This window comes from Micromonospora sp. M61 (assembly GCF_018070245.1).
GTDB classification, from domain to species: domain Bacteria; phylum Actinomycetota; class Actinomycetes; order Mycobacteriales; family Micromonosporaceae; genus Micromonospora; species Micromonospora zamorensis.
The window spans coordinates 1-57,671 of record NZ_JAGPYA010000019.1 but is presented as its reverse complement, the minus strand read 5'-3'; the positions used below and the strand labels follow the sequence as shown (position 1 = coordinate 57,671).

At 71.2% G+C, this 57,671-nt stretch carries 49 protein-coding genes and 1 pseudogene (1 of these 50 running past the window's edge); 21 read left to right on the top strand and 29 right to left on the bottom strand.

Annotation, left to right across the window (positions count from 1 at the left end):
* The 6 genes from topA to KBX34_RS13455 all read right to left on the bottom strand — a co-directional run.
* Positions 1-716, bottom strand: the 5' portion of a protein-coding gene (topA, locus tag KBX34_RS13480) for a type I DNA topoisomerase (protein WP_210925195.1). It extends 2,128 nt beyond the left edge of the window; only the first 716 of its 2,844 coding nucleotides appear in the window; it begins with the start codon at positions 714-716; the stop codon falls past the left edge of the window.
* A 441-nt stretch (positions 717-1,157) separates the two neighbouring features.
* Entirely contained in the window at positions 1,158-1,889 is a 732-nt protein-coding gene (locus tag KBX34_RS13475) for a hypothetical protein (RefSeq protein WP_210925193.1), read from the bottom strand.
* Entirely contained in the window at positions 1,880-2,422 is a 543-nt protein-coding gene (locus KBX34_RS13470) for a hypothetical protein (protein ID WP_088951173.1), read from the bottom strand. Before KBX34_RS13470 ends, KBX34_RS13475 begins: the two co-directional genes overlap by 10 nt.
* Positions 2,423-2,524: 102 nt before the next feature.
* Positions 2,525-4,885 carry a sodium-translocating pyrophosphatase gene (locus tag KBX34_RS13465; RefSeq protein WP_088951172.1) on the bottom strand — a complete coding sequence of 787 codons (2,361 nt, stop codon included), beginning with the start codon at positions 4,883-4,885 and terminating at the stop codon, positions 2,525-2,527.
* 315 nt (positions 4,886-5,200) lie between these two features.
* A complete protein-coding gene (locus tag KBX34_RS13460; protein ID WP_172862142.1) occupies positions 5,201-5,635 on the bottom strand; it encodes an ATP-binding protein in 435 nt (144 codons plus the stop codon).
* A complete protein-coding gene (locus KBX34_RS13455; RefSeq protein ID WP_088951170.1) occupies positions 5,635-5,991 on the bottom strand; it encodes an STAS domain-containing protein in 357 nt (118 codons plus the stop codon). Before KBX34_RS13455 ends, KBX34_RS13460 begins: the two co-directional genes overlap by 1 nt.
* A gap of 188 nt (positions 5,992-6,179) precedes the next feature.
* Between KBX34_RS13455 and KBX34_RS13450 the strand changes: the two genes are divergently transcribed.
* From KBX34_RS13450 to KBX34_RS13440, 3 genes are all read left to right on the top strand, one after another.
* Entirely contained in the window at positions 6,180-8,552 is a 2,373-nt protein-coding gene (locus KBX34_RS13450; protein WP_247671789.1) for a DEAD/DEAH box helicase, read from the top strand.
* Positions 8,553-8,650: 98 nt separating this feature from the next.
* The gene (locus tag KBX34_RS13445; protein ID WP_088951168.1) at positions 8,651-8,860 is read left to right on the top strand and encodes a hypothetical protein; all 210 of its coding nucleotides are present in this window, start codon (positions 8,651-8,653) and stop codon (positions 8,858-8,860) included.
* A gap of 142 nt (positions 8,861-9,002) precedes the next feature.
* Positions 9,003-9,581 (top strand): hypothetical protein, encoded by a 579-nt coding sequence (locus KBX34_RS13440; RefSeq protein ID WP_088951167.1) that lies wholly within the window; start codon positions 9,003-9,005, stop codon positions 9,579-9,581.
* A gap of 145 nt (positions 9,582-9,726) precedes the next feature.
* Here KBX34_RS13440 and KBX34_RS13435 read toward each other — a convergent pair whose 3' ends face one another.
* The 7 genes and pseudogenes from KBX34_RS13435 to ssd all read right to left on the bottom strand — a co-directional run bounded on the left by KBX34_RS13435 (position 9,727) and on the right by ssd (position 15,024).
* A complete protein-coding gene (locus KBX34_RS13435) occupies positions 9,727-10,134 on the bottom strand; it encodes an Rv3654c family TadE-like protein (RefSeq protein WP_210925189.1) in 408 nt (135 codons plus the stop codon).
* Entirely contained in the window at positions 10,134-10,451 is a 318-nt protein-coding gene (locus KBX34_RS13430; RefSeq protein ID WP_210925262.1) for a TadE family type IV pilus minor pilin, read from the bottom strand. Before KBX34_RS13430 ends, KBX34_RS13435 begins: the two co-directional genes overlap by 1 nt.
* Before the next feature lie 125 nt (positions 10,452-10,576).
* Entirely contained in the window at positions 10,577-10,744 is a 168-nt protein-coding gene (locus tag KBX34_RS13425) for a DUF4244 domain-containing protein (RefSeq protein ID WP_081883916.1), read from the bottom strand.
* A 23-nt stretch (positions 10,745-10,767) separates the two neighbouring features.
* Positions 10,768-11,409 (bottom strand): type II secretion system F family protein, encoded by a 642-nt coding sequence (locus KBX34_RS13420; protein ID WP_210925187.1) that lies wholly within the window; start codon positions 11,407-11,409, stop codon positions 10,768-10,770.
* Positions 11,406-12,104 (bottom strand): annotated as a pseudogene (locus KBX34_RS34430) (type II secretion system F family protein); the annotation flags it as partial. The pseudogene KBX34_RS34430 and the gene KBX34_RS13420, both read right to left, overlap by 4 nt.
* 608 nt (positions 12,105-12,712) lie before the next feature.
* Positions 12,713-13,924, bottom strand: a complete 1,212-nt coding sequence (locus tag KBX34_RS13410; protein WP_210792556.1) for a TadA family conjugal transfer-associated ATPase — start codon at positions 13,922-13,924, stop codon at positions 12,713-12,715.
* Positions 13,921-15,024: a septum site-determining protein Ssd gene (gene ssd / locus KBX34_RS13405; RefSeq protein ID WP_210925185.1), complete on the bottom strand. Its 1,104-nt coding sequence runs from the start codon at positions 15,022-15,024 to the stop codon at positions 13,921-13,923. Before ssd ends, KBX34_RS13410 begins: the two co-directional genes overlap by 4 nt.
* Positions 15,025-15,507: 483 nt before the next feature.
* Here ssd and KBX34_RS13400 point away from each other — a divergent pair, with 483 nt between their 5' ends.
* From KBX34_RS13400 to KBX34_RS13380, 5 genes are all read left to right on the top strand, one after another.
* The gene (locus KBX34_RS13400; RefSeq protein ID WP_099849950.1) at positions 15,508-15,897 is read left to right on the top strand and encodes a hypothetical protein; all 390 of its coding nucleotides are present in this window, start codon (positions 15,508-15,510) and stop codon (positions 15,895-15,897) included.
* Positions 15,898-16,723: 826 nt separating this feature from the next.
* On the top strand, positions 16,724-17,530 hold the full coding sequence (locus KBX34_RS13395) for an HAD family phosphatase (protein ID WP_088951161.1): 807 nt from the start codon (positions 16,724-16,726) through the stop codon (positions 17,528-17,530).
* Positions 17,531-17,705: 175 nt separating this feature from the next.
* Positions 17,706-18,602, top strand: coding sequence for a hypothetical protein (locus KBX34_RS13390; protein ID WP_210925184.1), 897 nt, complete (start codon positions 17,706-17,708; stop codon positions 18,600-18,602).
* Positions 18,599-19,963, top strand: coding sequence for a methyltransferase (locus KBX34_RS13385; protein WP_210925183.1), 1,365 nt, complete (start codon positions 18,599-18,601; stop codon positions 19,961-19,963). The genes KBX34_RS13390 and KBX34_RS13385 overlap by 4 nt, the downstream gene beginning before the upstream one ends.
* Positions 19,858-20,490 (top strand): TetR/AcrR family transcriptional regulator, encoded by a 633-nt coding sequence (locus KBX34_RS13380; RefSeq protein WP_210925182.1) that lies wholly within the window; start codon positions 19,858-19,860, stop codon positions 20,488-20,490. Before KBX34_RS13385 ends, KBX34_RS13380 begins: the two co-directional genes overlap by 106 nt.
* 7 nt (positions 20,491-20,497) lie before the next feature.
* On the opposite strand, the gene KBX34_RS13375 is transcribed toward KBX34_RS13380, so the two are convergent.
* Positions 20,498-21,244, bottom strand: coding sequence for an oxidoreductase (locus tag KBX34_RS13375; RefSeq protein WP_088951157.1), 747 nt, complete (start codon positions 21,242-21,244; stop codon positions 20,498-20,500).
* Positions 21,245-21,684: 440 nt separating this feature from the next.
* Here KBX34_RS13375 and acs point away from each other — a divergent pair, with 440 nt between their 5' ends.
* The 7 genes from acs to KBX34_RS13340 all read left to right on the top strand — a co-directional run bounded on the left by acs (position 21,685) and on the right by KBX34_RS13340 (position 33,617).
* On the top strand, positions 21,685-23,649 hold the full coding sequence (acs, locus tag KBX34_RS13370) for an acetate--CoA ligase (RefSeq protein ID WP_210925181.1): 1,965 nt from the start codon (positions 21,685-21,687) through the stop codon (positions 23,647-23,649).
* A 268-nt stretch (positions 23,650-23,917) separates the two neighbouring features.
* Entirely contained in the window at positions 23,918-26,713 is a 2,796-nt protein-coding gene (locus KBX34_RS13365) for an immune inhibitor A domain-containing protein (protein ID WP_247667363.1), read from the top strand.
* A 331-nt stretch (positions 26,714-27,044) separates the two neighbouring features.
* Positions 27,045-29,486, top strand: a complete 2,442-nt coding sequence (locus tag KBX34_RS13360) for an immune inhibitor A domain-containing protein (protein ID WP_210792624.1) — start codon at positions 27,045-27,047, stop codon at positions 29,484-29,486.
* Positions 29,487-29,560: 74 nt separating this feature from the next.
* Positions 29,561-30,073, top strand: coding sequence for a hypothetical protein (locus tag KBX34_RS13355; RefSeq protein ID WP_210925180.1), 513 nt, complete (start codon positions 29,561-29,563; stop codon positions 30,071-30,073).
* A 244-nt stretch (positions 30,074-30,317) separates the two neighbouring features.
* On the top strand, positions 30,318-31,091 hold the full coding sequence (locus KBX34_RS13350) for a helix-turn-helix domain-containing protein (RefSeq protein WP_210925179.1): 774 nt from the start codon (positions 30,318-30,320) through the stop codon (positions 31,089-31,091).
* A gap of 112 nt (positions 31,092-31,203) precedes the next feature.
* Positions 31,204-32,544, top strand: a complete 1,341-nt coding sequence (locus tag KBX34_RS13345) for a vanadium-dependent haloperoxidase (protein ID WP_210925177.1) — start codon at positions 31,204-31,206, stop codon at positions 32,542-32,544.
* Positions 32,545-32,684: 140 nt separating this feature from the next.
* Entirely contained in the window at positions 32,685-33,617 is a 933-nt protein-coding gene (locus KBX34_RS13340) for an alpha/beta fold hydrolase (protein WP_088951151.1), read from the top strand.
* A gap of 4 nt (positions 33,618-33,621) precedes the next feature.
* Here the strand turns inward: KBX34_RS13340 and KBX34_RS13335 are convergent, their stop codons facing one another.
* A complete protein-coding gene (locus tag KBX34_RS13335; protein WP_088951150.1) occupies positions 33,622-33,987 on the bottom strand; it encodes a hypothetical protein in 366 nt (121 codons plus the stop codon).
* Complete coding sequence (locus KBX34_RS13330; protein WP_210925175.1) at positions 33,984-36,857, bottom strand: SseB family protein; 2,874 nt, start codon at positions 36,855-36,857, stop codon at positions 33,984-33,986. The genes KBX34_RS13335 and KBX34_RS13330 overlap by 4 nt, the downstream gene beginning before the upstream one ends.
* Before the next feature lie 152 nt (positions 36,858-37,009).
* Between KBX34_RS13330 and mycP the strand changes: the two genes are divergently transcribed.
* Complete coding sequence (gene mycP, locus KBX34_RS13325; protein WP_210925173.1) at positions 37,010-38,233, top strand: type VII secretion-associated serine protease mycosin; 1,224 nt, start codon at positions 37,010-37,012, stop codon at positions 38,231-38,233.
* A gap of 85 nt (positions 38,234-38,318) precedes the next feature.
* Here the strand turns inward: mycP and KBX34_RS13320 are convergent, their stop codons facing one another.
* Both KBX34_RS13320 and KBX34_RS13315 read right to left on the bottom strand, forming a co-directional pair.
* Complete coding sequence (locus KBX34_RS13320; RefSeq protein ID WP_088951148.1) at positions 38,319-38,612, bottom strand: WXG100 family type VII secretion target; 294 nt, start codon at positions 38,610-38,612, stop codon at positions 38,319-38,321.
* Positions 38,613-38,634: 22 nt separating this feature from the next.
* Complete coding sequence (locus KBX34_RS13315) at positions 38,635-38,955, bottom strand: WXG100 family type VII secretion target (protein ID WP_088951147.1); 321 nt, start codon at positions 38,953-38,955, stop codon at positions 38,635-38,637.
* A 365-nt stretch (positions 38,956-39,320) separates the two neighbouring features.
* Between KBX34_RS13315 and eccE the strand changes: the two genes are divergently transcribed.
* The 4 genes from eccE (at position 39,321) to rarD (ending at position 43,124) form a co-directional block, all read left to right on the top strand.
* Positions 39,321-41,153 (top strand): type VII secretion protein EccE, encoded by a 1,833-nt coding sequence (gene eccE / locus KBX34_RS13310; RefSeq protein WP_374223684.1) that lies wholly within the window; start codon positions 39,321-39,323, stop codon positions 41,151-41,153.
* A gap of 60 nt (positions 41,154-41,213) precedes the next feature.
* Positions 41,214-41,600, top strand: a complete 387-nt coding sequence (locus KBX34_RS13305) for a phage holin family protein (RefSeq protein WP_088951145.1) — start codon at positions 41,214-41,216, stop codon at positions 41,598-41,600.
* Positions 41,601-41,712: 112 nt separating this feature from the next.
* Positions 41,713-42,210: a GNAT family N-acetyltransferase gene (locus KBX34_RS13300; RefSeq protein WP_210925170.1), complete on the top strand. Its 498-nt coding sequence runs from the start codon at positions 41,713-41,715 to the stop codon at positions 42,208-42,210.
* Positions 42,207-43,124: an EamA family transporter RarD gene (gene rarD, locus KBX34_RS13295; RefSeq protein ID WP_088951143.1), complete on the top strand. Its 918-nt coding sequence runs from the start codon at positions 42,207-42,209 to the stop codon at positions 43,122-43,124. The genes KBX34_RS13300 and rarD overlap by 4 nt, the downstream gene beginning before the upstream one ends.
* 22 nt (positions 43,125-43,146) lie before the next feature.
* Here the strand turns inward: rarD and KBX34_RS13290 are convergent, their stop codons facing one another.
* The 3 genes from KBX34_RS13290 to KBX34_RS13280 form a co-directional block, all read right to left on the bottom strand.
* A complete protein-coding gene (locus KBX34_RS13290; protein WP_210925169.1) occupies positions 43,147-43,866 on the bottom strand; it encodes an anti-sigma factor in 720 nt (239 codons plus the stop codon).
* Positions 43,863-44,378 (bottom strand): sigma-70 family RNA polymerase sigma factor, encoded by a 516-nt coding sequence (locus tag KBX34_RS13285; RefSeq protein ID WP_210925258.1) that lies wholly within the window; start codon positions 44,376-44,378, stop codon positions 43,863-43,865. The genes KBX34_RS13290 and KBX34_RS13285 overlap by 4 nt, the downstream gene beginning before the upstream one ends.
* A 307-nt stretch (positions 44,379-44,685) precedes the next feature.
* Positions 44,686-45,468, bottom strand: coding sequence for an IclR family transcriptional regulator (locus KBX34_RS13280; protein ID WP_088951141.1), 783 nt, complete (start codon positions 45,466-45,468; stop codon positions 44,686-44,688).
* A 154-nt stretch (positions 45,469-45,622) separates the two neighbouring features.
* Between KBX34_RS13280 and KBX34_RS13275 the strand changes: the two genes are divergently transcribed.
* Positions 45,623-46,852: an MFS transporter gene (locus tag KBX34_RS13275; RefSeq protein ID WP_210925168.1), complete on the top strand. Its 1,230-nt coding sequence runs from the start codon at positions 45,623-45,625 to the stop codon at positions 46,850-46,852.
* On the opposite strand, the gene KBX34_RS13270 is transcribed toward KBX34_RS13275, so the two are convergent.
* From KBX34_RS13270 to KBX34_RS13230, 8 genes are all read right to left on the bottom strand, one after another.
* Complete coding sequence (locus KBX34_RS13270) at positions 46,828-47,913, bottom strand: polyprenyl synthetase family protein (RefSeq protein ID WP_141907608.1); 1,086 nt, start codon at positions 47,911-47,913, stop codon at positions 46,828-46,830. The two genes, KBX34_RS13275 and KBX34_RS13270, sit on opposite strands and share 25 nt — an antisense overlap.
* 90 nt (positions 47,914-48,003) lie before the next feature.
* Positions 48,004-51,090 (bottom strand): NADH-quinone oxidoreductase subunit NuoN, encoded by a 3,087-nt coding sequence (nuoN, locus tag KBX34_RS34425; RefSeq protein ID WP_374223683.1) that lies wholly within the window; start codon positions 51,088-51,090, stop codon positions 48,004-48,006.
* Between the two features lie 64 nt (positions 51,091-51,154).
* Positions 51,155-53,080 carry an NADH-quinone oxidoreductase subunit L gene (gene nuoL / locus KBX34_RS13255; RefSeq protein WP_088951136.1) on the bottom strand — a complete coding sequence of 642 codons (1,926 nt, stop codon included), beginning with the start codon at positions 53,078-53,080 and terminating at the stop codon, positions 51,155-51,157.
* A 12-nt stretch (positions 53,081-53,092) separates the two neighbouring features.
* Complete coding sequence (nuoK, locus tag KBX34_RS13250; protein ID WP_088951135.1) at positions 53,093-53,410, bottom strand: NADH-quinone oxidoreductase subunit NuoK; 318 nt, start codon at positions 53,408-53,410, stop codon at positions 53,093-53,095.
* A gap of 58 nt (positions 53,411-53,468) precedes the next feature.
* Positions 53,469-54,239, bottom strand: a complete 771-nt coding sequence (locus KBX34_RS13245; RefSeq protein ID WP_099849918.1) for an NADH-quinone oxidoreductase subunit J — start codon at positions 54,237-54,239, stop codon at positions 53,469-53,471.
* On the bottom strand, positions 54,236-54,877 hold the full coding sequence (gene nuoI / locus KBX34_RS13240; RefSeq protein ID WP_088951133.1) for an NADH-quinone oxidoreductase subunit NuoI: 642 nt from the start codon (positions 54,875-54,877) through the stop codon (positions 54,236-54,238). The genes KBX34_RS13245 and nuoI overlap by 4 nt, the downstream gene beginning before the upstream one ends.
* Position 54,878: 1 nt before the next feature.
* Positions 54,879-56,231, bottom strand: a complete 1,353-nt coding sequence (gene nuoH, locus KBX34_RS13235; RefSeq protein WP_210925167.1) for an NADH-quinone oxidoreductase subunit NuoH — start codon at positions 56,229-56,231, stop codon at positions 54,879-54,881.
* A partial coding sequence (locus tag KBX34_RS13230) for a molybdopterin-dependent oxidoreductase (RefSeq protein WP_282102632.1) occupies positions 56,228-57,671 on the bottom strand: 1,444 nt, incomplete at its 5' end. The genes KBX34_RS13230 and nuoH, both read right to left, overlap by 4 nt.

Below are 57,671 nucleotides of genomic sequence, written 5' to 3'. Positions count from 1 at the left end.
ATCCGGTCGCCGTTCAACGCAATCAGGGTGGCGTTGAAGGCGCGCGGGCCCTCGCCGACGTTGGCCACGGCGAGGGTGGCCAGGATGTCCCAGTATTCGGCGGTGCGGAAAGCCATCCGCTGCCGCTCCCGCTCGACCACGATGCGGGTCGCCACGGACTGCACCCGGCCGGCCGAGAGCCTCGGCATGACCTTCTTCCACAGCACCGGGGAGACCTCGTAGCCGTACAGCCGGTCGAGGATCCGCCGGGCCTCCTGGGCGTCGACCAGGTCGCGGTCGATCTCCCGGGGGTTGGCCACGGCCGCCTGGATCGCCGGCTTGGTGATCTCGTGGAAGACCATCCGCTTGACCGGGACCTTGGGCTTGAGCGTCTCGACCAGGTGCCAGGCGATCGCCTCGCCCTCGCGGTCCTCATCCGTCGCCAGGAAGATCTCGTCGACTTCCTTGGCCAGCTTCACCAGCTTGCTGATCTGCTGCCTGCGATCGGCGGAGACGACGTAGAGCGCCTGGAAGCCGTTGTCCACGTCCACCCCGAGACGGGCCCAGGGCTCCTTCTTGTATTTGGCCGGCACATCGGCGGCGTTGCGCGGCAGGTCGCGGACGTGACCGAAGCTGGCCTCCACGACGTACCCCGGGCCAAGGTAGCCCGAGATCGTCTTGGCCTTCGCCGGTGACTCGACGATGACCAGACGGGTGGTTCCAGCTTCGCTTGGCACGTCTCTCCCCGACCTCACTCCTGCTCGTGGCCTTCCGGCGCCCGGACAGCGACCGCTTTCGACCCCCGCCGTCGCACCGGCGGTCCGGATGTCCAACGTAACGCGCCGCCCGCGTTTCGGGTTTCGCGGGCCGCAATCCGCTTCAACGCGGCGGTGGACGCCGCCTCGCCGCGTTCGGCACTGCCGGACGGCGCCACCGTACACCGTGGGTAGGGCTCGAAGCGGGTCACTGTGACGATGGCGGACTGACGGCGGAGGTCCGACCCGCCCGTTTTCCGCCTGGATCAACCCGCCAGCTGTCCGGGACCGGACACCGGAAGTGCACGCCCCGCCCACGCCCCGCCCCCATCGATCATGGACTTGTGGTGGGCGTTTTAACCCCGGACGAGAAGTACGTCCACCACCACCACTCCAAGATCGACGGGGCGGGGCAGGGCGGGGTTAGGACGGCCAGGCTTCTGGCGGTGCCGCTTTGGGGGCCTCGCCGACCAGCTCGGCCAGCCGGGCGAGCCGGCGGCGGCCGGTGATCCGGTAGGCGGGGCCACCCTCGTTCGGGCTCAGGAGCGTGCCGGCGAGCCCGGCGGCGGCGAGCGCCACCCCGATCGGCTCCCAGCACTCCTGGTCGTTCGCGCCGAGCCGCAGCAGACAGGCATCCGGAGGCTCCGGCGTCCCGGCGGCGGCGAGCCACAGCCGCAGCCGCCGGCCGGTCAGATGGAAGGTGGCCGGCGGGCGTTTCGCCGAACTGTGCAGCCACGCAGCCGCGAGCGGTTTCAACACCCGGGTGTACGACGTACGGACGGCGTGTCGCTCGCCCTCGGTCGGCTCCCAGCTCGCCGCGAGCCCGCGCGACGCCAGTTCGGCGACGAGCACGTGCACCCGCCACGCGGCGTCCACCTGCACCGAGAGACGGGCGGTGCCCCCCATCCGGACCACCTCGCCCGGTCCGGCGAGCAACCCGGCCAGGTCGGCGACCGTCGGCTCGGCCGCCTCCGCGCCGAAGAAGACAAGTTGTCGCCCCGCGTCGTCACCCTGAGCTGAGCCGTTGCGGGGTGGACCATTCTGGGGCTGGCCGCCGCGCCGCCGCGCGGGTGCGGGCGCGTCCGACTCGGGCGCGGGAAACAGCGCCGGGGGCGGCTCTGCCTTCCCGGTGTCACCGAGCCCGCTCAGCGACACTCCGGCACCTCGTCGAAGGCTTGTTTCAACTCCTCGGAGTTGAGCTTGCTGGTGTCCAGCGCGCTGGCGTCGTACTCCTTGTTGAGGGTCTCCACCGCGGCCCGCACGCCGTCGTAAAAGGCGGTCGGCTCGCCGGTGCCCAACCCGTCGATGGTGTCCCGGGCGCGGCCGTAGGCGTCCCGCATCTTCCCCAGTGAGCTGCGGAAACCGGCGGAGATCGCCTCGCCGTTGTCGGTCTCCGGGACGCCCGCCTGCTCCACCTTGCGGCGGGCGGTCTCGCTGGCCTTCTCGGCCCCACCGAAGAGCCGCACCAGGTTCTCCTTGGCCTGCGCCGGCGTGGTCTGCGCGGTCATCTGCTCGTCGGTGCTGCTGGTCAACTTGCTGATCTCGGAACGCCACGGGGTGAGCGCGCCGCAGACCGAGGCCGCCCAGGCCCGCGGGCTGGGACCCCCGCCGCAACCGGCGAGCACGACGACGATCGTGGCCAGGACCACCGTGAGCTTTCCGGCGGCAGACGCCCGGCACGTACGCATGCGTTGCAGCGTACGGCCTTTGGCCAGGTGTGGCACCGGTCCGGACGGCCGGGGTCCCCGGCCGACGCGGACGTCGACCGGGGACCCTGGGCCGTTGACGGGTCAGGCGTTGACCGTCTCCGGGCGGTGGTCGGTGCTGCCGGCGCCGGTGTTGCCGTCGGCGTCGGAGTCGGACATCGCGATGCCCTTGCGCTTGCTGAACACCACCGACGCCACGATGATCAGCGTCGCGACCAGGGCGATGCCGACCCGCAGGCCGACGTTGCGCTCATCGCCGACGCTCCACGCCACCACGGCGGGAGCGATCAGCAGCGAGACCAGGTTCATCACCTTGATCAGCGGGTTGATTGCCGGACCGGCGGTGTCCTTGAACGGGTCACCGACGGTGTCGCCGATGACCGTCGCGGCGTGCGACTCGGAGCCCTTGCCGCCGTACGCGCCGTCCTCGACCAGCTTCTTGGCGTTGTCCCAGGCCCCACCGGAGTTGGACAGGAACACCGCCATCAGGGTGCCGGCACCGATCGCACCGGCCAGGTACGCCGCGAGCGCGCCGGGCCCGAGGCCGAAGCCGACCGCGATCGGCGCCAGGATGGCGAGCAGGCCGGGGGTCAGCAGCTCACGCTGCGCGTCCCGGGTGCAGATGTCGACGACCTTGCCGTACTCCGGACGCTGGGTGCCGTCCATGATGCCGGGCAGTTCACGGAACTGCCGCCGGACCTCCATGACCACGGCGCCGGCCGAGCGGGACACCGCGTTGATGGCCAGCCCGGAGAAGAGGAAGACCACCGCCGCCCCGATGATCAGGCCGACCAGGTTGCGCGGGTTCGCCACGTTCAGCGCGTTGAGGATCTCGTTGCCGACGTCGTTCACGCCAGCCGTCGCGTACGCGCTGGTGAGCGAGTCGGTGTAAGAGCCGAACAGCGCGGTCGCGGCGAGCACCGCCGTGGCGATCGCGATGCCCTTGGTGATCGCCTTGGTGGTGTTGCCGACCGCGTCCAACTCGGTGAGCGTCTTGGCGCCGTGCTCGTCGATGTCACCGGACATCTCGGCGATGCCCTGGGCGTTGTCGGAGATCGGCCCGAAGGTGTCCATCGCGACGATCACACCGACGGTGGTGAGCAGGCCGGTGCCGGCCAGTGCCACCGCGAACAGCGACAGCGTGATGGAACTGCCGCCGAGCAGGAACGCGCCGAAGACACCGGCGCCGATCAGCAGCGCCGAGTAGACGGCCGACTCCAGGCCGATGCTGATGCCGGCCAGGATGACGGTGGCAGCACCGGTCTGCGAACTCTTGCCGATGTCCTGCACCGGTCGCCGGTTGGTCTCGGTGAAGTAGCCGGTCAGCGCCTGGATCGCGGCGGCCAGCACGATACCGATCACCACCGCGCCGATGGCCACGAACCGCGGGTTGCCGGTGGCTTCGGTGAGGCCACCGTCGAACTCGCCGAAGGTCGCCGGGAGGTACGCGAAGGCGGCGATCGCCACCAGCACCGCGGAGAGCACCGCCGAGATGTAGAAGGCTCGGTTGATCGCGGTCAGGGCGTTGCGGTCGGACGCTCGCAGCCGGGTGATGAAGACCCCGAAGATCGCGACCAGCACGCCGATGGTGGAGATGATCAGCGGGAAGACCAGGCCCTCCTCGCCGAACGCGGCGCGGCCGAGGATCAGTGCGGCGACCAGCGTCACCGCGTACGACTCGAACAGGTCGGCGGCCATGCCGGCGCAGTCACCGACGTTGTCGCCCACGTTGTCGGCGATGGTGGCGGCGTTGCGTGGGTCATCCTCGGGGATGCCCTGCTCGACCTTGCCGACCAGGTCGGCGCCGACGTCGGCGGCCTTGGTGAAGATGCCGCCGCCGACCCGCATGAACATCGCGAGCAGCGCGGCGCCGAAGCCGAAGCCCTCCAGCACGGTCGGCGCGTCACCCCGGTAGACGAGGACGACCAGCGCGGCACCGAAGAGCCCGAGGCCGACGGTGAGGAAGCCGACGACGCCGCCGGTCCGGAAAGCGATCTTCATGGCCGCCTCGCGGCCACCTACTCGCTCCCTCGCGGCGGCGGCCACGCGCAGGTTGGCGCGGGTGGCCAGCCACATGCCGGCGCCACCGATGAACGCGCTGAACAGGGCGCCCACCACGAAGAAGGCCGAACGGCCGATCTTCACCGCCAGCTCACTGCCATCGGTGTCGTGCACCGGCAGCAGGAAGAGCAGCACGACGGCGACGACGACGAAGATCGCCAGGGTGCGGAATTGCCGGAGCAGGTAGGCCGAGGCGCCCTCCTGGACCGCCCCCGAGATCTCCTGCATTTTCTCGGTGCCCTTACCAGCGGCCAGCACCGTTTTTGTCAGGGCGGCAGCGAAACCGAGCGCCACCAGCGCGACTACCGCGGCGATGACGACGTAGGTGACATTGCTTCCGGTAAGGGAAAGCCCGCCGCCGTCGGCGGCCAAGGTCTCGGACATCTGTGTCCTCCTGTTACCGAACACTCGCGCCGGTGAGTGGAGACGCACTGACCGACGCCTGATTGCGGACTCGCAAGCGCGCGCCAACCCACCAGCGGACCAGCGATGAACACCCATACCCGCTGGCTGCGGGATAGGTCACTTGCTGACAACCCGGGTACTGTAGCCCTCCACAGTGTCGGAGGTCACACGCAGGTGCCACCGTGTCGCGATGATCTTCGTCGCTGTGTTATGAAACGAAATCTGATATAGGGCCCGGTCCATGCAAGAAGGCCGCACCCCCTGCTGGGGATGCGGCCTACGAACGAGAAGGGGTCAGTGGCCGACCGGCCACACCATCCGCACCTCGGTGCCGATGCCCTCGTCGACCGGGCGCACCTGCAGGTCCTCCACGAAGCCGGCGAGCAGCGCAAAGCCCACGCCGGTGGTCAGCGCCTCGTCGGTGAGCGACTCGTTGGCCAGCTCGTCCGGCGGCAGCGCGGTCAGACCGATGCCAGCCTCGATCGGCGCCCGGTCCACCACCCGCACCGCGTACGAGCCGCCGTCGGACATCTCCACCAGCACCGGGTCGGCCAGGCCGTACTGCCGGTGCAGCGCCACCGCCCGGGTGCACGCCTCGCCGATGGCCAGGCGCACCTCGTCGAGCAGGTCCTCCCGGACCCCGGCACGGCGGGCGACGGCGACGCCGACCAGGCGAGCGGTGCGCACGTGCACCGGGGCGGGCGAGAACGAGAGCTTGACTGTCGCCATCACGCGCCGGCGCCCGCCGAGTCGGCGCTGATCGCCGCGTCGACCGTCGGGTGCAGCGGGAAGACCTGGTCCAGCGCGGTGATGCGGAAGATCTTGAGCAGTGGCTCCTTGTCGCAGACCAGGGCGAACGAACCGCCGGCCGAGCGCAGCCGCTTGAGCGCGCCGACCAGCACGCCCAACCCGGTGGAGTCGAGGAAGTCCACCCGACCGAGGTCGACCACCACGTGACGGGCGCCACCGTCGATCAGTTCGAGGAGTCGTTCGCGGAGCCGGGGCGCGGTGTAGACGTCCACCTCACCACCGACCTCAAGCACCGTGTGCTCGCCCACGGTGTGCGTCGCCAGCGACAGCTCCATCGGTCCTCCTCGCCAGAGCCGTAAACTCTCGTGGGCATCTAACCACTACCGCCTGCGCGGCCTGCGGACGCCAGTGGAGGCTTCCCCTTACCCCGGTGTCCGACTTTTCATCTCCGAACACCAGTGCGAGAGTGCAGGGCGTGACCTCCAACGACTTCAGCACGGCGCATCCCGCGTCGCGCCCTGAGCTGGAGTCGTCGTCCGCGGCCACCGTATCCGCTGGTCCCAGCCCGGGGCCAACGCCGGCCGACCTGCTGCGCCGGCTTCGGGCCCGGGGTGCCGCCGACCCGGTCACCCACGTCGAACGGGTGCCGGCCCGCCCCGGGGTGCCCGCGCCGTGGCCGTCGTGGGCCCCGCCGGAGCTGCGCGCCGCGTTCGCCCGGCGCGGCGTGGGCGCGCCCTGGCAGCACCAGGCCCAGGCAGCCACCCTGGCGTACGAGGGTGAACACGTCGTGGTCGCCACCGGCACCGCGTCCGGCAAGTCACTGGCGTACCAGCTCCCGGCGCTGGCCACCCTGCTCGCCGACCCCCGGGCCACAGTGCTCTACCTCGCGCCGACCAAGGCGCTCGCCGCCGACCAGCTGCGGGCCGTCGCCGCGCTGGAACTGGAGGGGGTACGCCCCGCCTGCTACGACGGGGACACTCCGCGCGCCGAGCGGGAGTGGATCCGCCGGCACTCCCGGTTCGTGCTGACCAACCCCGACATGCTGCACCACGGCGTCCTGCCCGGGCATGCCCAGTGGTCCGGTTTCCTGCGCCGGCTCGCGTACGTGGTGATCGACGAGTGCCACACCTACCGTGGGGTGTTCGGCTCGCACGTGGCGCACGTGCTGCGGCGGCTGCGGCGGCAGTGCGCCCGGTTCGGGTCCACCCCGGTCTTCGTCCTCGCCTCGGCGACCTCCGGTGACCCGTCGACCGCGGCCGGGCGGCTGACCGGCCTGCCGGTGACGGCGGTCACCGAGGACGCGTCGCCGCGCGGCGGGGTGACCTTCGCGCTCTGGGAGCCGCCGCTTCTGCCACCCGACTCGGGCCCCTCCACCCCGGTGCCACCGCAGTCGACCGGCGACCACGACGACCTTCAACAGGTCCGCCGCTCGGCGCTGCGCGAAACCGCGGACCTGCTCGCCGACACGGTCGCCGAGGGGGTACGCACACTCGCGTTCGTCCGTTCCCGCAAGGGCGCCGAGGTGGTGGCGGCCAACGCGCGCCGGGCGCTGGACGACGCGGTCCCGGGGCTCGGCGACCGGGTCGCCGCCTACCGGGGCGGTTACCTGCGCGAGGAGCGGCGCGAACTGGAACGGGCGCTGCTGCACGGCGACCTGCTCGGCCTGGCCTCGACCAACGCGCTGGAGCTGGGCGTGGACCTGGTCGGGCTGGACGCGGTGCTGATCTGCGGCTACCCGGGCACCCGGGCGTCGCTGTGGCAGCAGGCGGGCCGCGCCGGGCGTTCCGGCCAGGAGGCCCTCGCCGTGCTGGTGGCCCGGGACGACCCACTGGACACCTACCTGGTGCACCACCCGGAGGCGATCTTCGGCGCGCCGGTGGAGGCGACGGTGCTCGACCCGGCCAACCCGTACGTGCTGGCACCGCAGCTAGCCTGCGCCGCGTTCGAGGCCCCGCTCACCCCGGCTGACCTGGCGCTATTCGGTGACGGGGCGAAGGAGGCCGTCGACCAACTGGTGGCCGCCGGGGCGCTGCGGCAGCGGCCCACCGGCTGGTACTGGCGGCATCGGGAGCGGCCCGAGGTGGACCTGCGCGGGGAGGGCGGCGCCCCGGTCTGCGTGGTGGAGTCGTCGACCGGCCGGCTGCTCGGCACTGTCGACGGTGGTTCCTCGCACTTCCTGCTGCACTCCGGCGCGGTCTATCTGCACCAGGGCGTCTCGTACGTGGTCGACGATCTCGACCTCGTCGACGGTTGTGCGCTGGTGCACGCCGAGGAGCCGGACTGGTCCACCCACGCCCGCGACGTCACCGACCTGTCCGTGGTGTCGGTGCGCTCCTACGTGGACGCCGGGCCGGTCGGCATGTTCCTCGGCGAGGTGGACGTGACCAGTCAGGTCGTGTCGTACCAGCGGCGGCGGATCGCCACCGGCGAGGTGATCGACACCCGGCCACTGGACCTGCCCGCCCGGGAGCTGCGCACGGTGGCGGTGTGGTTCACCCTGTCGCCGCAGTCGTTGACTCTCGCCGGGGTCCAGCCGGCCGACGTGCCCGGTGCGCTGCACGCCGCCGAACACGCCGCGATCGGCCTGCTGCCGCTGATGGCCACCTGCGACAGGTGGGACATCGGCGGGCTCTCCACCGCCGTGCACCAGGACACCGAGGCGCCGACCGTCTTCGTCTACGACGGGCACCCGGGTGGCGCCGGGTTCGCCGAGCGGGCGTACGGGACGGCGTCGGCGTGGCTGCGGGCCACCCGGGACGCGATCGCGGAGTGCGGCTGCGAGAGCGGCTGCCCGTCCTGCGTGCAGTCGCCGAAGTGCGGCAACGGCAACAACCCGCTCTCCAAGCCGGACGCCATCCGGGTGCTCGACGTGGTGTTGGCGAACCTGCCCGAGTGAGCAGGTTGCATGAATCGACTCGGCGCGGGGCACAATGTGTGGGAGCGCTTCCATCGATGCCTTTGTTGCTGATCGCCCCCCGTGCCCGAGGAGAAGCCGTGGCCGACACCATCGCTGAGACCGTCGACCTGCTCTACACCATCGACCAGGACAAACTCACTCTCGACCAGCAGATCGCGCTCGGAACCGCGCTGGCCGCCCTGGCTCAGGCGGAACGCCTGGAGCAGATCAACGAACGGCTGCGCGTGATCCACCAGGTGCTCAACACGTGGGCGCTACGCGCCGCGACCACCGCCGACGGCCGCTGATCCTCCATTCCCGGTCGGCACGGGCACCGGGATGCGGGGCGGTCGCCTGACCGCCCCGCATCCTGTGATCATCGATGGCGGGGAACGCGACGGTTGTCGGGCTGTGCGAGACTCCGGCGCACGAACCCCCTGAGGAGATCAGATGCAGCTTGACAACTTGCAAGGTCAGCACCAGTTCCACATCCGCCAGCGACTGCGCATGATGGTCAACCAGTACGAGGTCCGGGCAGTCTCCCCGGACGGCACCGAAGGCGAACTGCTGGCGTTCGCGCAGCAGAAGCGGCTCGCCTTCAAGGAGCAGGTGACGATCTACACGGACGACTCGAAGCAGCAGCCCCTGCTCGGCTTCAAGGCCCGCCAGCGCATCGACCTCGGCGCCACGTACGACGTCACCGACGCGGCCGGGAACCCGATCGGCCTGTTCCGCAAGGACTTCGCCCAGTCGCTGCTGCGCTCCACCTGGCACGTCGAGCAGAACGGCCTGCCGCAGGTGACGGGCCAGGAGCGCAGCATGCCGGTGGCGCTGCTGCGCCGGTTCGTCGACTCGCTGTCCTGGTTGCCGTACCACTTCGACTTCACCGCGGGCGGCCAGCCGGTCTTCACCGTGGTCAAGAAGTGGGGCCTGCGCGACAAGTACATCGTCGAGGTGCAGCACCCGCAGATCGACCGTCGCCTGGTCATCGCGATGGCCGTCGCCCTCGACGCGCTCCAGGCCCGCTGACCCACCCGGCCCGCCTGGCCACCCATTCCTCGGCCGCTGGCCGGGACGCGGCTCTCAGCCCCGATCCCGGCCAGCAGGTCGTCGGCAGATGTCGTAAACCGTCAGCTCCACAGCGCTTGTCGACGCACCGCCCAGCCTCACCTCGTCAACCGCGCGCTGGGCCGGCGCGGGCCGTCGAGGTGACGGCGCGGGTCAGCCCGGGAAGTGGCGTGAAGGCCACCTCGACGGTCACCAGCACGTCGAGTCCGTCGAGGCGACAGCCGACCAGCCGACCAGCGTTGCGGCCGACGATGTCGGCGGCCGATGCGCAGGCCACCGCGTCGCCGTCGAGCGCCTGGACAGCCCCGGCCAGCGCGCCCAGATCGGCCGCCACCGCCGCCCGTTGACCGGCCATGCCGGCGGCGGCGATGGCAGCGCCGAACATTCCGAACAGCACGAAGACCAGCCCGATCGCCAGCAGCAGGACTGTTGCACCACCACGCTGCGCGTCCGGCAGCCCGTCATCGAGTCGCTCAGCGTCCGGTCCGTGGCCGATGCGGGTTCGCCAACCCATCACCAAACTCCCTCGGCGGCGCCTGGTTCCACGGCTGCGACGGCGGTCGCGACCACGGTGACCCGTGGTAGCCGGCCGCCCAGCGTGCGGACGGGCGCGCGTACCGTCGCCTGCACCCGGTTGCCGTCGACGGACACCGTCACCGAAGCCCCCGGCGGTGCCGCACGCCCGGCCGCCGCGCTGCCGTCCCCGCCACGGGCGGCGGCCAGCGCCGCCTCCCGGGCCGCGTGCAGGCAGCCGGCCTGCACGGTGACGGCGTTGACCGCGGTCAGGCCAGCCAACAGGAGCAGGAGCAGCGCCGGCAGGCCGGCCGCCAGTTCGGCGGTGAACGACCCACGGTCACCACCAGCGGCGCGTTCGACGAAGCGGGCTCTCCGCCCGTCCTCACCTGCCCGCCCAGGGGTGCCCGACCTTGGACCGCGACCGGCCTGCCGGCGCCGGGTCACTTCAGCGCCCGGTCGATGACGGCGGTCAACGCCGACTGGACGTTGCCGGAGGTCAGCACCTTCAACAGGATTCCGGCGAAGGCGACCGCCGCAAGGGTGCCGACCGCGTACTCGGCCGTGTTCATCCCGGCGTCGCCGCGCAGGCGGGCGATCAGTTTGCGCATGACTGTTCCCTTTCTCGATGGGGTCAGAGCACGTCGCCGAGAACGGCGACGATCACCGGCACCAGGCCGGCGAGAATGAACGCCGGCAGGAAGCAGAGCCCCAGCGGCAGGACGATGAGCACGCCGGCCCGGCGTGCCGACGCCTCGGCGGCGGTGGCACGGTCGGCGCGCAGGTCGTCGGCGAGCCGGGTCAACGCACCGGCCAGGGCGGCACCACTGTTGGCTGAGCGCAGGGCCGCCGCCGTCAGCCGGTCCGCGCCAGGGATCCCGTCCAACGCCGACCACGCCTCCGGCGGGCCACCGCCGAGCAGCAGCGTGCGGCCGACCCGGGCCAACCGGCCGGCGAGCGGTCCGTCGAGCGCCTCGGCGACGGCCAGCACCGAGCGATCCACCGGCGCCCCCGCCCGCATCGCCGCAGCCAGCAGATCAGCGGCCAGCGGCAGGTCGGCGGCCTCCTGGACCCGCCGCTTGCGCACAGCCGGCGGCTCGATCCGGCGTAGGAGAAAGTCCAGCAGGAATGCGGTCGGGACCGCACCGAGCAGCCCCAGCCACCCCCCGACGACCACGGCTACGGCGAGCCCGGACAGCGCCGCGGCGAGCCGGATGGCGTCCGGCCGTCGGCCGCTGGCCGGGCCGCGTCGAGTCGCCGGGACCCGGGAGGTCATCCGGCCCGTCCCGGTGCCGAGCCGAGCCGTTCCGCCCAGAGGAGACCCCCGACCTGGAGTGCGACCGCGAGAACGGCACAGGCTCCGCCGACCCTGCTGTGCAGGAGCACTGCCACCGGGTCGACACCTATCCCGTACCCGAGGGCGATCCCGCCGATCGGCAGCGCCGCCAGCAACCAGGCCGTGGCCCGGGCACCGGCCGCCTGTGCGGCTGCGGCGGCCAGACCTCGGTCGGTCGCCCGAGCGTCCGCCTCGATCCGCTCGACGAGTTCGGCGAGCGGTGCGCCGGTCCGGTCCGCCAGTCGCACCGCCGCTGAGGTCAGCTGGCGCAGCCGGTCCGACTGCCCGGGACCGCCGGCGGCCTCAAGCGTGTGCGGGACGGGCAGGCCGGCCCGGAGATCCGCCGCGAGACCACAGAGTTGGTCCAGCCCACGTCGTCGGATGCGCTCGGTGCGCCGGTTCGCCCGCCAGCGCAACACACCCCGTACGGCCAGCGTGCCGTAGCTGGCCAACGCGACCGCGGCCACCGGACCGCCGACCACCGCACCTACACCGCCTCCCAGGAGGCTGACCAGCGGTAACACGCGCGCCCTCGATCGCACGGCAGGCGCCGCCGCGACGGCACTCGGGCCAACGGCCGTCATGTCGGCCAGGTCGGCGGCCGTCACCTCCGCCGGGTCGCCATGGTCACGGCGATCGACGTCGCCGCGCCCCTCGGCGCCGAACACGTCACCTCGACTGTCCGCCTCCACGTTGGTGCGATCATCGGTCGCCGCAGCGCCTGGGGCGTCGACCCACCGGTCCGCTGTCACTCCTACGCCGTCGATCGCGGCCACCGACGTGCCGCCCCCACGTCCCGCGTCGGTGGTCGTGACCTCCGGCACTGCGGTGCCGGCCGGGCGCCGAGGATCCCGACGGATCGGCGGGCGCGTCGGCCCCGCCGGACCTTTCGACCCCACCGACCCGCCCGGCGCTCCGGGCCAGCTCGGTCTCCCGGTGATGTCCCGGGCAGGCCAGCCGAGCGCGGTCCGTCTCGCGCCGGAACCCGTGCCGCGTTGCGGCTGGTACGCCATGCCGACCGGACGACCCGAGGTCAGCGAGTCGCCGGCCTCGTCGACCGGCCCGTCCAACGTACGACCGAGTTCCCGGATCCACTCCACCAGTGCGTCGTCCGGATCGGGACCGGCGCTCCCCTGTCCGGGCGTCAACACACGACGCCGGCGGGACCGGATGGTCTGCACGGGCCACGCCACCAGGGCGGCGGCGACCAGGAGCAGCGCTGCCACCAGCAGCGCCCCGCCCGTCATGCCGGGCCTGCCGATCCGGGCCACGGCTCGCTCAGAATCGGCGGCACCGCCACCCCGCGCGCCCGCAGCAGCGCTCCGAGTGCACGGGCGGCCAGCCCGAGCCCGCCGCCGCGCACCCAGGCGGGCACCACTGTCACCAACCGATCGGGCCCCTCGGGCAGCAGCAGGCAGACCGACTCCAGGACGCGCCCCTGGTCGCCTCGTCGCACCTGGAACAGCACCTGCAACGCAGCGGCGACCTGGGCGTGCAGCGCGGCGCGGGGTAGCCCTCCCAGCATGCCCAGCGCCTCCAGTCGGGCCGGCACGTCGGACGGGGTGTTGGCGTGCAGCGTGCCAGCGCCCCCGTCGTGGCCGGTGTTGAGCGCGGCCAGCAGGTCGACCACCTCACCGCCCCGGCACTCTCCGACCACCAGCCGGTCCGGGCGCATCCGCAGCGCCTGCCGGACCAGGTCTCCGAGGCTGACGACCCCCGATCCCTCCACATTGGCGGTACGCGCCTGAAGCCCCACCACGTGCGGATGCCCCGGACGCAACTCGGCGGCGTCCTCCACCAGCACGATCCGCTCGGTGGCCGGCACCATCCCCAGCAAAGTGTTGAGCAGGGTGGTCTTGCCTGACCCGGTTCCGCCGGTCACCAGGTACGCCAGCCTGGCCGCCACGACGGCGGCGAGCAGCGGTGCCACCGGTCGCGGCACGGTGCCCTGGCGCACCAGCTCGTCGAGCGTGAACGGCCGGTGCCGGAAGGTCCGCAGGGACAGGTAGGGACCCTCGGTCGCCACCGGTGGCAGCACGGCGTGCAGTCGAGTGCCGTCGGGGAGCCGGGCATCCGCGTACGGGGACCCGTCGTCAAGCCGCCGACCGGCGCTGGAGATCATTCGCTGCGCCAACCGGCGGACATCCTCCACCGAGCCCACCGGGACCGCGACCTGTTGCAGCCCCGAACCACGGTCGACCCATACTCGGGTCCCGTTGACCAGGACGTCGGTCACCTCGGGGTCGGCGAGTAGCGGGGCCAGCGGCCCCGCGCCGACGAGGTCGTCATGCACCCGGTCGGCGATCCGCAGCACGGCGGTGTCGCCGAGCACCGCGGCGGCCGGTTCGGCCCGTACCGCCGAGACGATCGCCGCCGGTGTGACCGGGGTGGTGGCGGAGGCAATGCGCTGGCGCACCCGGGCGGCGATGCCGCTGTCCTCCGGCCGGCCGGTCATGCCGCACCCGTCGCCGGCGAACCGCTGAGGTCGGCGACGATCCGTTGGCAGAGCACGGCCAATGGGCCCTTGCCTGCGGCGGCTGGTGCTTCGCCCCGTTCCAGCCCGCGGCAGAGCCCCGGCTCGGGGCGCAGCGTGCCAGCCAGTGGGAGCCCAAGAGCCCGTGCCACCTCGGTCGCGCGCAGCCGGCCCGGGGCGGGACCGCGCACCACCACCGAGAGCGCGGCGCAGTGCGGGGCGGCGGCGGCAACGACCCGAGCGGCCGCAGCGGTGGCACGCAGCTCGGCCGGGACGACGACGAACGCCTGGTCGGCCGCCTGCAACGCCACCACTGCCGCGTCGTCCAACTGTCGGGGCAGGTCGACCACCACGAAGTCCCGCCCACGACGGGCGGCATCAACAGTTGCCGCCATCGCTGCCACCGGCAGCGGCAGCATTTCGCCGCGGTCCCAGGAGAGCACCACCAGGTCACCTCGGCTGGGCAGAGCCTGCACGAGCGCCGGGGCATCCACCCGCCCGTCGGCACCGGTGAGGGACGGCCACCGCAGCCCTTCCAACTGCTCCCAGCCCAGCACGAGGTCGAGGCCACCACCGAGCGGATCAGCGTCGACCAGCAGAGTGCGCAGCCGGGCCCGGGCTGCGGTCACGGCGAGACCACCGGCCAGCACACTCGCGCCGGCACCGCCCCGACCGCCGAAGACCGCGACGATTCGAGCCCCGACGCCGTCCGGACGGCCGGGTCCCTGCTCGGCGAACCGGTCCACCAGCCACGGCTCCGCGTTGGGCAGCATGGCGACGTGTTCGGCCCCGATCAGCTCGGCGATCTGCCAGCCCGGATCGAGCTGACCGGCCCGGCCGACCAGCACCAGCCGGGAGCGCTGCGGCAACCGGGCGCGCAGACACGACTGCGCCTGATCGGCGCCGAGCAACACCAGCGGCGCAGGAAGCCACCGGGTGCGGGCGGCCGCCGGATCGCGGGCGAGGTCCACCTCCGTCCCGCCTGCTGCGGCGAGCCGGAGCACATCATCGAGCAGATCGTCGTCGCCGGTGACGACCAGCGGAAGCCGACGGATCGGCGGAACGGAGGTACGGGGTGGCATCGCGGCCTCCAGCGGTCGGGCTCTGGTATGCCGCCGACCCTGCTCGGAAACCGCTCCGCGAGCCGCCCTGATCGCGTCGCCTGTGGACAACTTCGTGGGCTGTGGACAACGCCCGTCGAGACAGTTGATCTGCTATGGGCGCGGGCAACTTCGCAGCTCCTGCCGCTGCCCGGAAAACAGCGGGGCCGCTCCCGGAAGAAGCGACCCCCCGAGTGCGCGCGCACTCGGCGGCGTACCGGCTGGTGAACCAGCCCTCGTCCCGCTTCTTCGTGGACCCACTGAGACGCCCAACAGGCTCTCTCATCAGAAACCACCTGACCAGCCACAACGCCGGAAAGGCAATCACGGAAACCGCCACTGGCCAGCAATTTCAGGGAGATCACAGAAAGTTCCAAGCTTTGACACCAGTAAATTAGATACTTGCGCTCTCAACTTTCCCGGTGGTAACTTTCATCGACCGATTCCTCTGGGAAAGAGAGAAACGTGCGACTGAAATCCCTCGCCATCGCCCTGTCCACCGCAGGCCTGCTGGCCGCCATCCCCGCCGCGCCAGCGTCAGCCGACGGCCCGTGGCCGAACGAGGAGCCGTGGCCGCCCGGCAACTGTCAGCAGGGCACTTTCTGCGCCTGGCCGAACTGGGCTCCCGTGAATTCTGGCCCCACGGAGACCCCGTCCCTGGTGACCACCGGCCCGTGGACCGGCAGCGCCCCGACGAAAACCTTCTACAACTACACGACCGCGAACGTCGAATTGGAATACCACCACACGTGGCAGGACGACTCCACGGTCATCACGCACTGCGCCACCCCGCGCGGCAACATCTTCTACCTTCAGGTAATCGTGACCAAGGTAAATTGGCACGGTTCCTGCTAGCGCTTCGCAATGAGAAAACCGCGCGCCGCTGTCCACGGATGCGGATGCGGATGCGGTCGCGGATGCGCAGCTTGCCGGCGGCCAGGTCCGGCGCAGCGATCCCGTGCCGCACTCCCGGGTCGCGGGCGTAGGTGGCGCGTAGTCACACCGGCTGTCCGACCGGCCGCCACGCACGCCTCGGTCGAACTTGCAGCTTCAGCGGCCCTGATCCATTGCCCGCACGGGACCCGGCCCTTGGCGGACCGGCGGTCACAACGGTCCAGGAGCCGGCGCATCCGTGGTGAAGTCGGGTCAGGCGCACCGGTCGATGAGCAGATCCAGTCTCGGGTCTGCTCATCGACCGTCTCGGCACGCAGCTGAGCGACACCTGGACGACCACCGCCGCGTCCCGTAGGCACCCGCTGGTTCCGCTGCCTCGGTGCTGCTTTCCAACCGCAGAAACGCCGCCCGAACCGGCCGGGGACGGCCTGCGACCAGCGGTGGAGCGTTTCCAGCAGAAAGGGACGACCCCCGTCGGGGGGAGACGGGGGTCGTCGAAAGGTTCGGCTCCGGGGGGGTCGAGCCGAACCACTCAGCGGTCACGGGGGGTGCAACCGCTGAGGGTCTTGTCTGTTTTCGGAGATGTGAAAACTCGTCGTGCGGACAAGTCTGCCTGAGCGGGCCCGTCACGTCGAGTGGTGCCGCCTCCACTCAGTGCGAAAATCTCCTCGCAGAGTGTGAGCACGGTCACGCGGAGCGGAGGTGGTGGTGCCTGCCCGCAGGTCTGAGGGGTGGCCTGACCCCGGGCACCCGCCGACGATAGACCATCCGGCTAGACTTTCGCGCCGTGGGCCGAAGTGCCGCTTTCTTCGATCTGGACAAGACCGTCATCGCCAAGTCGAGCGCCCTGGCGTTCGGTCGGCCGTTCTACCGGGACGGGCTGATCACTCGACGTGACGTGGTCAAGTCGGCGTACGCGCAGCTGATGTTCCGGCTGGGCGGCACCGACGAGCAGACCATGGCCCGAACACGGGACTACCTGGCCGCGCTCTGCAAGGGCTGGCAGGTGGAGCAGGTCCGCCAGATCGTCGCGGAGACGCTGCACGAGTTGATCAACCCCTATGTGTACGCCGAAGCCGCCGTCCTGATCGCGGAGCACCAGGCGGCGGGGCGGGACGTGGTCCTGGTGTCGGCGTCGGGCGAGGAGATGGTCCGGCCGATCGGCGAGCTGCTCGGGGTGACCGACGTGATCGCCACCCGGATGACGGTGCGCGACGGCCGGTACAGCGGCGAGGTCGAGTTCTACGCGGCTGGCCCGAGCAAGGTCGAGGCGGTCAACGAGTTGGCCGCCGCCCGCGACTACGACCTGGCCGACTCGTACGCCTACTCCGACTCGTACAGCGATCGCCCGCTGCTGGAGTGCGTCGGCCATCCGAGCGTGGTCAACCCGGACCGGCAGTTGCGCAAGCTGGCCTCGGAGAACGCGTGGCCGGTGCTGGAGTTCCGGCACCCGATCCCGCTGGGCCGTCGTCTGCGGGAGCGACCCGCCGTCCCGGTGGCCGCGGCCGCGCTCGGCGTCGGGGTCGGCGTGGCCATCGGCATCGCCTGGTACGGCCGGCACCGTCGCACCCGCGCCGCCGCCACCACCGCCTGAGCCCGACCAGGCCGGCAGGGCGCACCAGCCAGCACCCGAAGCCCGGCCGACGGTGAAGGCCGCCCAGAACCACACCGCCACCAGCGTCCTCGCTCCCGCCTGAGTACGGGATTGAGCGGTCGCTCAAATAGCCGTACCCTCCGTTTAAGCGACTGCTCAACACGGGGGGTTTCGGATGGAGAATGACGATGAGTCGACACCGCAGCGGACGAGTGCGCACTGGATCCTGGCCGGCCTGATCGCGCTCTTCGGGCTGGTCCTCTTCGTCGGGGTGGTGCGCCAGGGACGCGCCGACAGCGCTGTGCTCTTCGTGGCGTTGCCGGTGCTCCTGGCGGCCGGGCTCGCGCTCACCCCCCGCCGGACGGCCCACGGCCAGGTCTTCGCGGCCACCACGGTGACCCTGCTGCTGGCGGCGGTGGCACTGCACGAGGGCGCGGTCTGCGTCATCCTGGCCGCCCCACTGGTCTACGGGGTGGCACACGGCACCACAGCGCTGATCCGCGCCCTGCGGGAGGCCAACCAGCCGTACGCGATCGTCGCCGTTCCGCTGCTGCTCCTGCCCGGCCTGGAGGGCAGCGGCATCGCTCCCCGGGTCGACCCGGAGCAGAGGGTCGAGGTGGTCCGGGTCGTCGGGCTCCCCGTCGAGCGGGTCGCCGAGCGGCTCTCCACCGGCCCCCGCCCGACCGCCGTCCGGTCCGCGCCGCTGCGGCTCCTCGGAGTGCCCACCCCCGGGCAGGTCAGTGGTGACGGGCTAGAGGTCGGCGACCGGTGGATGTTCGGCTACCACGGCAGCGCGCACGGCCCGGGCGGCCATCTGCTCGCCGAGGTGGAGACCGTCGCGCCGGGGCGGGTGGGCTTCCGCTTCGTCGAGGACAGCTCCATCACCGCACGCTGGTTCACCTGGCAGCACGCGGAGCTGACCTGGCGGGCGCTCGACCCGGGGCACACCGAGGTCCAGGTCCGGGTCGACTACACGCGGGGACTGGACCCCTCCTGGTATTTCGGCCCGGTGCAGCAAGTGCTGCTCGGCGCCGGCATGCGGCACCTGCTCGACATGTTGGCGCTGCGGTGACGGTCGCCCGCTGGTTGAGCCTGGCACTGCCGCTTCTCGCCGTGCTCGCCGTCGGGGCCCGGGAACGGGACCGGGCCGTCCGCGCTGCGGCGCTGCTGGCGTTCCTGACCGCCGGGATCGGCATCGCCGCGCTGCACGAGGTCGCCGGCCTGGCCGACTGGTACGCCTTCGCGCCGGTCGACGGGTCGTACCGGGGGATGCCGGTGGACCTGTGGATCGGCTGGGCCGCCCTCTGGGGTCCGCTGCCGGTGCTGCTGCGCCGGGTGCTGCCGCTGCCGGTCGCGCTGGGTCTGCTGCTCTGGGTCGACGCGGTGGCCATGCCGGCACTGCACCCGCTGGTCAGCCTCGGCCCACACTGGCTCGTCGGGGAGGTGGTCGGGCTGCTCACGGTGGCCCTGCCCGCCCAACTGCTCGGTCGGTTCTGCGCCGACGGCCGGCACCTCGGCGCGCGTACGTTCCTGCAGGTGGGCGTCTTCAGCGCCCTACTGCTCTGGTTCGTCCCCACGCTGGCCTTCGAGTTCGGCGACGGGTCGTGGGCGGAACTGACGGAGTTGGACCGCACCGGGATGCTGGTCGTCGCGCAGCTCGCCCTGCTGGTGGCCACGCCTGCGCTGGCTGCCGTCGCGGAGTTCGCCGTCCGGGGCGGCGGCACCCCGTACCCGTGGGACCCGCCGCGTCGTCTGGTCACCACCGGCCCGTACGCCTATCTGGCCAACCCGATGCAGGTCTCCGCCGTGGTGTTGCTGCTGTTCACCGCGGCGGCCACCCGCAGCGTCGCCCTGGTCCTCGCCGCGGTGTCGGCGTGTGCGTTCGGAGCAGCCGTGGCCGGACCGCACGAGCAGCACGACCTACGGGTGCGCTACGGCGTCTCCTGGCGGTCCTACCGGCGGCAGGTGCGCGACTGGTGGCCTCGATGGCGGCCGTACTCCTCCGGGCCACCGGCCGTGCTCTGGCTGGACGACGACTGCGGGCCCTGCGCGGCCACCTGGCGGATGTTGGCCCGGCGGCATCCGGTGGGGCTGCGGATCCGACCGGCCCGCCAACACGAGCACGTGCTGTGGCGGGCGGAGTACGTGGGCGGCGACGGTCACACGGAACGGGGGGTGGCCGCCGTCGCCCGCGGGCTCGAACATGTCCACCTCGGCTGGGCGTTGGTCGGCTGGACCCTGCGACTGCCCGGAGCCACCTGGCTCGCCCAACTGGTCACCGATGCGATGATCGCAGCGCCGCACCCGGCCCGTCCGGAAGGAGAGCCATGTCCGACACCAAGCAGCGTCTCCTCGACGGCGCCATCGCCGCCATCCGCGAGCACGGCATCGCCGGCGTCTCGGCCCGCACCATCGGTGCCGCCGCGGGGGTGAACCAGGCGCTCGTCTTCTACCACTTCGGCACTGTCGACGACCTGCTCTCGGCGGCCTGCCGGGTCAGCACGGCAGAGCGGGTCGAGCACTGGTCGACGCGGCTGGCCTCGGCCGGTTCGCTGCGCGAACTGCTCGCCGTCGGGCGGGCGTTGCACGAGGAGGAACGCCAGCTCGGCAACGTCACCTTCCTGGCTCAGATGTTGGCGGGTGCGCAGGCGGACCAACGGATGGCGGCCCCCACCGCGGGGGCGCTGCAACTGTGGGTGGACGAGATCGAGGCGGTGCTGCGGAGGCTGCTCGCCGGGTCCCCGTTCGCCGAGGTCGCCGACGTGCCCGGCCTGGCCCGCGCGGTCTCGGCCGCGTTCATCGGGCTGGAACTCTACGACGGGGTGGACCCGGCGGGCGCCGACCAGGCGATGGCGGCGCTCGACCAGCTCGCGCTCCTCATCGAGATCGTCGACGACCTCGGGCCGATCGCCCGCCGGGCGCTCCAGGCCAAGGTCAACCGGGCGACCCGACGGGACTGATCGCGGCTCAGGCGGCGGCGAGGATCTCGTCGCCGATGACGGTGAGCTGGTCGGCCCCGACCTCGACGGCCGCCATGTAGTGGCGCAACCAGGAGCGCAGACCATCCGGGGTGCCGGTGGCGAAGGCGCCGGCCGAGCCGACGTACTCCGGTTCCCGCTCGCGGTGCCCGACGTCGACGGCGAGCAGGCCGCGCGGGTCGAGGCCGCTGGCGAGCAGCACCAGCCGGGCGGCCCCCCGGGCCACCACGCCGGACGGCCCGGCGAACGGACGCAGGTTCAACAACTCCCCGTGTACGACGGCAGCCAGCACCAGCGGCGACACCTTCGTGCCACCGGCGACCAGCCCGGCCAGCCCGTCCAGCCGCGTGGCGACCACGGGATCGGCCACCGGGCGGCCCAGCTCGGATTCCGGCACCAACTCCCGGGCGGCGAGGACGTGCAGCTTCGCGAGAGCCTGCCGGGGGGCCTTCGGCCAGAGTTCACTCAGGCCGGGCAGCGCCCCGGCGACCCGCAGCGCCCCCTGGAGCAGCGGGTCGGTGACCGTGCCGGCGCGGACCGCCTCGCGTTCGTGCACGGCCCCTTCGAGGGCGGCGCTGGCCACTGCGGAGCGCAGGCTGACCTCGGCCGCGACCTGGCCACCGTGCCGGCGCAGCGCGCGGTGCCCGAGCGCCTGGTCGAACCGTTCGCGGGCCTGCTCGACGGCAGTGGCGATGTCGGCGAGCGCGAGCAGCGGGGCGAGCGGATCGGTGGTCACCCCGTCACGCTAGCGACCCGGCCCGGCCGGTCGGGCCGCACCCGGCCGCAACGCGACCCGGACCACCCATCCCGAGCGCCCCACCAGACCCGGCGCCCAGCCCCGACACTCAGCCAGCACCCCACCCGAGCCGACGTCTCGCCTTGATCAACACGGGTTCGGTGAACTCGGGGCATCCCATCGGCCTCGGCACCGCGATTTCAATGAAGCCGTGTTGATCAAGGCCGACCTACCGACTCCGCGCCGACCGAGCCCGCACACCGAGCCCGCAGACCGGGGCGGGCCGTCGGGCGCGTGGTGACGGCCGCTCGGCGCGACGTGCCGGGCAGCGGTCGCCCGTCGAGGGTCCCGCGACTACCCTCGTGCCAACGCAGGTCACCCCGAGGACCAACGCAGGTCACCCCGAGGACCAGGTCACCCCGAGGACGAGGAGTCACGGCATGAGCGAGGCATTGGCAAATCTGCTGAACGAGACGCGCCAGTTCCCCCCGCCGGCCGAACTCGCCGCGCACGCCAACGTCACAGTCGACGCGTACGCCGAGGCCGAGGCCGACCGGCTCGCCTTCTGGGCGAAGCAGGCCGACCGTCTGGCCTGGTCGAAGAAGTGGGACGAGGTGCTCGACTGGTCGAACCCGCCGTTCGCCAAGTGGTTCGTGGGCGGGCAGCTCAACGTGGCGTACAACTGCCTCGACCGGCACGTCGAGGCGGGGCTGGGCGACAAGGTCGCGATCCACTGGGAGGGCGAGCCGGGCGACACCCGCACCCTCACGTACGCCGATCTGCACGAGCTGACCTGCCGGGCGGCGAACGCGCTCACCGATCTGGGGGTGACCGCCGGCGACCGGGTGGCGATCTACCTGCCGATGATCCCGGAGGCGGCGGTGGCCATGTTGGCGTGCGCCCGGGTCGGCGCGGCGCACAGCGTGGTCTTCGGCGGCTTCTCGGCCGACTCGCTGAGCAACCGCATCCAGGACGCCAGCGCCAAGGTGGTGATCACCGCGGATGGTGGTTACCGGCGGGGCAAGCCGTCGGCGTTGAAGCCCACAGTGGACGAGGCGGTAGCCAACAGCCCGTCGGTGGAGCACGTGCTGGTGGTCCGCCGCACCGGCGAGGACGTCGCGTGGACGGAGAAGGACCACTGGTGGCACGAGACGGTGGAGACCGCGTCGCCCGAGCACACCGCTCAGCCGTTCGACTCCGAGCACCCGCTGTTCATCCTCTACACCAGCGGCACCACGGCCCGGCCGAAGGGCATCCTGCACACCACCGGCGGCTACCTCACCCAGGCGTCGTACACGACGCACGCGGTCTTCGACCTGAAGCCGGAGACGGACGTCTACTGGTGCACGGCGGACATCGGCTGGGTCACCGGGCACTCCTACATCGTGTACGGGCCGCTCTCCAACGGCGCCACCCAGGTCATGTACGAGGGCACCCCGGACACCCCGCACAAGGGCCGGTTCTGGGAGATCGTCGACAAGTACCGGGTGAGCATCCTGTACACCGCGCCCACCCTGATCCGCACGATGATGAAGTGGGGCGAGGACATCCCCGCCGGCTTCGACCTGTCCTCGCTGCGCCTGCTGGGCAGCGTCGGTGAGCCGATCAACCCCGAGGCCTGGATGTGGTACAGGCAGTTCGTCGGCCGGGGCGAGCTGCCCGTGGTGGACACCTGGTGGCAGACCGAGACCGGCGCCATGATGATCTCCCCGCTGCCGGGTGTGACCGCTGCCAAGCCGGGTTCGGCGATGACCCCGCTGCCGGGCATCGTGGCCGACGTGGTGGACGACCAGGGCCAGTCGGTGCCGAACGGTGGTGGCGGCTACCTGGTGCTGCGCGAACCGTGGCCATCGATGCTGCGCACCATCTGGGGTGACGACGACCGGTTCATCGACACGTACTGGTCGCGGTTCCAGGGCATGTACTTCGCCGGTGACGGGGCGAAGAAGGACGACGACGGGCACATCTGGCTGCTCGGCCGGGTGGACGACGTGATGCTGGTGTCCGGGCACAACATCTCGACCACCGAGGTGGAGTCGGCGTTGGTGTCGCACCCGTCGGTGGCCGAGGCGGCGGTGGTCGGTGCGACCGACCCGACGACCGGCCAGGCGATCGTCGCGTTCGCCATCCCGCGCGGCAGCACGGACATCGCCGGCGAGGCGGGTGAGCAACTCATCGCCGACCTGCGCAACCACGTGTCGAAGACGCTCGGCCCGATCGCCAAGCCCCGGCAGATCATGCTGGTGGCGGAGCTGCCGAAGACCCGCTCCGGCAAGATCATGCGCCGGTTGCTGCGGGACGTGGCGGAGAACCGGTCGCTGGGCGACGTCACCACCTTGCAGGACTCGTCGGTGATGGACCTGATCTCCTCGGGGATGAGCGGCACCAAGTCCGACGAGGACTGACGGCAGACGTACACACCGGAGGGTGGCGGTCCGTGCGGACCGCCACCCTCCGTCATTTTCTTACGGGTACGGCACGCACGGCCTGACCAGTGTCACATCGGTCGGTCGGTGGAGCCGGGGAAGCTGAACGGACACACGAGGCGGACCACCCCTGTCCTTTCGGCTGGTTGTGATTTAGGTTCACGCAGGTTGGCAGAGTTCGACGCTCATCGCATCGATGGTCGGCCACGCCAGCGTCCTCCTCCCCATGCCCGAGAAATGGAGCGGCATGAACCACAAACCGCAGTCCGGGGCGCGCCGACGACTACTCGTCGCGCTACCCGCCATCGCCCTCGCGGCCACGTCACTGACCGTGACCGGCAGTGCGGCGGCCCAGTCGTCCTCCCCCACCCCCCGGGCGGTGATCGGGGCCGACGAGCACTACATCAACTACGCCGAGCCCGAGGTGCAGCCGGACACCACCGGCCGTGAGGTCAAGGGCAAGGGTGGCGTCTACACCCCGGCCGTGGAGTCCGCGCGCGAGTTCGACCAGAAGCACGCCCGGGGCAACCCGGTGACCGCGCGGCAGCTCGCCAAGGACGAAGCCCGGTCGCTCAAGACGGGCAAGAACCCCCGGCAGTTCAAGAAGTCGCCGACCACCCAGACGGCGAAGCTGCTCACGCTGCTGGTGGAGTTCAACGACAAGGCCAACGACGACTTCACCGACGTGATGGTCCCGAAGACGGTGTTCGAGGACCGGACCTGTGTCCTCGGCACCGTGCAGAACGGCCCGAAGCACAACAACATCCCGAACCCGGCGACCCTGCCGCACGAGGACAACAACTCGATGTGGGTGCCGGACTTCTCGCCGTCGCACTACGACAAGATGCTCTACAGCAAGAAGGGCATCACCGAGCGGGTCCGCACCGACCTGCGCGGCCCGGACGGCAGGAAGGGTGTCGACCTGTCCGGCCGCACCATGCACAACATGTACCTGGAGATGTCCAAGAACGCGTACACGGTGGACGGGCAGGCCAGCCCGTGGATCACCGTGCCGCACTCGGAGGGCTGGTACGCCGCCAACCGCTGCGAACAGGACGAGACCGGCGCGTGGGTCCCCGGCCGTGAGCAGTCGATGAACGGTCACCCGGACAACCCGGACGGCGCGGACCGCCTGGCGGTCGACGCTATCGACGCGCTCGTCGCGAAGGACCCGAGCTTCCCGTGGGCCGACTACGACATCGAGGACCAGGCCGACCGCGACGGTGACGGCAACGTCTACGAGCCGGACGGCGTGATCGACCACCTCGTGCTGGTGCACGCCGGTCAGGGCAAGTCGCGCGGCGGCGGCGCCGAGGGCGTGTACGCCGTGTGGGCGCACTCCTCCACGGTCGCCGGTGGTTACACCATCCCGGGCACCAACCTCAAGGCGTCGAACTACATCGTGCAGCCCGAGGACGCCGGCGTCGGCGTCTTCGCCCACGAGTTCGGCCACGACCTGGGTCTGCCGGACCTCTACGACACGTCCGGCAACGCCGACTCCGACGTGGACTTCTGGGACCTGATGGCGTCGGGGTCGCACTCCGGTGAGATCTTCCAGGCGCTGCCCACCCACATGGGCATCTGGGACAAGTGGGTGCTCGGCTGGGCCGACCCGCTGACCATCCGCCCCGGGTCGAACCCGCGTGAGGTGAAGCTCGGCCAGACGTCGCGTACCCCGATCGACTCCGAGGACGGCATCAAGGTCGACCTGCCGGACAAGGTGACGACGCTGGCCACGCCGCACAGCGGCACCAAGATGTGGCACAGCAACAACGACCAGGAGTGGGCCGACGTCAAGCTCAGCCGCTCGGTCGACGTGCCGGCGGCAGCGGACTCGAAGTTCTGGATGTGGAACAACTACATCATCGAGGAGGACTGGGACTACGGCTTCGTCGAGCTCTCGACCGACGGCGGTACGACCTGGACCGAGCAGAAGGTGTACGACGAGGGCGGCACGGTGGTCACCACGCCGGACGGCTACTCGGACCCGAACGGCCGGATGAACGACTTCGGCGGCAAGAAGTACGGCCTGACCGGCAGCACGAACGGCTGGCGCCACGACTACGTCGACCTGTCGGCGTACGCGGGCACGACGGTGCAGCTGCGGTTGCGTCAGGCCACCGACGAGGCGTTCGAGGAGCGCAACTGGTTCGCCGACGACTTCTCGGTCACCGGCGGCGGCGCCACCACGTGGAGTGACGACGTCGAGGGCGGCGCCAACGGCTGGACGGCCACTGGCGGCACCTTCGTGGACACCACCGGTGGGGGCTGGAAGGTCTCCAGCGGCACCGAAGTCCACGCCCAGTTCTACCTGGCGGAGTGGCGCAACTTCGACGGGTTCGACAAGGGCCTGAAGTACGCCTACGACACCATCTACTCGCACGACGCGTGGAAGGTCGACCGGATCTCCTACAACGCGCCGGGCATGCTGGTCTGGTACCGGGACAGCGCTCTCGGCGACGTCAACCACGTCACCGGGCAGATGACCGCGCTGCCCAGCTACGGCGCGAAGGGTGGGTTGCTCATCGTCGACTCGCACTTCGACCCGTACCGGCGTACCGGTGAGGCGGCGGTGAAGGACCCGTCGGTGACGGACAACCTGCCCAGCCGTCCGCAGTCGGCCAACGCGGCCTTCTCGCTGAACAAGACGTACCCCTTCACGGAGTGCCTGGAGGCGGCGGACGAGCCGTACAGCGCGTACTGCACGAAGTTCAAGGCGCAGGCGCCGGTGAAGGGCTTCACGGACGCCAAGACCTGGTACCCGGGCATCGAGATGCGCGACGGGGCTGCGTACGCGCGGGACAACGACGCCTCGGTGGTGGTGCCGTCGCGGAACAACGCGCCGTACACCACCCGGGTCACCCACCCGGACGGCAGCCCGGCACCGGAGTTCTACGGCACGACCCTCGGCGGTGGCGCGATCGTGCTGGGCACCGGTAACCCCGGCGACCAGGGCGTGAACTACGGCGTCTCGCTCACCATCAAGAAGGCGGCACGGGACAACTCGTCCGCCACGATCTTCGTCACCCCGGCGAGGAAGTAACGGTTTCGCGGATCAACAACTGACAGTGGGGCCGGTGGCGGAGACGCCGCCGGCCCCACTGCCGTACATCGATCATGTTGATCGAAATGAGTCGTTACATTTGGGACCGCGCCGTCCTCGCTGGTCAGCGTGGCTGATGAAGCCCGGGTATGTGACGGTGAAAAGCATTCCCAACAAAATCTTGCAACAAATCGACGCGTGCATCTTCCCACCCGTCGCAGCAGTGTCTATGTTCACCATTGGTCCCACTAGTGGGATCGATCTCCCACCGGCCCGTACCCCCGTATGGCCGGTTCCCTCACACCGGAGGTACCACGTGCGCAAAGTCGCAGTGGGTCTGCTCGGGCTCTCACTGACGGCGACAGGCCTGGCTTTCGGCCCGTCCGCCTCGGCGGCGCCTCAGCCCAAACTGCCGGTAGCAGCACCAGCCGCTGCCGAACCGCAGGCGTTGCAGGACGAACTCCCCGACAAGCTCGAGGACAAGCGCCGCGCGTTGCGTCAGCAGGGTCTCAGCGATGTGCTGAGCGGTCGCAGCAAGCCGATTCAGCGCAACGGAAGCACTGTCGTCAAGGTCGGTCAGGTCGGCAAGACGGGCACCAACGCCAACGCCCGCTCCGCAGCCGGCGCCCAGCCGACCCAGGATCAGTACGTCGAGCTCCAGCGGGAGCGGACCGACAAGATCTTCGTGATCCTGGCCGAGTTCGGTGACGAGCGGCACCCGTCCTACCCGGACAAGGACATGAACCCGAACATCGCCGGACCGGCGACGTTCGAGGGTCCGCTGCACAACAAGATCCCGGAGCCGAACCGGGCGGTCGACAACTCCACCATCTGGCAGCCGGACTTCAGCCCGGAGCACTTCCGCCAGGTCTACTTCGGCACCAACCCGGGCGACGAGTCGCTCAAGCAGTACTACGAGGCTCAGTCCTCGGGTCGCTACACCGTCGAGGGTGAGGTGACCGACTGGGTCAAGGTCCGGTACAACGAGGCCCGCTACGGTCGTTCCGACGACCCGATCGCGGACGACGACGTTGAAAACCCGGCCAACGACCCCGCCGTCTGCGGCGACAACGTCTGCTCGAACACCTGGGCCCTGATCCGCGACGCCGCGAACCAGTGGGTCGCCGACCAGAAGGCCAAGGGCCGGACGGACGCGCAGATCGCCGAGGAGATGAAGTCCTTCGACCAGTGGGACCGCTTCGACTTCGACGGTGACGGCGACTTCAACGAGTCGGACGGCTACATCGACCACTTCCAGATCGTCCACTCCGGCGGCGACCAGGCCGACGGTGACCCGCAGCAGGGTGAGGACGCCATCTGGAGCCACCGTTGGTCGGCGTTCAACAGCTCGCCCGTGGGCCCGCCGAACTTCCCGATCGGTGGCACCCAGATCGGCAACACCGGCGTCTGGATCCGCGACTACACGATCCAGCCGGAAAACGGCGGCCGTAGCGTCTTCTACCACGAGTACGGCCACGACCTGGGCCTGCCGGACGACTACGGACCGGCGGACAACAGCAACGAGCACTGGACCCTGATGGCCCAGAGCCGGCTCGGTGCGAAGAACGACCCGGCCATCGGTGACCGTGGCGGCGACCTCGGCGCGTGGAACAAGCTCCAGCTCGGCTGGCTCGACTACGAGGTGGTCGTGGCGGGGCAGAAGCGCACGCTGGACCTCGGCCCGCAGGAGTACAACTCGGACAAGGCACAGGCCGCCGTGGTGGTGCTTCCCCAGCGGGAATACACGTTCAACTACGGCGCGCCGTTCGAGGGCGCCAAGCAGTACTTCTCCGGTAACGAGGACGACCTCGACAGCAAGATGACGAGGACGTTCGACCTCACCGGCAAGTCCGCAGCGGCGATGTCGCTCAAGGGCAAGTACAGCATCGAGGCCGGCTACGACTACCTCTACTTCGAGGCGTCGACCGACGGCGGTCAGACCTGGACCGACCTGGACGGCACTGTCGGCGGCAAGCCGATCGGCGTCGACGGTGCGGGTCGCCCGGCCCTCGCCGGCAGCAGCAACGGTGCCTGGGCTGACATCAACATCCCGCTGACCTCGGTCGCCGGGAAGGTCGCTCAGGTTCGCCTGCACTACGTCACCGACGGTGGTGTCTCCGAGGGCGGCTTCTTCGGTGACGCGATCACCGTGACCGCCGACGGTCAGACCGTGCTCAGCGACGGTGCCGAGACCGACGCGGGTTGGGCGCTGGAGAAGTTCGAGGTGGTCGGGGCGACCTACACCCGGCTGTTCGACAACTACTACATCGCCGGCAACCGGTCGTACGTCTCGTACGACAAGTACCTGAAGACGGGCCCGTACTTCTTCGGCTACGCGAACACCCGCCCGGACTGGGTGGACCACTACGCGTACCAGGAGGGTCTGCTCATCTCGTACTGGAACACGCGGTTCTCCGACAACAACACCGCTCCGGTTTCGCCCACCAACCCGGGTGGTCACCCGGGCGAGGGTCGCAACCTGTACATCGACGCGCACCCGCGCCCGATCTACAACCTGACCGGTGCTCCGTGGCGCGCCCGCGTCCAGGTGTACGACGCACCGTTCAGCCTCAAGAAGGCTGACTCGTTCACGCTGCACCTCAACAGCCAGCCGCAGTACATCCGCGGTCAGGCCGCTGAGCCCGTGTTCAACGACACCAAGAAGTACTTCTACGAGGAGCTGCCGAACCACGGCGTCAAGCTCCCCGCAGCCGGTGTCAAGATCGAGGTCAAGGAGCAGAACGGCACCTCGATGAAGATCCGGATCAGCTGACCACTGATTCAGCAACACCCAGCGGCGCCCGGGCGGATCATCTGCCCGGGCGCCGCCCTTTGTCCCACCGTGAGGTGGAACCCGACGACCTGCTGGAACGTCCCATCACCGTGCACCTCGCCTCACGCGTCACCCTCATCGCCGCGCTCCTCCTGCTGCCTCTGACCGCGTGCGCCGACCCGAAGGGTGCCGGCCCCCTGGCTGCTCCCTCGGCCTCCGAGACCCCGACGCCGGACGCACCCACCTCGCGCGCATTCAGGCCCGCACAGCCCGCAGCCCCGCCCTCACGGGCCTTCACGCCGCCGCTGTCGCGCACACTCCCGCCGTCCATCGGCATTCCGTCAAAGCCGCCAAAGCCGACACCGCCGACCGATCTACGGGACAACGGCCTGATCACGGGCCACATCACCCGGGGAGGCGGCGGGCCCTGCTACGGGCTCGTCGCCGAGGACGGCCGCGCGTACGCCCTGCACGGCCCGGGCTACGGCAACCTGACCGAGCGCAGTTTCGTCACCCTGCGGATCGTCGCCAGGTCATCCGAGGTGGACTGCGGTGTGGGTGTCCCCGTGAGCATCGTCATGCGTTGACCCCGTCGGGTAGACCCTGACCGGGGTGACGAATCGAACACCGTCGCCACGCCCACTCACGCCGTCCGGCACTTGACGCAGAGTCGCCATCCAAGCACGATCATCGATGTCGATGGTGGACCGGCACCTGCGCTGACGACGCCGCAGCCGACCACCACCTCGGCATCGTCCACGGGGGTGGTCAGGCTTGTCAGGTGGAATCTGGTCGGACACAGACGGCAGCGGTGCAGACCCGCTCTGGAGAGTGAATTCCACGCCACTCGACGCCGCCATGGTGTCGGCGGTGGAGTTGCGACTGCTGCTCGCCGCCCGACAGCGGGAGTTGGTCCGCGCCCAGCATCGTCTGATCGCCCAGTACGCCCAGTTGGAACAACTGGAGGAGCACCGAAGTTCGGTCGCGCTCGGCCCGGACGATGTCGTACGGGACTGGGCGGCGTTCACCCGGCTCTCCGGTCGATTGGCCACCGACGCGCCGGAGGACTGCCGAATCCTGCTCGGCATGCCGCCGGACCCCGCCGCCGGGGAGCCCGACCTGGCTCCGGAGCCACGGCACCGCACGATCCTCGACCGACGACTCCTCGAACGTCCCGGTGGCCTCAATCGCGCCGACCGAGCCGCCCGACCGGAAGGTCAGGTCCGGATAGTCGGGGAGGTGCCCATCTCGATGGTGGTCTCCGCGAAAATGGCCGTGGTCGCACCAATCGGCACCCACCGGTCGGTCGGCTGGGTGCTGCGCGCGCCGGCGCTGGTCGATCTGGCGGGCCACTACTTCGACAGCCTCTGGCGGCAGTCACAGCCCCTGTCCACCCCGAGGGACGCAGGCAGGGACGCGCCGTCGGAGGTGCAGCTGCAGATTCTTCGGCTCGCCGCGCACGGCGCCAAGGACGAGGCCATCGCCCGCAGCCTGGGGCGCAGCCCACGATGGGTCCGGCGGCACTTCGAGTTGCTGGCCGAGCGACTCGGCGCGTCCAACAGGCTCACCGTCGGCATCGCCGCCGCCCGCCGCGGCTGGGTCTGACCTTGCAACTTGCGGAACGTGACCGCTTCGCCCTTCTCCGTGATCAAACCGTCCCAGATCATCGACGTAAGCCGATAGAGATCCTATGGCTCACGTCCGGGAAGGGACCACGTTGAACACAAGAGTGAAGCTGGGACGGCTGGTCGCGGTATTCGCCGCGGTCGTCGTCGGGGGCGGCGTCATCACACCCACGTCCGCCAGCGCCATTCCTCCCAACTTCGACCATGTCGTCTACTGGAACGACGTCCTACTGGACGCCTTCCGCACCAGCAACGGCCCACCCACCACGTTGTCCCGCGCCGGCGCGATGATGCACCTGGCCATGTACGACACCTCGATCTCCATGGGCGGAACCGGGGCGCCCTACATCGCGAAGGTGTCCCCGATCCCCAACTTCAGTTACGACCGCGACACCAACCTCGACGTCGCCGCGTACGACGTACTCCGGACGCTGTTCCCCGCCCAGGCCAGCTACTTCACCGCCAGGTTCAACGACGCCCGGCAGGCCGACCCGCCGATCGGCGAGCCGGGACCCGAGGGGTGGAACAGGAGCATCGGCGAGACGGCCGCACGCAACATCATCAACGCTCGTGCGAACGACGGCTCGACCAACAACGCCGGGTACACCGCCAGCAACACCGCCGGACAGTGGCGGCCAACCGGTTCCGGCGCGGCCGTCGGCCCCAACTGGGGTTTGGTGAAACCCTTCGCCCTGACGTCCGGTTCCCAGTTCCGCCCACCGCTGCCCGGGGGCTTCGGCACGGTGTCCGCGATGCTGACCAGCAGCGCCTACGCCGCCCAGGTCAACGAGGTGAAGAGGCTGGGCTCGGCCACCGCGCCACTGACCGACCGGAACGCCGACCAGACGCAGCAGGCCTTCTTCTGGGCCAACGACGTGAGTGGCACCTACAAGCCGCCGGGTCAACTCTTCGAGCACACCCAGATCGTCGCCAGCCAGCGGACCACGGACACCCCGCGACTCTTCGCCCTCGTCGCGATGGCCATGGCCGACGTCGCCATCGCCTCCTGGGACGCCAAATACAACACCAGCATCGACCTGTGGCGACCGGAGACGGCGATCGCCGAGCCGCAGAGCGACGGCAACGCGGCCACCGTTCCCAACGCCGCTTGGCGCCCGCTCTCCGTCGACCGCAACGGCACCCGGTTCTCCCCGCCGTTCCCGGCGTACATCTCGGGCCACGCCAGCTTCGCCGGCGCTTGGGCGGGTGTCATGAAGCGGTACTACGGCACCGATGCGATCGGATTCGTCGCTACCACCGAGGACCCGAACGCGGTGGGCGTCACCCGTTCGTTCACCAGTTTCAGCGCCGCAGCGACCGAGAACGCCCGCAGCCGCATCTACCTGGGCGTGCACTACCAGTGGGACGCAGACGCGGGCCTGAGCACCGGTGACGCGGTGGCCAACCGGGTCTTCAACATCTACCTGCGCTAGATCCGATCGGCGGCGTCCGGGTCGACGGTCCACGGACCGTCGACCCGGACCCTCGTGTCGGTAGGGGACAACCCGGGCCTTTCCCTGTTCAACGCGACCACCGGGGTCGTCAGCGGCAACCGGGTCCTAGGCTGTCTGCCATGACCGACCAGCGCGGCGGAGCCGTCGACGAGTCCTGTGTCCTCACCGAGGGGCCGTGGACGCACCGCTTCGTCGGCGCCAACGGCAGCCGGTTCCATGTGGTCGAGGCCGGCACCGGCCCGATGGTGCTCTTCCTGCACGGCTTTCCGGAGCACTGGTGGGCGTGGCACCAGATGCTCCCGGCGATCGCCGACGCCGGCTTCCGGGCGGTCGCCGTCGACCTGCGCGGTTACGGCGCCAGCGACAAACCACCCCGGGGGTACGACGGCTACACCCTCGCCGCCGACATCGCCGGGTTGATCCGCGCGCTCGGTGAACGGTCGACGACGATCGTCGGCAGCGGCCTCGGCGGCATGGTGGCCTGGACGGTGGCCTCGTTCCACCCGTCCCTGGTCCGCCGGCTCGTGGTGCTGGGGGCACCGCACCCGCTGCGGCTGCGCACCGCCACCTTCGCCGACCCGCGCGGGCAGTTCGCCGCCTCCACCCTGGCGCTGAAGTTCCAGCTACCCCGCTACGAGCACGTGCTGACCCGGGACGGCGCGGCGGCCATCGGTGAGATCCTGCACCGCTGGGGCGGGCCGCGCTGGGTGGCCGGGTCGGAGTTCGAGGCGTACGCCGAGCGGTGTCGGGAGGCGATGTGCATCCCGCAGGCCGCGTTCTGTGCCCTGGAGGGGTACCGCTGGGCGTTCCGCTCGCTGCTGCGGCTGCACGGCTACCGGTTCGTCCGCCTCATGCAGAAGCCGCTGTCCACTCCGACCCTGCAATTGCACGGCGCGCTGGACGTCGCCTCCCTGCCGCGCACCGCCCTGGGCTCCGGCCGCTACGTCGTCGCCCCGTACGAGTGGCGGCTGCTCGACGGGGTGGGGCACTTCCCGCACCTGGAGGCACCGGAGCTGGTGCTCGGCGAAATCCTGCGCTGGGCCAAGACCTGACCGGTCAGACCCGCTGCTCCCGCAGGTCGGTGACCTCGGCGGCCGGCGCCCAGCCCTGGTAGACGCCGAAGTCGAAGACCTCCAGCCGCATGGCCTCCGCCACCGGCCAGCGGCCACCGGTGTATTCGACCCGCAGCCAGGCGTCGTGCTCGCCGAGCACGATGAACGGCTGCCCCTGCCACGTGCAGGTGGTGCGCACGTACGCCAGATCCTCGATCTCGCTCGCCGGCAGCACCCGGACGTACCGGCCCGCGCGGACCTCCTCGAAGCCCTCGCCCGGCTCGGGCTGGTAGAGGCGGATGTTGTCGCCGTCCGGGCTGGCCTGGTATTCCCGACCCTGCCAACGGGCCACGTAACCGTCGCGCATCACGCCTCCCCGACCCGTCGCCAGACCACCGCGTCGGTGTCGAGCTCCGCGATGACCCGCTCGGTGCCGTCCGCAGCGACCCGCCACAGCTGCGCGCCGTGCGGGAGGCGCGCGCTGTCCACCTTGAACTCGGCCACCACGTCGCTGCTCTCACCCGGGGCGAAGCCGTTGCCCCGGAACGGCGGGCGCTCGATGACCCAGCCCTCCATGGCCCGCATCGCCGCCTCGTTCTGACCGCCGTACGGAATCCGGTAGAGGCTCGGCCGGTGCGCCGGCCAGCGCAGCACGTAGATCTCCTCAGCGTCCCGGGAGAACGGGGATCCGGGGTAGCTGAGGCCGAGCGCGTCGTGCACCTGAGCCGGCGTGGTCAGGTGCGCCAGCTCACCGGCACGGTGCACGAAGCCGGAGACCCGGTCGTAGCCCCGATCCAGGTAGTAGGCGAGCTGGCTGGGCGCGATCGCCTTCTGCATGACCGTCGGTCGGGTCGGGTCGACGGCCGCCGGAGCGTACCGGGGGCGGGCGGCGGGCTCCGCCACGGCCGGCGCTTCCTCCTGGTCCACCTCCAGGTCGTCACCGAGCCCGACCTCGGCAGCCCAGTTGGCCAACGCGATGATCTGCTCCCCGGGCAACTTGGCACCGACCGGGGTGCCCGGATTGACGGCGAACGACCAGTCTTCGTCCGGCCAGCGCCGGATCAGCTGGGCGAACTTCACCCGGACCGTGTCGACGTCACCCTCGAAGTGGTCGGCGAGGCGCTCCGGCGACGTGTAGACCACCACGTACGTCTCGCCGTCGAGTTGTGCCGTACGCCAGACGAAGCCCGCATCGCCGGGGCGGCTTCCCCGCAGCGATTCGGGTGCCGCCGGCAGCAGGACCCGGGCCAGCAGCAGGGTGGACAGGAACGTGTCGGTGCTTCCGGAGCCGGCGGCGCCGAGCAGGTCCTCCTCGACCGTGTTGGCCGGGTCGAACTCGACCACCGCCGGTTCGTCGGCCGGCGGGCGCTGCCCGTCGCCGGTGGTGGCGCTCTCGCTGGTCGGATCCGCGCTGGTCACGCCAACCGACGGGCTGTCGGTGTCGGCGCGCTCGGCACCGGCCGGATCGCCGGCGCGGGCGTCGGTGTGGACACCGCTCACGTCGCCGGCCTCCGCCGGACTTGCGGGACGCGGGGTGGACGGGCTCGTGGCGGGCTGCGCGGGGACGAACGACGCCGGACCGGACGGGCGGGGACCGGCCGACGACGGCTCGAACAGACCCGGCCCGGAGTGCGTCGTGCCGAAGGGTGGCGGGGCGGTCTCGGCGGGGCGGGGCCCTCGGGGAGGGCCGGCCGGGCCGCTGGTCTCGACCGGGTCGGTGAGGTCGCGGGACTCGATGATGGTGCCCTCGATGACGATGGGCGTGAAGCCGCGGCGTGGTGCGGGCGGACCGGAGACCGGTTCCGCGGCCGACACCTCTTCCACCGGGGCGAACCGGTTCGGCAGGTCGCGTGGGATCGCCTGGGTCTCGTCCGCCGGCGGGCTCGGCCGCGCCGATGACCGGGTCGGCGGGGACTCACCGGTCGTCCGGAAGGCGCGGGTGACTTCCTCCGCCGCCGGGTCGGGCCGGCGGGGAGGCAGCGGCTGGGTGACTTCCTCACCGGGTGCCGGTGCGCGTACCCCTCGGGACGTGCCGAGGTCGCCCGCCGGCTGCCGAAGTGGCCGGGTGGCGTCCGGATCCGCCATCGGGAAGGCGCGGGTCGCGGTCTCGTCGGCGGGCCCGTCGGCCGGACGGCGGCGTGGGAACGGCTGGCTGCCGAGCCCGAAGCGCGTCGGTGGTGCCGCCCGGTCCCCGGGGCGGCCCCCACTCGCGTTCGGGTCGGCTGCCCGGTCCCGGACGGGGGTCGGTTCGAAGAAGGAACGTCGAGCGGCCTGCGGACCGCCGTTGCCGTTGCCCCCGGTCAGGCCGTCGTCGCCCGGCCGGTCCGCCGCCGGCCAGCCCGCGCCGAACCTCGACTGGTCGGTGGTGGGACGTTCGACGGGCGTCAACGGTGCGAACCGGGACGGCCGAGCGGAGCGGGGAAGGGCGCCGGTGCCCGGCAGGCCGGGTCGCGGCGGCTCGGTCGGGTGGCGCTGACCGGCGGCCGGCAGGTCCTCCTCGCCGGGTCGGCGGGACGGATCAGCGGTGCCGGGCGTCCCGGACGCCGGGGCAGCGACCCGAGGCGACACACCCTGCGAGGGCCTCCGAGGGGAGACCGGAGCAGACGGGACCGCAGCGGGCGGCACGGCGGCGAGCGGGCTCGGGGCGAGTGGACTCGGCGCAGGTGGAGCCGGGGCAGGCCGACCTGGGGCAGCCGGGGTCGCCGGGGCCGGCTCGGACCCGGGCGACGACGTACCCGCCCCGGAGGGCCGACCAGCGGCTGGCGCGGTGTCCCGGCCGGGCGGGCCGGTCCGGGTGCGGGCGAGGGTTTCGACCCGCTCCAGGCGGGCGCGGGCACCCATGGCGCGGCCGGGCAGGCGCACGTCGCCCCGGGAGAGTTGAGCCACGAACCAGGCCGGCAGGTAGCCCTCGACCGGCAGACCGGGGTTGACGGCGAGCCACCACTCGTGGTTTGGCCAGCCGACCGCGAGGTCGGTGAAGGGGACACGACGGTTGCTGCCGGGGTGATCGCCGAGGCAGGCCCGCAGTGCGGCCGCGGAGGTGAAGGCCAGGACGTGGGTCCGGCCGCCGGTGGTCCAGGTGCCCCAGTCGGCGGCTGGCTGGCCGGGTTGGGTCGGGGCGGCGACCGGCAACAGCAGATCGGTGCGGGACAGGAGTCGGAAGTAAAGCTCCTGGTCATTGGCGCGCAGCGCGTCGCGCATCGCCACCTCGGCCTCCGTGGCCGGCTCCCATGCGGTCACGGCCACCTCCCCTTCCGAGAACAGGCCACAGGTATCGCGTACAACCTACAAGGTGGTATCAAGATCACAATGGCTGGCCGTCGGCGGCCTGCCGGGGCGCGGATGAGGCGATAACATCCCGTACCGGAGCCGACACGATACGGAGGCTGTCGATGTCCCGATCGATCGCGCGCCCGGTCCTCGCAGGTCTGGCCGCCAGCCTGTTGACCGTACCGGCCCTCCCGACCGTCGCCGCCACCGCCAGGCTCCGTGCGGCACCGGCCTGTGCGACCCCGCTCGCCCCGGCCCGGCCGGTCACGGCCGCGCCCTGGCCACAGCAACGGTACGACCCCGCCCGGCTCGCGCCCCTGGCCACCGGCACCGGGGTGACCGTCGCGGTGGTCGACTCCGGGGTGGACCGGGCGCACCCCCAACTGGCCGACCGCGTGGTGGGCGGCACCGACCTGCTCGACCCCGGCGGGGACGGCAGTCGGGACTGCGCCGGGCACGGCACCGGCGTGGCGAGCATCATCGCGGCGACACCCCGCGCAGGGGTCGCCTTCCAAGGTCTCGCACCGGATGCCCGGATCCTGCCGGTGCGGGTGAGTGAGCAGCAGGTGGTGCAGGGGCGGGAATCGGGGCGAACGGTCAGCGCTGGCGAGTTCGCGCAGGCCATCCGCTGGGCCGTCGACCACGACGCCGACGTGGTGAACCTGTCCGTGGTGCTGTATGCGGACGACCCGGAGGTCCGCTCGGCCGTGCGGTACGCGGTCGACCGGGACGTGGTGCTGGTGGCCGCAGCCGGCAACCTGCACGACAGCGGTGACCCCCAACCGTTCCCCGCCGGCTACGACGGGGTGCTCGGCGTGGGGGCGATCGGGGCGGACGGTGGACGGGCGACGTTCTCGCAGACCGGCCCGTACGTCGACCTGGTCGCACCGGGCAGCGAGGTGCTGACCGCCGCCCCCGGCGCGGGCCACCATCAGGTCGAGGGCACCAGCTACGCGGCACCCTTCGTGGCCGCCACCGCCGCGTTGCTGCGCCAGTATCGACCGGAGCTGACCGCGGCCCAGGTGGCGGAGCGGATCATCGCCACCGCCGATCCGGCTCCCGGCGCGGGCCACGGCGGCGGGTACGGCGCCGGCGTGCTGAACCCGTACCGGGCGGTCACCGAGACCAGCGGCAGCCGTGCGGTCGACCCTCGACCGGTCACCGCGCTCGCCGACGACCGGCCCGACCCGGCGGTGCTCGCCCACCGGGCCCGACGGGCGACGGCACGGGACCGGGCCCTGCTGGTCGGTGCGGTGGTCGGCACGACGGCGGCCACCGTGGTGCTGCTCGCCCTGGTGCTGCCCCGTGGTGCCCGCCGACGCTGGCGCCCGGCCGGCCAGGCCTGATCCGGTCAGCCCACCGCCCTGGCCGCAGCGCGGCGGCGGCCGGGGCACCGACCTGGACATGGTCAGCGCTCCCGGCCCACCGCGCTCACTGGAACAGCCCGGTGTTCTTCTTCTCGGTGTCCAGATAGTCGTTGGCGGAGTCGCCCACCGCCAGCTTGATGTCACGCAGCATCGCCTGGAGGTCCTGAGAGGCGGAGCGCCACCGCGCCTGCCGCTGCTCGTAGGCCTCGCGGGCCTCGCCCGTCCAGCTCGCCACCAGCGGAGCGGCATCCCGCTCAAGCTGACCGAGTTGCGAGTCGAGCCTGTTCAGGGCCTTGTGGATGTCGGCGCCGGCCTGCTGAAGCGCGGCGAAGTTGACGACCAGCACACCATGGTCCATCGGATTTCCTTCCCGGGCGGGATCAGAGCGGCAGCTGGATGCCGCCGCGGTTGGTGCCGGCTACCCGGCTGGCCACCTCGTCGTCGGAGGCGTCGTACTGCCGGCCTGCGGTGCGGATCGCGCCGGCGGTCTCCCGCAGCGCCCGGTGCAATGCCGCCTGGTCCTGTGACCACTGCTGCTTGACCTGCTCGAACGATCGGCCACCTGCGCCACGCCAGGCCTGCTGCAACACCTCCAGCTCGGCCAGCAGGCCGGTCAGCATGGACTGCAACGACTGGTCCACCTGCTCGAACTTCGCGGCGGTCTGCTGCATCACCGCGGCTTCTGCCTGCGTCTGGGACACCCCGATGTCACCTCGTCTCTCTGATCGCGCGTGGCCCTCGAGCGCGCCCGCCCTGGGGGCGCGTCGTTCGCTTGGCCCGGTCGTCGAGCACTGAGACACGGGTCAGCGACGAACTTCGTGGCTGACGGTAGCGATCCCGTAGCAGTTCTGCTACCCCCCGCCTCTCCCCTGTGGACAACCACGGCAGCCATCGGTCACTTACGATGTGCTGCAGCCACGTCGCGGCGCGTGACGGGCCGTCCGAGGGCGGCCGACCGCCCGACGCGGTCCCGACTGGTCGAGGAGGCACGGTGCCGGCGATCACCACCGGAGGGCCGCACCCGGCGACACGGGTCGGGCCGGGGCCGGGCGCCGTTCCCCGGGCGATCGGGCCGGGCCAACCCGCCGACCGCAGCCCGGGCCCGGCCGATCAGCGCGCACCGCGTCGCCGCTCGCCGTTCGGCCGTTGGGCGTCGCCCACTCCGGGCACCGGCACAGGGGTGCGGGCCGGTCAACTGGTCGCCGCGCAGGTCGCGGCGGCGCTCGTCCTCACCGCCCTGGGTCGACCCGCACCGGTCACCGCGGCCGCCGCACTGGTCGCCGTGCTGCTGATGGCCGTCGCCGTGCTCCGGGTCAGGGGCCGGTGGCTCTTCGAGTGGCTGGGCACCGCCGCCGGGCATCTGACCCGTCGTCGGGAGCTGACCGCGCCGGCCGGAGCGGCCGACCTGCTCGACCTCGTCGCTCCGGGCACCGTCGTCCACTCGACCGAGCTGACCGGCGGGCCTGCGGCAGTGCTGGAGGACACCGAGGGCATTGTGGTGCTCCTGGAACTCGGGGACCCCGGCGATCTGCTCGGCGACGCGTCCCGGGCCATCCCGGCGCCGTCCGCGTTGCTGCCCCAGACCGGGCCGGAAGCGCCCCCGCTCCGGGTGCAACTGCTGTTCAGTGGAGCACCGGCACCGGTGCCGGCCGCGGGTGGCACCGTCGGGACGTCGTACCGGCAGCTCACCGACGGGCGGCTCGCCGGGCGGGAACGGGCGGTGCTGGCGGTGCGAGTGCTGCGCGTCGACGGTTGGTCCGAGGAGGACCTTCACCGGGTGCTCGCCGGCACCGTACGCCGGATCGTCCGCCGGCTCGGGTCGCTGACCGCGCGGCCGCTCGGCGTGCCGGCGGCGCTGCGTGTCCTGGGCGAGCTGGCCCATCACGACGGCGACCGGGTCCGGGAGTCCTGGCCGGCGCTCCGGTCCGGCACCCTGGTCCAGGCCACCTTCCGGCTGATCCGGTGGCCGGACGGAACGGGTGCACGGCGGCTGGTGCCCCGGCTGCTCGCGCTCCCGGCAACCGCGACGACGGTGTCGATCTCCGCAGGGCCGGCGCCGATCACCTCCGACGCCGGGGTGCCGACCGAGCTGACCGTGCGCCTGGCCGCTCAGACGGCGACCGAGCTGACCGCGGCCACCGAGGCCCTGGAGCGCCTGGTGAACGACCTGGGCGGGGAGCTGCGGCGGCTCGACGGCGCACACCTGGGCGGGCTTGCCGCCACGCTGCCGTTGGCGCTGACCACCCGGGAAGCGCAGCCCCGCCCCGCACTGGACGACTGGGATCTCACTCTGGGCGATGCCGGAATGATGGTCGGCACGAACCGGCACGGCGGGGCGGTCACCGTCCGACTGTTCCGGCCGGAGAGCACCCGGGTGCTGCTGGTCGGCGGGGTGCGCGCCGCCCAGCTGGTGGCCCTGCGCGCCCTGGCGCTCGGCGCCCTGGTGGTCGTGCAGACCTCCCGACCGCGCGTCTGGGAGCCGTTCGTCCGGGGAGTGGGCGCACCGGGCGGGACGATCCCGTTGATCCCACCCGGTCGACCGGTGGCCGACGGGGTGGGCAGCGCGCTGCGCCCGTTGCTGCTGGTCGTCGACGCCGGGCCGGTGCCGGCCGACGCCGAGCCGGGCCCGCCGTGGCGCGCCACTCTGGTGGTACGCGACGAGCTGACCCCGGCGGACGTGGACGCGTTGAGCCGGGCCGACCTGGCGCTGCTGCAACCGCTGAGCGTCACCGAGGCGGCGCTGGCCGGCACCGCGCTGGGGCTGGGTGGGTCGGCCGAGTGGTTGACCCGGATCCGGGACGACATGGTGGCCGTGGTCAACCGGCGGGCGCTGCGCTGGGCACTGCTCTCCCCCACGCCGATCGAGTCGCAACTGATCGGGCGTCCGGCTCGCGGCTGATCCACCGTGGTGGTCAACTGGCGGGTTACGTCGGTGCGTAGTCCGTGGCACGATCCCGCCATGGGTTTTCTGAAAGGTCTGCTGATTCGGCTGGCCAGCACAGCGCTGGCTTTCTGGCTGGCCACGCTCCTCATTCCGGGCATCTCTCTGGAGTCGAACTCCGCTGGCGAGACGGTGACCACGCTGCTCCTGGTGGCGGTGATCTTCGGCGTGGTCAACGCGGTTCTCCAGCCGCTCATCAAGACGGTCGGCTGCGGCTTCTACCTGCTGACCCTCGGTCTCATCGCGCTGGTGGTGAACGGGCTGCTGTTCCTGCTCACCAGCTGGATCGCCGACCAGGCCGGGCTGCCGTTCACCGTGGACGGTTTCTGGCCGGCCGCCGTGCTCGGTGCCCTCTTCGTGAGCATCGTGACCTGGATCCTGGGCGCCGTCCTCGACCGGGACTGACCGCCGACCGCACCGGCCCGCCCCGGGCTCCGGCCGGGGCCCGGGCAGGCCGGTGACCAGAGTTCGGGAATTGGCCGGCACGGGTCCCCACGCGGGCGGTTAGCGTCGCATCGTGTTCACGCTGACCCGCAACGACGGCTACCTGCTCAGCACCGACCCGGCTCTGCTCGACCTGGGCCTGGTGCACCACTGGTTGTCCACCGACGCGTACTGGGCACTCGGACGTGACCGGGACACCGTCGACCGGGCGTTCGCCGGCTCCCTGCCGTTCGGCGTCTACCGGCCTGAGGACGGCCGCCAGGTAGCGGTGGCCCGGGTGGTCACCGACCGGGCCACCTTCGCCTGGCTCTGCGACGTGTACGTCGACCGCGCCGCCCGTGGTCGCGGTTTGGGCGGGTGGTTGGCCAGCGCGGCCCGCGACCACCTGGACGAGCTGGGCGTACGCCGGATCCTGCTGGCCACGAACGACGCACACCAGGTGTACGCGCGGGTGGGCTTCACGCCGCTCGACGTGCCGGAGCGGTGGATGAGCCTCGACCGGCGGGTCCCGGTGACCCCGGTCACCGGAAAGGAACAGAGCGACGGTACGCCCCTTACGGTGGAGGCGTGACGCCTCTCCGCCTGGGATACCTCTACGGCCTCGGCGCGTACCTGCTCTGGGGTTTCTTCCCGCTCTACCTCAAGCTGCTGCGGCCGGCCGGCCCACTGGAGATCCTGGCCCACCGGATCGTCTGGTCGGTGGTGTTCGTGGCCCTGCTCCTGGCCGCTCTGCGCAACGTCGGCTTCCTGCGGGCGCTGCTGCGTCGCCCCTGGGCGATGGCCGGGATGGTCGCCGCCGCCGCGCTGATCGCTGTCAACTGGGGCACCTACATCTACGGTGTCAACTCCGACCGGGTGGTGGAGACGGCGCTCGGCTACTTCATCAACCCGCTGGTCGTGGTGCTGCTCGGCGTGACGGTGCTGCGGGAGCGGCTACGCCCGGCGCAGTGGGTGGCGCTGGGGATCGGCGCGTCGGCGGTCGCGGTGCTCGCCGTGGACTACGGCCGGTTGCCGTGGCTGGCGTTGACCCTGGCGTTCAGCTTCGCCGGCTACGGCCTGGTCAAGAAGCGGCTGGGGCTGCCGCCCGCGGAGGGGCTCTTCGTCGAGTCGGCGGTGCTGGCGCTGCCGGCGCTGGGTTATCTCGGCTGGCTGATGGCGAGAGCCGACTCGACGTTCGGGCACGTCTCGGCCGGGCACACCGCGCTGCTGGTGCTGGCCGGTGCGGCCACGGCGATCCCGCTGCTGATGTTCGCCGGCGCGGCCAACCGGCTGCCGCTGAGCAGCCTCGGCATGATCCAGTACCTGGCACCGATCCTCCAGCTCGGCTGCGGCGTGCTGATCTTCCACGAGCCGATGCCACCGGCCCGCCTCGCCGGCTTCGCGCTGGTCTGGCTCGCCCTGATCGTCTTCACCGCCGACGCGGTCCGCAACTCCCGCCGCACCCGGGCCCAGGCCCGGATCCTGGAACCCGTCCCCACCCCCTGACCGCCCATGCACAGACGGGCGGTCAGGGCACCGCGTAGGTGAGCAGTGGCGTGCCGTCGGCTCGTTGCAGCTCCACGCTGACCAGCTCGGCGTCGGTGAACCTGGTGGCGCCGGTGAACTGGAGGGCGTCGCCGGGGGCCGCCAGCCAGGAGCCGATCTGCTCACTGGCGCCGTTCGGGCCGTGCGCCACCAGCCGGAACGGGTACGCCTTGCCATAGCTCGTCCGCGCGTCGTACCCGCACCGCATGGTCACCGCCGTGCCCCACTTGGTGCCGGACAGCCCGATGTCGGCGTGCACCGGCCCGGCGGTGGCCACCGGTCGCATGGCGACCATCGACACCTGCGTGGCCGGGGCGCTGGTCTGCGCCACGGGAGGTCCGGACGGGTCGGTGGGTCGGGGCAGCACCACGGCAGTGCCCACACCGACCATCAGGGCCAGCCCGGCAGCGGCCAGTGTGGTCAGCGCGTACCGTCGGCGGTCCGCGGAGCGTTCCCTCCTGCGGCGACGCCGGGCCTCCTCAATCAGCGCGGGCACCCGGGGCGGGGCCGGCGGCGGCAGGATCTGCTCCAACCCCGCCGGGTCGAGACGCCCCAGCAACCCGGGCAGGACGGCGATCTCGGCGACCGCCTCCCGGCAGGAGGCGCAGCCGGAGAGGTGCCGCTCGTAGGCCGCCCGCTCAGCGGGGGCCAAGGCGCCCAGCACGTACGCGCCATCGTCGTACGCGAACTCACACTGCGTCATCCCGTCACCCCCATCTCGGCCAGCACCAACCGTAGAGACCGCAGCGCGTAGTGGGTGCGGGACTTCACGGTCCCCGGCGGTACGCCCAGCCGGGATGCCGCCTCGGCCACCGACCGCCCCTGGTAGAAGCACTCGACCAGCACCTCGCGGTGGGTCGGGCTGAGCCGGTTCAGCGCCTCGGCGACGGTCCACGCCTCCACCGCCCGCTCGGCCTCGTCGATCACGCCCGGCGGTTCGGGCAGATCGTCGGTGAACACCTCGCCGACCCGTGTGGACCGCCGCCGCCAGGCGTCGATGGCCAGGTTGCGGGCGGTGGTGTACAACCAGGACCGCACCGAACCGCGCTGCGGGTCGAGGGATTCCGGATGTCGCCAGGCCCGCAGCAGCGTCTCCTGCACCAGGTCCTCGGCGCGCTGCCGGTCCCCGTTGACCAGCCGCAGGGCGTGGGCGTACAGCGCCTCCGCGTGCTCGTCGTGCAGCGCGCGCAGCAGTTGGGCGTCGTGGTCGCTGATGGCGGTCTCCTCGCTTCCGGCGCGCGTCCGGCGGTGCGTTCGCTCGGGAATACGTGCCGTCACGCCGATCGGTTCAGCCCGAGGTCAGACCGGTTGCGTGCCGGTTGCCGCCCGCGAAGGTGTTCATGGAGGCTTCTCCCATGAGCGACCGCCCCCGGCTGCTCCCCCTGTTGACCGGCACCCGCCATGGCACCCGCGTCTCGGCGGCGGCCCGGTGGGCAGCTGACGTTGCTCAGGCGGTCCGGCGCTGGACCGCCGCGAGAGGCCCTCTCCCAGCCCGGGAGAGGGCTTCTCATGCGTGGGTGCGTCAGTTGTCGGAGGCGATGCCGTCGGCGACGCTGCGGGCCACGGTGAGCAGTTTGGCGCGCACCACCCGGGCGGAGGTCATCATTTCGCTGGCCGGCAACGCGCAGGCCAGCACGACGCGGCGTTCCATGTCCTTGTCCGGCGCGACGAGCACCGCCGCGCAGGCCACCCCCTGACGGAACTGGCCCATCTCCAACTGCATGCCGCGCCGGTCGCCGGCGGCCAGGTCGGCCTCGAACGTCTCGGTGGTGGTCAGCGTGGCCGTGGTGAACGGGCGCATGCCGTATTCGCGCAGGTAGCGGTTGCGCTGGTCGACAGTGAGGGTGGCGAGCAGCGACTTGCCCAGGGCCGTCGCGTGCGCCCCCTCGTCGAAGCCGGGGACCAGGTCCTCCAGGTAGGGCGACCGGTGCCCCTCGGCGACCGCCGTGAGGGCCACCTGACCGCCGACGAAGCGACCCAGGTAGTGGCTGTAGCCGGTGTCCAGTGCGGCCCGCCGCAGCGTCTCACCGACCGCTGGCGGGCCCCGGAACGCGGTCACCAGCTCCCGGTACCGGTCGGCCACCTCCAACCCCACGATGTACGTGCCGTCCTCGCGACGGATCACGTAGCCCTCGTAGGCCAGGGTGCGGACCAGGTGGTAGGTCGTGGCCACGGTCAGCTCGCACCGTCGAGCGATCTGCTTGACGGTCAGGCCTTTCGGGGCGCGACCGACCGACTCCAGCACCCGCAGCGCTCGGGACACGCTGCGGATCAGGTCCGAAGGTTCTGCCAAGGGGTCGCGCACAACCACCTCCGCCGCCGGGGACTTACACCATATGAAAAACAGGCCCGGTGCGAAATGCCTGTTCGGGTCGAGGATGCCAGATCACCATCCACTCGTTGTGCCCCGACAGTCACCAGGAGTGGCTTGAGCGAGTCTCACGTAGGTTTGCCGGACGATGACCAACAACGCCATCACCTCCGACCCGACCGTCGCCCCCTCCCACCCGATCAGGGCGAGCGCCGGCGCAGTGGCCACCACCGTGGCCTGCGTACTCCCCGTCTTTCTGCTCGGTGGTCTCGCCGTGCAGATGGGCAGGGACCTCGACTTCTCCCCGGCCGGCCTCGGCCTGGCCGTGTCCGTCTACTTCGGGGTCAGCGCGCTGGCCTCGGTGCCCTCCGGCCGCCTCGTCGAGCGGTACGGAGCGGCCCTGGTGGCCCGCTGCGGCATCGTGCTGGCCGCCGGGTCGATGCTGGCCGTGGCGGCCTTCGCCCGCTCGTACCCGGTGCTGGTCGGGTTGCTGGCGCTCAGCGCTGCCGCGAACGCGCTCGGCCAGTTGGCCAGCAACGCCGCGCTGGCCCAGCACGTGCCGGCCCGACGGCAGGGTCTGTCGTTCGGCGTCAAGCAGGCCGCCATCCCGGTCTCCACACTGCTGGCCGGGGCGGCGGTGCCCACCATCGCGCTGACCGTCGGCTGGCGCTGGGCGTTCGTGGCGGCGGCCGTGGTCGCGACGATGACGCTGGCCGCCGTACCCCGGCAGGTGCCCCTGCGGGCGCGGCGGGCCGGCGCGACGCGCGCTGGCCGGGCCACTGCGGCGTTGGTGGTGGTCGGTGCGGCGGCGACGTTGGCCGCGGCCGCAGCGAACGCGCTGGGCACCTTCCTGGTGGACTCCGCGGCGGCCCGGGGCATGTCGCCGGGCCTCGCCGGACTCACCCTGACGCTGGGCAGTGCGATCTGCATGACCGCGCGGGTGGGTGCCGGCTGGCTGGCCGACCGCCGCGTCACCGGTCACGTCGCCGTCATCGCCGCGATGCTGGTCGTCGGTGCGGCCGGGCTGGGCCTGCTCGCGTTGACCGGCCCGGTGCCGCTGGTGGCCGGCGTGGTGCTCGGCTTCGGCCTGGGTTGGGCCTGGCCCGGCCTGATGACGTTCGCGGTGGTCCGACTCCACCCGCAGTCACCGGCCGCCGCCACCTCGATCACCCAGACCGGGGTGTACGCGGGCGGCTGCCTCGGCCCGTTGACCCTCGGCCCACTGGCCGCCCACCTCGGCTATCCGGCCATGTGGACCGCCTCGGCGGTGTCCATGCTGCTCGCGGCCGTCCTCATGCTCTGCGGTGGCCGCCTGTTGACCCGCGTCGCCAGTGCGGCGAGCCGGGGTGACGATCAGCTGGTGCGGTCGGCGATGTAGTCGCAGAGCGATTCGAGGGCGTGCCGGGACGGGCCCTCGGGCAGCGGGGCGAGGCGCGCACGGGCGTCCTCGGCGTAACTGCGCACGGTCTCCCGGGCGCGCTTGAGCGCGGGGCTCTCGCGCAGCAGACCCAACGCCTCGGCGTGCAGCGCGTCGTCGGTCAGCGGGCCGGTCGCCAGGATCTCCCGCAGTCGCACCGAGGACGCGTCGGAGTCGTCCGCCGCGCGGGCGTAGAGCACCGGCAGGGTCGGGACGCCCTCGCGCAGGTCCGTGCCGGGCGTCTTGCCCGACTGCACCGACTCGGAGGCGATGTCGAGCAGGTCGTCGGAGAGCTGGAAGGCGACGCCGATCGTCTCGCCGTATCCGGCGAGGGCTTCCACGTGCTCGGCCGGTGCGCCACCGAACATGCCGCCGAAGCGTGCCGACGTGGCGATCAGCGAGCCGGTCTTGTCGGCGATCACGTTGAGATAGTGGGTCACCGGGTCGTCGTCGGCGCGCGGCCCGACCGTCTCCGCGATCTGGCCGTGCACCAGCCGGGCGAAGGTGCGCGCCTGCAACCGGACCGCCTCTGGGCCCAGGTCGGCGGCGATGTCCGCCGCACGGGCGAAGAGATAGTCGCCGACCAGGATCGCGACCGAGTTGGTCCAGCGGGAGTTCGCGCTGGGCGCGCCCCGGCGGACGGCGGCCTCGTCCATCACGTCGTCGTGGTAGAGGGTCGCGAGGTGAGTGAGCTCCATCACCACGGCGGCCGGGACCACCTGCGCACCGGTGGGATCACCGAACTGGGCACCGAGCGCCACCAGCAGCGGCCGGAAACGCTTGCCGCCGGCCTCCAGGAGGTGCCGGGCGGCCTCGGTGACGAACGGGTCGGCGCTGGACACACTGGCCCGCAGCTCGACCTCGACCGTCTCCAGCAGCCCCAGCACGGACGCCTCGACGCGGGGATCGGCGAGATTGAGGCCGAGCGCGCCGAACTGACTCGTGCTCGCCCGACCCCGCCGACCGCCGGAGCCGGAGGCACCTGAACGCTCGCCCGCCGGATTCACCACACCATCAACCATGCCACACCCGTTCGACCTGCTCCGGGTCGGGGATACGCACCGGGGGCCGGCACGTGAACACGAGCCGGCCCCCGGTGGTCGATCCTTCGGTCATCGCACGAATTCGGCAGCTCCGGTGGCCAGATCGAGCAGCGGCGCCGGGGCGATGCCCAGCACCAGAGTGGCCAGCACGCCGATCATCAGGGCGGCGGAGGTGAGCCCGCCGGGCACCATGACGGTCGGGGTGGACTCGCCCGGCTCGGAGAGCCACATCATCACCACGACCCGCAGGTACGGGAACGCCAGCACCATGCTGGTCAGCACACCGGCGATCACCAGCCAGGCCTGACCACCCTCCAGGGCCGGCCCGAAGATGGCGAACTTGCTGGTGAAGCCGCTGGTCAGCGGAATACCGGCGAAGGCCAGCAGGATGAAGGTGAACAGCCCGGCGAAGAACGGCGACCGCCGACCCAGCCCGGCCCAGCGGGACAGGTGGGTGGCCTCCCCGTCGGCGTCCCGCACCAGGGTCACCACCGCGAACGCGGCCAGCACCGAGAAGCCGTACGCGACCAGGTAGAACATCGTGCCGGAGAGCCCGTCGCGGCTCGGTGCCAGCACGCCGACCAGCAGGTAGCCGGCGTTGGCGATCGAGGAGTACGCGAGCAGCCGCTTGATGTCGGTCTGGGTGACCGCGAGCACTGCACCGATCAGCATGGTAAGCACCGCCACCGCGCCGAGGACCGGGGTGAAGTCCCAGGAGGCGTCGGTGAACGCGACGTGGAAGACGCGCAGCAGGGCACCGAACGCGGCGACCTTGGTGCAGGCCGCCATGAAGCCGGTGACCGGGGTCGGCGCGCCCTGGTACACGTCCGGGGTCCAGACGTGGAACGGCGCCGCCGCGGCCTTGAAGAGCAGACCGATCGAGAGCAGTGCCATGCCGGCGAAGAGCAGCACCTTGCTGGCCGGGGACTCGCTCACCGCCGCGTGGATGGTGGCGAAGTCGACGCCGGCCGTCCGGCCCGGGATGCCCGAGGTGAAGCCGTAGATCAGGGCCACGCCGAACAGGAAGAACGCGGAGGCGTAGGCGCCTAGCAGGAAGTACTTCATCGCCGCCTCCTGGCTCAGCAGACGCCGGCGACGGGCCAGCGCGCAGAGCAGGTAGAGCGGAAGGGAGAAGACCTCCAGCGCGATGAACATGGTCAGCAGGTCGTTCGCCGCCACGAAGATCAGCATGCCGCCGATCGCGAACGTGGTGAGCGGGTAGACCTCGGTGAGGCCGTTGCGCCCCTCGGCCTGCCGCCGGTCGTCGGCCGACTCGGCGGTCACCGCGGCCTGGGCGACGAACGCCCCGCCCCGCTCGACCGAGCGGTCGCCGATCAGCAGCAGCGCCATCGCGGCCAGCACCAGGATCGCGCCCTGGAGGAACAGCGTCGGCCCGTCGATCGCGAGCGCCTGGCCGGCGGTGATGATCCGCTCATCGGCGCTGAGGACCACCATGGTCAGCGCCGCGAGCACCGCGAGCAGCGCCAGCGTCAGCTGCACCACGTGCCGCCAACGACGAGGCACCAGCGCCTCGACGAGCACGCCGAGCAACGCCGTGCCCAGCATGATCAGGATCGGGGAGATCGCCGCGTAGTCGATCGACGGCAGTTTCAGCTCGGTCACTTTGCCGCCTCCTGGACGGTGCCGCCCACGGAGCGGCGCCGGGTCGGTTCTGCCGATGTCGTCCATGGTCGCCTGGACGGCCGGGTTGATCACGTCAGTGACCGGCTTGGGGAAGAAGCCGAGCAGCACGATCAGCGCGATCAGTGGGGCGACCACGACCTTCTCGCGCAGGTTGAGGTCCTTGCGCATCCCGTCGACCTCGGTGAGAGCCGGGTTGAGCGTGCCCTGGGTGGTGCGCTGCACCATCCACAGCACGTACGCGGCGGCCAGGATGATGCCGAGCGTGGCGATGATCGCCACCGGCTTGTTCACCGTGAAGGTGCCGATCAGCACCAGGAACTCCGAGATGAACGGTGCCGTGCCAGGCAGTGCGAGTGAGGCGAGACCGGCGAAGAAGAGCACACCGGCGAGCACCGGGACCAGTTTGCCGGCGCCGCCGAAGTCGCTGATCAACGCCGAGCCACGCCGGCTGATCAGCATGCCCACCACCAGGAAGAGCAGACCGGTGGCCAGCCCGTGGTTGAGCATGTAGAGCACCGCGCCGGTGCCGGCCTGGGTGGTGAAGGCGAAGATGCCCACCCCGATGAAGCCGAAGTGCGCGATCGAGGTGTACGACACCAGCCGCTTGAGGTCGTTCTGACCGACCGCCAGCAGCGCGGCGTAGACGATGCCGATCACGCCCAGCGCCAGCGCCCACGGCGCGAACCACTTCGACGCCTCCGGGAACAGCGGCAGGCAGTAGCGCAGGATGCCGAACGTGCCGACCTTGTCCAGCACACCGACCAGCAGTGCCGCCGCTCCCGCCGGGGCCGCACCACCGGCGTCGGGCAGCCAGGTGTGGAACGGGAAGAACGGCGCCTTGATGGCGAACGCGAGGAAGAAGCCGAGGAACAGCCACCGCTCGGTGCCCGTGCTGATGTCGACCTGGGACAGCGCCTGCCAGTCGAAGGTCTTGCCGCCGACCACCCACAGGCCGATCACCGCGGCCAGCATGAACAGACCGCCGACCAGCGAGTAGAGGAAGAACTTCACCGCCGCGTACTGCCGCTGGTGGCCGCCGTAGCTGCCGATCAGGAAGTACATCGGGACCAGCATGACCTCGAAGAACACGTAGAACAGGAAGACGTCGGCGGCCGCGAAGACACCGATCATCGTGCACTCGAGGACCAGCAGCAGCGCGAAGTAGACGGGCACCGACCGCTTCGACGACTCCGCGTCGTGCCAGGAGGCCAGGATCACCAACGGCACCAGCACCGCGATCAGCATCAGCATCACCAGCGCGATGCCGTCGGCAGCGAAGGTGAAGCTGACGCCCCAGTTCGGGATCCACGAGTATGACTCGCGGAACTGGAACCGGTCACCGCCTGCGTTGAAGCTGACCCACATCACCACCGAGAGCACCAGCACGAGCAGCGACCAGGCGAACGCCACCTGCTTGGCCAGCTCCGGCCGGTGGCGCGGCAGGAAGGCCACCACCAGGGCGCCCACCAGCGGCGCCACGGTGAGCACCGAGAGGAACGGGAAGTTGGACATTATGCGGCCTTACCTCCGTCGTCACTGCGTGGTCCGCCGGCGGGGGCGGCCGGGAACAGGTCGATCACGCCAACCACCCGGCCTGCACCGCCAGGAACGCCGCCATCACCAGCAGCGCACCGGCCAGGATCGAGGTGGCGTACGAGCGGACGAAGCCGGTCTGCATCCGCCGGAGCCGACCCGAGCCACCGCCGACCGCGGCGGCAAGCCCGTTGACCAGCCCGTCGATGCCCCGGTTGTCGAGGTACACCAGCGCCCGGGTGAGGAAGATGCCCGGCTTCTCGAAGACGGCCTCGTTGACCGCGTCGGTGTAGAGGTTGCGCCGGGCGGCGGTGACCAGCACCCCGGCCGGCTGCGGCGCGGTGGCCGTCCCGGCCCGGAACAGGAACCAGGCGAGCCCGGCACCGAGCACGGTGACCAGCAGCGACAGGGTGGTGATGACGGCGTGCGAGAGCACCGCCTCGTGCTCCCCGTGCTCGCCGCCCAGGCCGGCGGTGGCCGTCAGCCAGTCCGGAACGGACGTGGAGAGCAGGAAGCCGGCACCGACCGAGCCGACCGCCAGCAGGATCAGCGGGATCGTCATCAGCTTCGGCGACTCGTGCGGGTGCTCGATGTCCTCGGTCCACCGCTGCGGCCCGTGGAACGTGAGCACGAACAGCCGGGTCATGTAGAACGCGGTCAGTCCGGCACCGAGCAGCGCCGCACCGCCGAAGAGCCAGGCGGTCCAGTCCTCCCGCTCGAAGGCGGCCACGATGATCGGCTCCTTGGAGAAGAAGCCGGAGAACGGGAACATGCCGATGATCGCCAGCCAACCCATCATGAAGGTCAGCCAGGTGATCTTCATGTGCTTCGAGAGGCCACCGAAGCGGCGGATGTCGACCTGGTCCTTCATGCCGTGCATCACCGAGCCGGCGCCCAGGAACATGTTGGCCTTGAAGAAGCCGTGCGCCAGCAGGTGCACGATGGCCAGCGCGTACGCGCCACCGCCCAGGCCGACGCCGAGGAACATGTAGCCGATCTGGCTCACCGTCGACCAGGCGAGCACCCGCTTGATGTCGTCCTTGGCCGCGCCGATGATGCAGCCGATCAGCAGCGTGAGCGCGCCGACGCTGACCACCACGAGCTGGAGGGTCGAGTTGGCGGAGAAGATCGGATTGGACCGGGCGATCAGGTAGACGCCCGCGGTGACCATGGTGGCCGCGTGGATGAGCGCCGACACCGGGGTCGGGCCCTCCATCGCGTCCGGCAACCACGCCTGCAGCGGGAACTGACCGGACTTGCCGGCCGCACCGAGAAGCAGCAACAGGCCGAGGACCAGCACGGTGGTGCCGGTCAGCGCGCCGACGCCGTTGAACACCTCGTCGTACTGGGTGGTGCCCAGGGTGGCGAACATGATGAAGATGCCGATGGCCAGGCCGGCGTCGCCGACCCGGTTCATCAGGAACGCCTTCTTGCCGGCGGTGGCCGCGCTCGGCCGCTCGGTCCAGAAGGAGATCAGCAGGTACGACGCCAGACCGACGCCCTCCCAGCCGAAGTAGAGCATCACGTAGTTGTTGCCGAGCACCAGCAGCAGCATCGCCGCGACGAACAGGTTGAAGTACGCGAAGAACCGCCGACGACCCGCGTCGTGCGCCATGTACTCGACCGCGTACAGGTGGATCAGGAAACCCACCCCGGTGATCAGCAGTACGAAGACCGCGGCCAGCGGGTCGAACAGCAGGCCGAAGTCGACGCGCAGGTCACCGACCGCGATGAAGTCCCAGAGGCTCAGCTCGACCGACTTGTTCTCCAGGCCACGCAGCTGGAAGAAGAAGGACAGGCCGAGCACGAAGGCGGCGCCGATGGCGGCAACACCCAACCAGTGCCCCCAGCGGTCGGCCCGCCGGCCGAGCAGCAGCAGGATGGCCGCGCTGAGCAGCGGGATCGCCACCAGCAGCCAGACGCCCCCGAGCAGCCCCGTGGCCTGGGCGTATTCCACAGTCTCTTCCACCGGTGGACCCCTCTAGTACTTGAGCAGGTTGGCGTCGTCGACACTCGCCGAGCGTCGCGTCCGGAAGATGGACATGATGATCGCGAGCCCGACCACGACCTCGGCCGCCGCCACCACCATCACGAAGAACGCCATGATCTGGCCGTTGAGGTCACCGTTGATCCGGCTGAAGGTGACCAGCGTCAGGTTGGCGGCGTTGAGCATCAGCTCGACGCACATGAACAGCACGATCGCGTTGCGCCGGATCAGCACCCCGGCGGCGCCGATGGTGAAGAGCACCGCGGCGAGGACGAGGTAGTAGGTCGGCTCGACCGAGAAGAACGTTCCCATTACTTGGTTTGCCTTCCGTTCGCGACTGCGGGGCTCCGCTCCGCTGCACTCCTCGCGCTCACCGGTCCGTGCCCTTCAGAGACGTCTCCTCGGCGGTCAGCTCGCGCTGCGGAAGGATCGCCGGGGTGCTGCGGTCGGTCAGGCGGCCGTCGGGCAGCCGGGCCGGGGTGGCCACCGAGGACGAGGTCGCGAAGACGCCGGGGCCCGGCTTCGGCCCGGGGTAGTTGCCCGGGGCGAAGCGTGCCTTCATGGTCGACACCTGGTCGACCTTGTCCTGCTTACGCCGCTCCACGTGGGCCAGCACCATGGCACCGACCGCCGCGGTGATCAGCAGCGCCGAGGTCAGCTCGAACGCGAAGACGTACTTGGTGAACAGCAGCCGGGCGATGCCTTGCACGTTCCCCTCGGCGTTGACCTGCTCCAGGCCGACCGTGTTGGTCTGGTCCAGCGCCTGGTAAAGGCCGGTGCCGACCAGGCCGGCGAAGCCCAGGCCGAGCACGATCGCGGCGACGCGCTGGCCGCGAAGCGTCTCGATCAGGGAGTCCGTGGAGTCCCGACCGACCAGCATCAGCACGAAGAGGAACAGCATCATGATCGCGCCGGTGTAGACGATGATCTGCACCATGCCGATGAACGGGCCGGCCTGGAGGACGTAGAACACGCCCAGACAGAGCATGGTCAGCACCAGCCACAGCGCCGAGTGCACGGCGTTGCGCGCGGCCACCATCCCGATCCCGCCGAGAAGCGCGAGCGGGGCGAGGATCCAGAAGGTGACCGCCTCGCCGGTGGAGACCGAACCCGCCGCGGCGAGCACCGTAGACGTGGTCATGCTTCCTCTCCCTTGCCGGCAGCCGCGCGCTGGGCGGCCTGCTCGGCGCCCGGGAACGTCACGCCGGGGTGCTCCTCGACCTGGTAGCGGCCGGGACCCATCGGGGACGTCTCCGCACCGGCGGAGGTGCCCGGGTTGTCCAGCGCGCCGACGTAGTAGTCCTTCTCGCTGTCACCCAGCCGCATCGGGTGCGGAGGCTGCTCCATGCCCTCCAGCAACGGCGCGAGCAACTGTTCCTTGGTGAAGATGAGGTCCTGCCGGTTGTCCCGGGCCAGCTCGTACTCGTTGCTCATGGTGAGCGAACGGGTCGGGCAAGCCTCGATGCACAGCCCGCAGAAGATGCAGCGGGCGTAGTTGATCTGGTAGATGCTGGCGTACCGCTCACCCGGCGAGAAGCGCTGCTCGTCGGTGTTGTCGCCACCCTCGACGTAGATCGCGTCCGCCGGGCAGGCCCAGGCGCACAGCTCGCAGCCGATGCACTTCTCCAGGCCGTCCGGGTGCCGGTTGAGGATGTGCCGCCCGTGGTAGCGCGGCGCCGACACCGGCGGCTTGAACGGGTAGTCGGTCGTGACGACCTTCCTGAACATGTGCGAGAAGGTGACACCGAATCCCTTGAACGTTCCGGTGATCGCGCCCACGTCACACCTCCCTGGAGTCCGAGCCGGCAACGATGTTGGCCGGCTCCCGCTCGGCGACCACGCGCGTGATGCGCGGGCTCGGTGGTACCTGAAGATCCATCGGTGGCAGCGGGAAGCTCCCGTACGGCCGGTTGTCGACCTGTTCCTGAGTTGTCGGCTTCGGCTGCGGCCGGCGGCTGGGCCAGAACAGCGTGGCGATCAGCAGCAGGCCGGCGGGGATGCCGACCGCGATCACCTTGCCGCGGGTGTCCCAGTCCTCGATGGAACGCAGGCCCGACAGGACCAGGATCCAGACCAGGTTGATCGGCAGCAGCACCTTCCAACCGAGGCGCATGAACTGGTCGTAGCGCAGCCGGGGCAGCGTGCCGCGCAGCCAGACGAAGACGAAGACCAGCGCGATCACCTTGCCGAAGAACCAGAGCATCGGCCACCAACCGGAGTTGGCGCCCTCCCAGATGGTGATCGGCCAGGGTGCCCGCCAACCGCCCAGGAACAGCGTGGTGGTGACCGCGGACATGGTCACCATCGCGACGTACTCGCTGAGCATGAAGAGCGCGAACTTCAGCGAGCTGTATTCCGTCATGAAGCCGGCGACCAGCTCGGACTCGGCCTCGGGCAGGTCGAACGGCGCCCGGTTGGTCTCACCCACCGTGGCGATGAAGAAGATGATGAAGCTGGGCAGCAGCAGGATCGCGTACCAGCCCGGCGCCGGGATCTCGGTGCCGAAGATGGTCAGCCGCGTGGCGTCGCCCTGAGCGGCGACGATCCCGCTGGTGCTCATCGTGCCGGCGGTCATGAAGACCGCCACGATGCTGAGGCCCATGGCGACCTCGTAGGAGATCATCTGGGCGCTCGACCGCAGACCACCGAGCAGCGGGTACGTCGAGCCGGAGGCCCAACCACCCAGCACGATGCCGTAGACGCCCATCGACGAGCAGGCGAGCAGCAGCAGCACCGCCACCGGCACGTCGGTGACCTGCAACGGCGTGTGGTGGCCAAAGATGCTCACCATCGGGCCGAAGGGCACCACCGAGAGCGCGGTGACCGCACAGATCACCGAGATGGTCGGGGCGAAGAAGTAGACGACCTTGTCGGCCGCCTTCGGCAGGATGTCCTCCTTGAAGGCCATCTTCAGGCCGTCGGCGAGGGTCTGCAGCAGGCCGAACGGGCCGACCTGGTTGGGGCCGGGCCGCACCTGCATGTAGCCGACCACGCGCCGCTCGAACCAGACACCGAGCAGGGTGGCCAGCAGACCGAAGGCGAACGCGAAGACGATCTTGCCGAGAACCAGCCACCACGGATCCCGGCCGAAGTCGGCAAGCGTCGGATCCTGGGCCAGGATTGACGAAGTCACTGGTTACCCCCGGAGTTGAGGAGCGGACCCGGGAGCCCGGTCTCATCGGCCGCCACGCGCCCGGCCGGGATGGCCGTGCTCGGTGCGGGAACGGAGATCCGGACGACAGTGCCGGACGTCGCCCCGAGGCTGCGTCGCACGGTCGAGCCGGGTGAGTTGGTCGGCAACCAGACCACGCCGTCCGGCATTTCGGTGAGCTCCGCCGGCAGGGTCAGTGCCCCCCGGTCGGTGCCGACCGTGACCGCGTCACCGTCGACCACACCGAGTGCCTCGGCGGTGCCCTTGCCCAGCCGGACCACCGGCGGGCGGGCGGTGCCCGCGAGGTTCTCGTCGCCTTCGGTCAGGCTGCCGAGGTCCACCAGTTGGTGCCAGGTGGCCAGCACGGCCTCCCCGGCAGCCGGGTGCGGCACCCGGCCCGGCGCCACCGACGGTGCGGACGGCCGGGACGTACGCGTCGCCGGCAGCGTGCCCAGTTCACGACGCACGCTCGGCACATCCGCCGTGCCGAGTCGCACGTCGAGCAGCGCGGCCAGCGCGTCGAGCACCCGACCGTCGGTCATCGCGGCGGTGTTCAGAACGGCCTCGAACGGGCGCAGCCGACCCTCCCAGTCCAGGAAGCTGCCGGCCTTCTCGACCACCGGGGCGACCGGCAGCACCACGTTCGCCCGCCGGGTCACCGCGCTGGCGCGCAGCTCCAGGCTGACCAGGAACGGCACCGCGTCCAGGGCGGCCTCGGCCAGTCGCGGGTCGGCCAGGTCGGCCGGGTCGACGCCGCCGACGACAAGCGCGCCGAGCTGCCCGTTGGCCGCCGCGGTGAGGATGCCGTCGGTGTCCCGCCCGGCCTGGCTCGGGATCACCCCGGCCGGGATGTCCCACGCCTCACCCAGCTCGGCGCGGGCGGCCGGCTCGGTCACCAGCCGTCCACCGGGGAGCAGGTTGGGCAGGCAGCCCGCGTCGACAGCGCCGCGGTCACCCGCGCGCCGCGGCACCCACACCAGCTTCGCGCCGGTACGCCGCGCCACGTCCGCCGCCGCGGAGAGCCCGCCCGGCACAGTGGCCAGTCGCTCGCCGACGATCAGGATCGCGCCCGGTGCGCTCAGCGCCTCGGCGACCGTGGCGTGCTCGGCGAGCACGCTGGCCTCCTCGCCCGGAACGACCCGGGCCAGCTTGGCGCCGAGCTTCTCCAGGCCACGGGTGGCGAACGGCGCCAGCGCGTACACCGTCAGGGTCTTCTTCAGGTACGCCTTGCGCAGCCGCAGGAAGAGGATCGGGCACTCCTCCTCCGGCTCCAGGCCGACCAGCACCACCGCCGGCGCGTTCTCCACGTCGGTGTAGGTGACGTCGGTGACCCCGGCGACCGAGCTGGCCAGGAAGTCGGCCTCCTCGCGGGAGACCGGCCGGGCCCGGAAGTCGATGTCGTTGGTGGTAAGGGCGACCCGG

Bases quoted from the DNA above. Each gene is read 5' to 3' on its own strand.
- KBX34_RS13470 (WP_088951173.1), bottom strand. From the start codon at position 2,422: ATGCGTACGTGCCGGGCGTCTGCCGCCGGAAAGCTCACGGTGGTCCTG.
- KBX34_RS13465 (WP_088951172.1), bottom strand. From the start codon at position 4,885: ATGTCCGAGACCTTGGCCGCCGACGGCGGCGGGCTTTCCCTTACCGGA.
- KBX34_RS13460 (WP_172862142.1), bottom strand. From the start codon at position 5,635: ATGGCGACAGTCAAGCTCTCGTTCTCGCCCGCCCCGGTGCACGTGCGC.
- KBX34_RS13455 (WP_088951170.1), bottom strand. From the start codon at position 5,991: ATGGAGCTGTCGCTGGCGACGCACACCGTGGGCGAGCACACGGTGCTT.
- KBX34_RS13440 (WP_088951167.1), top strand. From the start codon at position 9,003: ATGCAGCTTGACAACTTGCAAGGTCAGCACCAGTTCCACATCCGCCAG.
- KBX34_RS13435 (WP_210925189.1), bottom strand. From the start codon at position 10,134: ATGGGTTGGCGAACCCGCATCGGCCACGGACCGGACGCTGAGCGACTC.
- KBX34_RS13425 (WP_081883916.1), bottom strand. From the start codon at position 10,744: ATGCGCAAACTGATCGCCCGCCTGCGCGGCGACGCCGGGATGAACACG.
- KBX34_RS13420 (WP_210925187.1), bottom strand. From the start codon at position 11,409: ATGACCTCCCGGGTCCCGGCGACTCGACGCGGCCCGGCCAGCGGCCGA.
- KBX34_RS13410 (WP_210792556.1), bottom strand. From the start codon at position 13,924: ATGACCGGCCGGCCGGAGGACAGCGGCATCGCCGCCCGGGTGCGCCAG.
- ssd (WP_210925185.1), bottom strand. From the start codon at position 15,024: ATGCCACCCCGTACCTCCGTTCCGCCGATCCGTCGGCTTCCGCTGGTC.
- KBX34_RS13390 (WP_210925184.1), top strand. From the start codon at position 17,706: ATGGAGAATGACGATGAGTCGACACCGCAGCGGACGAGTGCGCACTGG.
- KBX34_RS13380 (WP_210925182.1), top strand. From the start codon at position 19,858: ATGTCCGACACCAAGCAGCGTCTCCTCGACGGCGCCATCGCCGCCATC.
- acs (WP_210925181.1), top strand. From the start codon at position 21,685: ATGAGCGAGGCATTGGCAAATCTGCTGAACGAGACGCGCCAGTTCCCC.
- KBX34_RS13365 (WP_247667363.1), top strand. From the start codon at position 23,918: ATGAACCACAAACCGCAGTCCGGGGCGCGCCGACGACTACTCGTCGCG.
- KBX34_RS13340 (WP_088951151.1), top strand. From the start codon at position 32,685: ATGACCGACCAGCGCGGCGGAGCCGTCGACGAGTCCTGTGTCCTCACC.
- mycP (WP_210925173.1), top strand. From the start codon at position 37,010: ATGTCCCGATCGATCGCGCGCCCGGTCCTCGCAGGTCTGGCCGCCAGC.
- KBX34_RS13320 (WP_088951148.1), bottom strand. From the start codon at position 38,612: ATGGACCATGGTGTGCTGGTCGTCAACTTCGCCGCGCTTCAGCAGGCC.
- KBX34_RS13305 (WP_088951145.1), top strand. From the start codon at position 41,214: ATGGGTTTTCTGAAAGGTCTGCTGATTCGGCTGGCCAGCACAGCGCTG.
- KBX34_RS13290 (WP_210925169.1), bottom strand. From the start codon at position 43,866: ATGACGCAGTGTGAGTTCGCGTACGACGATGGCGCGTACGTGCTGGGC.
- KBX34_RS13275 (WP_210925168.1), top strand. From the start codon at position 45,623: ATGACCAACAACGCCATCACCTCCGACCCGACCGTCGCCCCCTCCCAC.
- KBX34_RS13270 (WP_141907608.1), bottom strand. From the start codon at position 47,913: ATGGTTGATGGTGTGGTGAATCCGGCGGGCGAGCGTTCAGGTGCCTCC.
- nuoN (WP_374223683.1), bottom strand. From the start codon at position 51,090: ATGTCCAACTTCCCGTTCCTCTCGGTGCTCACCGTGGCGCCGCTGGTG.
- nuoK (WP_088951135.1), bottom strand. From the start codon at position 53,410: ATGGGAACGTTCTTCTCGGTCGAGCCGACCTACTACCTCGTCCTCGCC.
- KBX34_RS13245 (WP_099849918.1), bottom strand. From the start codon at position 54,239: ATGACCACGTCTACGGTGCTCGCCGCGGCGGGTTCGGTCTCCACCGGC.